The organism is Sphingomonas sp. DC5200-1 (assembly GCF_049897245.1).
Lineage (GTDB): Bacteria > Pseudomonadota > Alphaproteobacteria > Sphingomonadales > Sphingomonadaceae > Sphingomonas > Sphingomonas aquatilis.
Window position 1 is genome coordinate 1 of sequence record NZ_JAFCVW010000012.1, and the last position, 57,032, is coordinate 57,032.

General features: G+C 66.6%; 52 protein-coding genes, 1 tRNA gene and 1 pseudogene (1 of these 54 running past the window's edge). 25 read left to right on the top strand and 29 right to left on the bottom strand.

The window, feature by feature from the left end; translation table 11 throughout:
* Positions 1 to 254 precede the first annotated feature (254 nt).
* Complete coding sequence (locus tag ACP7A3_RS18150) at positions 255 to 1,901, top strand: metallophosphoesterase family protein (protein ID WP_426256796.1); 1,647 nt, start codon at positions 255 to 257, stop codon at positions 1,899 to 1,901.
* Positions 1,898 to 2,770: an HAD family hydrolase gene (locus ACP7A3_RS18155; protein ID WP_426256797.1), complete on the top strand. Its 873-nt coding sequence runs from the start codon at positions 1,898 to 1,900 to the stop codon at positions 2,768 to 2,770. Before ACP7A3_RS18150 ends, ACP7A3_RS18155 begins: the two co-directional genes overlap by 4 nt.
* Before the next feature lie 455 nt (positions 2,771 to 3,225).
* Here ACP7A3_RS18155 and ACP7A3_RS18160 read toward each other — a convergent pair.
* Positions 3,226 to 4,391 (bottom strand): annotated as a pseudogene (locus tag ACP7A3_RS18160) (IS3 family transposase).
* A 215-nt stretch (positions 4,392 to 4,606) separates the two neighbouring features.
* On the opposite strand from ACP7A3_RS18160, the gene ACP7A3_RS18165 reads away from it, so the two are divergent.
* Genes ACP7A3_RS18165 through ACP7A3_RS18175 form a run of 3 tightly spaced genes read left to right on the top strand, consistent with a single transcriptional unit; the run spans position 4,607 to position 8,924 of the window.
* A complete protein-coding gene (locus ACP7A3_RS18165) occupies positions 4,607 to 5,863 on the top strand; it encodes a metallophosphoesterase family protein (RefSeq protein WP_426256798.1) in 1,257 nt (418 codons plus the stop codon).
* Positions 5,860 to 7,830, top strand: a complete 1,971-nt coding sequence (locus ACP7A3_RS18170) for a hypothetical protein (RefSeq protein ID WP_426256799.1) — start codon at positions 5,860 to 5,862, stop codon at positions 7,828 to 7,830. Before ACP7A3_RS18165 ends, ACP7A3_RS18170 begins: the two co-directional genes overlap by 4 nt.
* A complete protein-coding gene (locus ACP7A3_RS18175) occupies positions 7,830 to 8,924 on the top strand; it encodes a hypothetical protein (protein WP_426256800.1) in 1,095 nt (364 codons plus the stop codon). Before ACP7A3_RS18170 ends, ACP7A3_RS18175 begins: the two co-directional genes overlap by 1 nt.
* Before the next feature lie 403 nt (positions 8,925 to 9,327).
* Here ACP7A3_RS18175 and ACP7A3_RS18180 read toward each other — a convergent pair whose 3' ends face one another.
* Entirely contained in the window at positions 9,328 to 10,002 is a 675-nt protein-coding gene (locus ACP7A3_RS18180) for an SLATT domain-containing protein (RefSeq protein ID WP_426256801.1), read from the bottom strand.
* Between the two features lie 1,062 nt (positions 10,003 to 11,064).
* Positions 11,065 to 11,376, bottom strand: a complete 312-nt coding sequence (locus ACP7A3_RS18185; RefSeq protein WP_426256858.1) for an ArsR/SmtB family transcription factor — start codon at positions 11,374 to 11,376, stop codon at positions 11,065 to 11,067.
* 131 nt (positions 11,377 to 11,507) lie between these two features.
* Here ACP7A3_RS18185 and ACP7A3_RS18190 point away from each other — a divergent pair, with 131 nt between their 5' ends.
* Positions 11,508 to 12,242, top strand: coding sequence for an SDR family oxidoreductase (locus ACP7A3_RS18190; protein WP_426256802.1), 735 nt, complete (start codon positions 11,508 to 11,510; stop codon positions 12,240 to 12,242).
* Between the two features lie 167 nt (positions 12,243 to 12,409).
* Here the strand turns inward: ACP7A3_RS18190 and ACP7A3_RS18195 are convergent, their stop codons facing one another.
* Both ACP7A3_RS18195 and ACP7A3_RS18200 read right to left on the bottom strand, forming a co-directional pair.
* On the bottom strand, positions 12,410 to 14,953 hold the full coding sequence (locus tag ACP7A3_RS18195) for a TonB-dependent receptor (RefSeq protein WP_426256859.1): 2,544 nt from the start codon (positions 14,951 to 14,953) through the stop codon (positions 12,410 to 12,412).
* A gap of 31 nt (positions 14,954 to 14,984) precedes the next feature.
* Complete coding sequence (locus ACP7A3_RS18200) at positions 14,985 to 15,686, bottom strand: phosphatase PAP2 family protein (RefSeq protein ID WP_426256803.1); 702 nt, start codon at positions 15,684 to 15,686, stop codon at positions 14,985 to 14,987.
* Between the two features lie 210 nt (positions 15,687 to 15,896).
* Between ACP7A3_RS18200 and ACP7A3_RS18205 the strand changes: the two genes are divergently transcribed.
* Entirely contained in the window at positions 15,897 to 16,229 is a 333-nt protein-coding gene (locus ACP7A3_RS18205) for a hypothetical protein (RefSeq protein WP_426256804.1), read from the top strand.
* On the opposite strand, the gene ACP7A3_RS18210 is transcribed toward ACP7A3_RS18205, so the two are convergent.
* Together ACP7A3_RS18210 and ACP7A3_RS18215 are read right to left on the bottom strand one after the other, a co-directional pair.
* Positions 16,189 to 17,580 carry an ATP-binding protein gene (locus tag ACP7A3_RS18210; protein WP_426256805.1) on the bottom strand — a complete coding sequence of 464 codons (1,392 nt, stop codon included), beginning with the start codon at positions 17,578 to 17,580 and terminating at the stop codon, positions 16,189 to 16,191. The two genes, ACP7A3_RS18205 and ACP7A3_RS18210, sit on opposite strands and share 41 nt — an antisense overlap.
* Complete coding sequence (locus ACP7A3_RS18215) at positions 17,571 to 18,251, bottom strand: response regulator transcription factor (RefSeq protein ID WP_063687951.1); 681 nt, start codon at positions 18,249 to 18,251, stop codon at positions 17,571 to 17,573. Before ACP7A3_RS18215 ends, ACP7A3_RS18210 begins: the two co-directional genes overlap by 10 nt.
* A gap of 165 nt (positions 18,252 to 18,416) precedes the next feature.
* Between ACP7A3_RS18215 and ACP7A3_RS18220 the strand changes: the two genes are divergently transcribed.
* Complete coding sequence (locus tag ACP7A3_RS18220) at positions 18,417 to 18,794, top strand: hypothetical protein (protein ID WP_426256806.1); 378 nt, start codon at positions 18,417 to 18,419, stop codon at positions 18,792 to 18,794.
* Positions 18,795 to 18,980: 186 nt separating this feature from the next.
* On the opposite strand, the gene ACP7A3_RS18225 is transcribed toward ACP7A3_RS18220, so the two are convergent.
* Positions 18,981 to 19,643: a Dps family protein gene (locus ACP7A3_RS18225; RefSeq protein WP_426256807.1), complete on the bottom strand. Its 663-nt coding sequence runs from the start codon at positions 19,641 to 19,643 to the stop codon at positions 18,981 to 18,983.
* Between the two features lie 351 nt (positions 19,644 to 19,994).
* Here ACP7A3_RS18225 and ACP7A3_RS18230 point away from each other — a divergent pair, with 351 nt between their 5' ends.
* Positions 19,995 to 22,808 (top strand): bifunctional YncE family protein/alkaline phosphatase family protein, encoded by a 2,814-nt coding sequence (locus ACP7A3_RS18230; protein ID WP_426256808.1) that lies wholly within the window; start codon positions 19,995 to 19,997, stop codon positions 22,806 to 22,808.
* A 161-nt stretch (positions 22,809 to 22,969) separates the two neighbouring features.
* On the opposite strand, the gene ACP7A3_RS18235 is transcribed toward ACP7A3_RS18230, so the two are convergent.
* Complete coding sequence (locus tag ACP7A3_RS18235) at positions 22,970 to 24,079, bottom strand: alkene reductase (RefSeq protein WP_426256809.1); 1,110 nt, start codon at positions 24,077 to 24,079, stop codon at positions 22,970 to 22,972.
* Between the two features lie 381 nt (positions 24,080 to 24,460).
* Positions 24,461 to 24,536: transfer RNA gene (locus ACP7A3_RS18240), tRNA-Thr, on the bottom strand.
* A 191-nt stretch (positions 24,537 to 24,727) separates the two neighbouring features.
* Here ACP7A3_RS18240 and ACP7A3_RS18245 point away from each other — a divergent pair.
* Positions 24,728 to 26,056, top strand: a complete 1,329-nt coding sequence (locus ACP7A3_RS18245; protein WP_426256810.1) for a PAS domain-containing protein — start codon at positions 24,728 to 24,730, stop codon at positions 26,054 to 26,056.
* Between the two features lie 126 nt (positions 26,057 to 26,182).
* Positions 26,183 to 30,787, top strand: a complete 4,605-nt coding sequence (locus ACP7A3_RS18250; RefSeq protein ID WP_426256811.1) for an NAD-glutamate dehydrogenase — start codon at positions 26,183 to 26,185, stop codon at positions 30,785 to 30,787.
* Between the two features lie 360 nt (positions 30,788 to 31,147).
* On the opposite strand, the gene ACP7A3_RS18255 is transcribed toward ACP7A3_RS18250, so the two are convergent.
* The 8 genes from ACP7A3_RS18255 to ACP7A3_RS18290 all read right to left on the bottom strand — a co-directional run bounded on the left by ACP7A3_RS18255 (position 31,148) and on the right by ACP7A3_RS18290 (position 38,929).
* Positions 31,148 to 32,203, bottom strand: a complete 1,056-nt coding sequence (locus ACP7A3_RS18255) for a PepSY-associated TM helix domain-containing protein (protein ID WP_426256812.1) — start codon at positions 32,201 to 32,203, stop codon at positions 31,148 to 31,150.
* Positions 32,204 to 32,250: 47 nt separating this feature from the next.
* A complete protein-coding gene (locus ACP7A3_RS18260) occupies positions 32,251 to 32,502 on the bottom strand; it encodes a ribbon-helix-helix domain-containing protein (protein ID WP_426256813.1) in 252 nt (83 codons plus the stop codon).
* Entirely contained in the window at positions 32,495 to 33,178 is a 684-nt protein-coding gene (locus ACP7A3_RS18265) for a Fe2+-dependent dioxygenase (RefSeq protein WP_426256814.1), read from the bottom strand. Before ACP7A3_RS18265 ends, ACP7A3_RS18260 begins: the two co-directional genes overlap by 8 nt.
* 64 nt (positions 33,179 to 33,242) lie before the next feature.
* Positions 33,243 to 35,687, bottom strand: coding sequence for a TonB-dependent receptor (locus ACP7A3_RS18270; RefSeq protein WP_426256815.1), 2,445 nt, complete (start codon positions 35,685 to 35,687; stop codon positions 33,243 to 33,245).
* A 111-nt stretch (positions 35,688 to 35,798) separates the two neighbouring features.
* On the bottom strand, positions 35,799 to 37,118 hold the full coding sequence (locus ACP7A3_RS18275) for a pilus assembly protein TadG-related protein (protein ID WP_426256816.1): 1,320 nt from the start codon (positions 37,116 to 37,118) through the stop codon (positions 35,799 to 35,801).
* 4 nt (positions 37,119 to 37,122) lie between these two features.
* Positions 37,123 to 37,668 (bottom strand): TadE/TadG family type IV pilus assembly protein, encoded by a 546-nt coding sequence (locus tag ACP7A3_RS18280; protein ID WP_241769198.1) that lies wholly within the window; start codon positions 37,666 to 37,668, stop codon positions 37,123 to 37,125.
* A gap of 11 nt (positions 37,669 to 37,679) precedes the next feature.
* Positions 37,680 to 38,294 carry a TadE/TadG family type IV pilus assembly protein gene (locus ACP7A3_RS18285; protein ID WP_426256817.1) on the bottom strand — a complete coding sequence of 205 codons (615 nt, stop codon included), beginning with the start codon at positions 38,292 to 38,294 and terminating at the stop codon, positions 37,680 to 37,682.
* 95 nt (positions 38,295 to 38,389) lie between these two features.
* Positions 38,390 to 38,929, bottom strand: a complete 540-nt coding sequence (locus ACP7A3_RS18290; RefSeq protein WP_017977838.1) for a J domain-containing protein — start codon at positions 38,927 to 38,929, stop codon at positions 38,390 to 38,392.
* Between the two features lie 113 nt (positions 38,930 to 39,042).
* Between ACP7A3_RS18290 and ACP7A3_RS18295 the strand changes: the two genes are divergently transcribed.
* The 6 genes from ACP7A3_RS18295 (at position 39,043) to ACP7A3_RS18320 (ending at position 42,308) form a co-directional block, all read left to right on the top strand.
* Entirely contained in the window at positions 39,043 to 39,333 is a 291-nt protein-coding gene (locus ACP7A3_RS18295) for a BolA family protein (protein WP_426256818.1), read from the top strand.
* A gap of 13 nt (positions 39,334 to 39,346) precedes the next feature.
* A complete protein-coding gene (locus ACP7A3_RS18300) occupies positions 39,347 to 40,072 on the top strand; it encodes a glutathione S-transferase family protein (RefSeq protein WP_017977836.1) in 726 nt (241 codons plus the stop codon).
* A 167-nt stretch (positions 40,073 to 40,239) separates the two neighbouring features.
* Positions 40,240 to 40,686: an NUDIX hydrolase gene (locus ACP7A3_RS18305; RefSeq protein WP_426256819.1), complete on the top strand. Its 447-nt coding sequence runs from the start codon at positions 40,240 to 40,242 to the stop codon at positions 40,684 to 40,686.
* A complete protein-coding gene (locus ACP7A3_RS18310) occupies positions 40,679 to 41,578 on the top strand; it encodes a pirin family protein (RefSeq protein WP_426256820.1) in 900 nt (299 codons plus the stop codon). Before ACP7A3_RS18305 ends, ACP7A3_RS18310 begins: the two co-directional genes overlap by 8 nt.
* 50 nt (positions 41,579 to 41,628) lie before the next feature.
* Positions 41,629 to 42,123, top strand: coding sequence for a nucleoside deaminase (locus tag ACP7A3_RS18315; RefSeq protein WP_426256821.1), 495 nt, complete (start codon positions 41,629 to 41,631; stop codon positions 42,121 to 42,123).
* Complete coding sequence (locus ACP7A3_RS18320; RefSeq protein ID WP_017977832.1) at positions 42,120 to 42,308, top strand: ComEA family DNA-binding protein; 189 nt, start codon at positions 42,120 to 42,122, stop codon at positions 42,306 to 42,308. The genes ACP7A3_RS18315 and ACP7A3_RS18320 overlap by 4 nt, the downstream gene beginning before the upstream one ends.
* 184 nt (positions 42,309 to 42,492) lie before the next feature.
* On the opposite strand, the gene ACP7A3_RS18325 is transcribed toward ACP7A3_RS18320, so the two are convergent.
* The 10 genes from ACP7A3_RS18325 to ACP7A3_RS18370 all read right to left on the bottom strand — a co-directional run bounded on the left by ACP7A3_RS18325 (position 42,493) and on the right by ACP7A3_RS18370 (position 48,843).
* On the bottom strand, positions 42,493 to 42,798 hold the full coding sequence (locus ACP7A3_RS18325) for a hypothetical protein (RefSeq protein ID WP_426256822.1): 306 nt from the start codon (positions 42,796 to 42,798) through the stop codon (positions 42,493 to 42,495).
* A gap of 17 nt (positions 42,799 to 42,815) precedes the next feature.
* Entirely contained in the window at positions 42,816 to 44,282 is a 1,467-nt protein-coding gene (locus ACP7A3_RS18330) for an HWE histidine kinase domain-containing protein (protein ID WP_426256823.1), read from the bottom strand.
* Between the two features lie 160 nt (positions 44,283 to 44,442).
* A complete protein-coding gene (locus ACP7A3_RS18335; protein ID WP_167509757.1) occupies positions 44,443 to 44,607 on the bottom strand; it encodes a hypothetical protein in 165 nt (54 codons plus the stop codon).
* Positions 44,608 to 44,941: 334 nt separating this feature from the next.
* Entirely contained in the window at positions 44,942 to 45,085 is a 144-nt protein-coding gene (locus ACP7A3_RS18340) for an entericidin A/B family lipoprotein (RefSeq protein ID WP_018250489.1), read from the bottom strand.
* 70 nt (positions 45,086 to 45,155) lie between these two features.
* Complete coding sequence (locus ACP7A3_RS18345; RefSeq protein WP_063687915.1) at positions 45,156 to 46,037, bottom strand: hypothetical protein; 882 nt, start codon at positions 46,035 to 46,037, stop codon at positions 45,156 to 45,158.
* 33 nt (positions 46,038 to 46,070) lie between these two features.
* The gene (locus ACP7A3_RS18350) at positions 46,071 to 46,238 is read right to left on the bottom strand and encodes a hypothetical protein (protein WP_192929966.1); all 168 of its coding nucleotides are present in this window, start codon (positions 46,236 to 46,238) and stop codon (positions 46,071 to 46,073) included.
* Positions 46,235 to 47,746 carry a PAS domain S-box protein gene (locus ACP7A3_RS18355; RefSeq protein ID WP_426256824.1) on the bottom strand — a complete coding sequence of 504 codons (1,512 nt, stop codon included), beginning with the start codon at positions 47,744 to 47,746 and terminating at the stop codon, positions 46,235 to 46,237. Before ACP7A3_RS18355 ends, ACP7A3_RS18350 begins: the two co-directional genes overlap by 4 nt.
* Before the next feature lie 10 nt (positions 47,747 to 47,756).
* Positions 47,757 to 48,188 carry a CsbD family protein gene (locus ACP7A3_RS18360; protein ID WP_017977824.1) on the bottom strand — a complete coding sequence of 144 codons (432 nt, stop codon included), beginning with the start codon at positions 48,186 to 48,188 and terminating at the stop codon, positions 47,757 to 47,759.
* A 34-nt stretch (positions 48,189 to 48,222) separates the two neighbouring features.
* Entirely contained in the window at positions 48,223 to 48,552 is a 330-nt protein-coding gene (locus ACP7A3_RS18365; protein WP_043060411.1) for a hypothetical protein, read from the bottom strand.
* Between the two features lie 96 nt (positions 48,553 to 48,648).
* Positions 48,649 to 48,843: a hypothetical protein gene (locus ACP7A3_RS18370; RefSeq protein WP_192929965.1), complete on the bottom strand. Its 195-nt coding sequence runs from the start codon at positions 48,841 to 48,843 to the stop codon at positions 48,649 to 48,651.
* A gap of 161 nt (positions 48,844 to 49,004) precedes the next feature.
* Between ACP7A3_RS18370 and ACP7A3_RS18375 the strand changes: the two genes are divergently transcribed.
* Entirely contained in the window at positions 49,005 to 49,889 is an 885-nt protein-coding gene (locus tag ACP7A3_RS18375) for an alpha/beta fold hydrolase (protein ID WP_426256825.1), read from the top strand.
* Positions 49,890 to 50,165: 276 nt separating this feature from the next.
* The gene (locus ACP7A3_RS18380; RefSeq protein WP_018250490.1) at positions 50,166 to 50,648 is read left to right on the top strand and encodes an RcnB family protein; all 483 of its coding nucleotides are present in this window, start codon (positions 50,166 to 50,168) and stop codon (positions 50,646 to 50,648) included.
* A 122-nt stretch (positions 50,649 to 50,770) separates the two neighbouring features.
* Here the strand turns inward: ACP7A3_RS18380 and ACP7A3_RS18385 are convergent, their stop codons facing one another.
* Positions 50,771 to 51,883 carry a DUF2332 domain-containing protein gene (locus ACP7A3_RS18385; RefSeq protein WP_426256826.1) on the bottom strand — a complete coding sequence of 371 codons (1,113 nt, stop codon included), beginning with the start codon at positions 51,881 to 51,883 and terminating at the stop codon, positions 50,771 to 50,773.
* Between the two features lie 61 nt (positions 51,884 to 51,944).
* Between ACP7A3_RS18385 and hisG the strand changes: the two genes are divergently transcribed.
* From hisG to ACP7A3_RS18415, 6 genes are all read left to right on the top strand, one after another.
* Entirely contained in the window at positions 51,945 to 52,604 is a 660-nt protein-coding gene (gene hisG / locus ACP7A3_RS18390) for an ATP phosphoribosyltransferase (RefSeq protein WP_426256827.1), read from the top strand.
* Positions 52,601 to 53,896, top strand: coding sequence for a histidinol dehydrogenase (gene hisD / locus ACP7A3_RS18395; RefSeq protein WP_426256828.1), 1,296 nt, complete (start codon positions 52,601 to 52,603; stop codon positions 53,894 to 53,896). Before hisG ends, hisD begins: the two co-directional genes overlap by 4 nt.
* Positions 53,897 to 54,297: 401 nt before the next feature.
* The gene (locus ACP7A3_RS18400; RefSeq protein ID WP_426256829.1) at positions 54,298 to 54,852 is read left to right on the top strand and encodes a fasciclin domain-containing protein; all 555 of its coding nucleotides are present in this window, start codon (positions 54,298 to 54,300) and stop codon (positions 54,850 to 54,852) included.
* Between the two features lie 161 nt (positions 54,853 to 55,013).
* The gene (gene nusB, locus ACP7A3_RS18405; protein WP_043060415.1) at positions 55,014 to 55,466 is read left to right on the top strand and encodes a transcription antitermination factor NusB; all 453 of its coding nucleotides are present in this window, start codon (positions 55,014 to 55,016) and stop codon (positions 55,464 to 55,466) included.
* 223 nt (positions 55,467 to 55,689) lie between these two features.
* The gene (gene thiL, locus ACP7A3_RS18410) at positions 55,690 to 56,589 is read left to right on the top strand and encodes a thiamine-phosphate kinase (RefSeq protein WP_426256830.1); all 900 of its coding nucleotides are present in this window, start codon (positions 55,690 to 55,692) and stop codon (positions 56,587 to 56,589) included.
* A gap of 321 nt (positions 56,590 to 56,910) precedes the next feature.
* Positions 56,911 to 57,032, top strand: partial view of a sodium-translocating pyrophosphatase gene (locus ACP7A3_RS18415; protein WP_426256831.1) — the 5' portion only. Its footprint extends 2,047 nt past the window's final position; only the first 122 of its 2,169 coding nucleotides appear in the window; its start codon is at positions 56,911 to 56,913; its stop codon lies off the right edge, out of view.

Below are 57,032 nucleotides of genomic sequence, written 5' to 3' on the forward strand. Positions count from 1 at the left end.
TCCAGCTGCTGGCCCGGCAGGCCGCGCCGGCCTGATACGCGGCGCATCCTCCGGTGCCCGGCGTCACCTGTCATCCACCACGCTGATCCCACGCGATCCTTTTTCAACAGTCTCGCTCAGTTCTGACACCAAGACTCAGAAACCTCCATTCATGCCGTTCAGCCCACTGATCAACTTCGGTCATGGACAAGCGGATCATTTCCTAACATGCAATTGCCTTCGAAACGAGATGCGCATGATTATGTGGAGGGGCCATGGCAGACGACCTACAGTTTCTATTTCGGTTCCGCGATTTGGTCGCGAAGACGATCGACAGCCACCAGTCCGTGATCAAGACGCACGGCGCTACTTGGTGGGGCTGGTGGAAACGCCCCTCGGAAGACAATCGTGCCGAGGTCTGGCATGCGCTAGCCAAAGCGACCGAAACTAACCCGATCGCGGTCGGTCTGTTCGATTCAGGGGGAGGCCGCGTCTATCGCGCACTCGTCACGGGGATTATTCCGCCCGAGGAGCATGGTGAGCTGGTCAAGCCGCCCGCTGACCGCGATCTGGTGCCGTCCTATTATCGCGAAAGTCCGTTCAGCCGCGCCTGGATGCGTCTCACCCATATTGAGCCGATGAACGAGTTTTTCGGCCATTATTCGTTTCGAAAGGCGCCCGACCTTCCTAATTACCGCAAAGAGTTGCTGCAGCGCTTTGTAAACAAGAAGATTACCGAGTCCAGTGAGCTCCGCGGTATGGACACAACGATCTGGGAGATACGGCCGAGCATCGCTACCGATCCGTCTGACAAGATCCTGCTAACGACCCATGCGCTGTCCGCTGCGGTCACCGGTGAAGTAGTGCGATTGAAATCAAACACGATCCTTCACATTACTGACCTACATTTCGCGCTTGACCGATTCCGCGACCATCATGTCTGGCGACTAGAGAGCGAAGTCGAGGAAACCGCCAACACGCTGAGCAGCGCGCTGAAGGCTGGAATTGGCATAAAACAGATCGGCGGCGTGATCGTATCGGGCGATCTGACCTTTCTAGGTTCGGCCGCGGAGTTCGACGAAGCACTCAACTCGCTGAACAAGCTACTTGGGCTGCTCGACCTCGCCCCCGATCATCTAATTGTCGTACCCGGCAATCACGATATCCAATGGAGCACTAACGGAAATTATGCACCCGGCGAGAAGGTAACGGCAGCACCGGCCGAGGCTAAAAAGAACTATGAGGCATTCTACGAACGGCTGTTCCAGCATCCGCCGAGCAAGCATTTGGCGATGGGGCGGCGCTGGCTGCTGCCTTCGGGCTTGACGCTCGAAATTGCGGCGCTCAACTCGTCGTCGCTTCAGACGGGCAAGAATTTCCTCGCTGGGATGGGGCGGATCGATGAGGCCTCGCTGGAAGAAGTGCGGATTGGACTCGGCTGGCCCGCCGCCAGCGACTCGCAGCTAAGCGGGGCATTACGCCTGCTCGCCATCCACCATCATCTCGCGGTCACCGAGGATATCGAGCCCGATAGCGGCTTTCCGCAAGGCTATGGCATGGCGGTTGATGCAGTGCGAATTCAGCGGATGGCGGCAAAGCATCGGGTCCAGCTCGCATTGCACGGCCACAAGCACCGCGCCTTTCTGTGGCGCTCGTCGGTCTATGACCTTCCGGAACATGCCAGCACCAACTATAAACTCGGCGAGATATCGCTGATCGGCGGTGGCAGTGCAGGCTCGAAGGAAACCGAAGGTGCCAGCAATTATTTCAACCTGCTCGATTTCAGTCCGGCGGGTCTCGACGTGTTGATGTACCGTGCCCGCGCCAAAGGTAGCTTTGAGCGGTTTAAGACCTTCCGCGCGCCGTTCGGTCGGTTCGAGGATGGGGGCCTAAAGCTCGAGGATTGGAGTGTGGTCGAGTGATACAAACCGTTTCCGGGCCGGTAGCGCTGCTGGTTACGGATCTCGACAACACGCTGTACGATTGGGTCGGCTCGTTCGTGCCGGCCTTCTATGCGATGGCGGAGAAAGCGGCGGCGATTCTCGATCTGGATATCGAGACGCTGCTCGACGATCTGCGCTTGGTGCATCAACGCCATGGCAGCTCGGAACATCCATTCGCGCTGCTTGAGGCGGCGAGCGTGAGGGCGCGCCTGTCTGGCCTTAGCCGCAATGAACGGGCTGAGGTGCTCGATGCTGCGTTCCACCGGTTCAACAGCGTGCGAAAGGAACGGCTAGCGCTTTATGACGGGGTGACTGCCACCCTCGAAGCATTGGCCGAACGGGGCGTTCCTATGGTTGCTTATACTGACGCTCGGATCCCCAACAGCCTGTATCGGGTCAACCGGCTTGGGCTCGATCACTTCATCGAGCACCTCTACGCCCCAGGTGCGCGCTTTCCCGATCGAGTCGACACCCCGGCACGCGAGACGCTGCTCAAGGTGCTGCCCGAAGGCGATAAGAAGCCTAACCCGCGCACCCTGCTCGACATTTGCCGTGACCTCGGCGTGCCGCCCGGACAGACGCTCTATATCGGCGACAGCATGTCGCGTGACATCTTCATGGCGGCAAGTGCAGGCGTGCGTTCGGCCTGGGCGCGATATGGCATCGAGGTCGAACCGGGTCTGTGGGAAAAGTTGGTCCGGATTACGCACTGGACTGACACCGATGTTGCCGACGAGGCTAGGCTCAAGGCGGAAGCCGCTGGCGCACGCCCGGATGCGACACTCGACCGGTTTGCTGACTTACTCGATCGCTTCGATTTCGCGCCGCAGCGTACCGCACAGGGGTAGGCTGAAGGATGTTGGCAAAAAGTACAGGCGGTCATGCGCCCTTCTCCAGCTCCATCCTACAGTGCGCTGCCAAGCTGAACGCAATTCAGCCTGAGCATGTGCCAAAGCACTAGTGTTCATGTCTACTACCAGTGCGTCGCTCTCGCCGCATCAACGACCGCTCTTGAGGTGTGTAGCTACTGCGGGGCAGAGCTAAATTAGCGCTGATGTGTGACATTTGAGCGCCTGAATACAGATGTTCTGCTTTCTATTAACAAAACCCATGGCGTACTGGTATCACAACCGGTCGGTCTCAACGGCAGGGTCTGGCTCCATGGATCTCGGCTAGTATTTTCAGCATTAGAAAATTGTAGAACTGGTGCAGGCCGCACGCGATATACACGACGCTTCCAGCTAAGGGGAGAGTTACTTAGGGTCAGTCTAGAGGATATTCGGAGTGACGTGACCCCGGTCTTTCATCCAGCGACAACCAGAGGCCGACCGGTGTTGTCGCGCATGAGCGCAGATGAAGCAACGGGCGGGGTTAACCCCGCCCGTTGCTGTTCGAGCCCGGCAGCGAACGCAGCCGGGGTATCGTAGCCGAGCGAGGAGTGCGGCCGCTCGGTGTTATAGTCGTCGACCCAGCGCGCCAGGATCGAGCGGGCCTGACCGATGGTGAAGAACAGCGTCTCGTTGAGCAGCTCGTCGCGCATGCGACCGTTGAAACTCTCGACAAAGCCATTCTGCGTCGGCTTGCCCGGCGCGATGTAATGCCACTCGATGCCGGTATCGCCGGACCAGACGAGCACCGCGTTCGACGTCAGTTCAGTCCCATTGTCGCTGACGATCATCTTCGGCCTGCCGCGCTCGGCGATCAGATCGGCCAGTTCGCGCACGACCCGCCGGCCCGAGATTGACGTGTCCACTACCGCCCGGAGGCATTCGCGCGTGACGTCGTCGACGATGTTGAGCACGCGGAACCGTCGACCGGTAACGAGCTGGTCGTGCACGAAGTCCAGGCTCCAGCGCTGATTGGGGAGCGTTAGCACCGGCGTGGGTGCCCGGCTGCCTGTAGCACGCCTTCGTCCTTTACGACGACGCACCGTCAGGCCCTCCTCGCGGTAGAGCCGCTGGGTCTTCTTGCGGTTGATCGTGATGCCGTCCCGGCGAGGCAGAATGTGCAGACGCCGATAGCCGAACCGCCGGCGCTGCTGCGCCAGCTCACGCAAACGCGACCGCAGGTCGCTATCATCTGCCCGGCACGAGCGATACCGCATGCTCGTGCGGTCTGCCTCAACGACCATGCACGCCCGCCGCTCGCTCATCCCCAACGTCGCCTGGAGATGCGCGACCGCTTGCCGCTTCGCGGCGGGCGTCACCACTTTTTTGACAGCAGGTCTTTCAACCCCGCGTTGTCGAGCATCGTGTCCGCCAATAGCCGTTTGAGCCGGGCGTTCTCCTCTTCGAGCGACCGCAGGCGCTTTGCGTCAGACACCTCCAGGCCGCCGAATTTCGCCTTCCACGCTTAGTAGGTCGCGCTCGACATCCCGTGCTTGCGGCACAGCTCCGTCACCACCGCACCCGCCTCGGCCTCCTTCAGGATGCCGATGATCTGCTCTTCCGAAAACTGCTTCCGCTTCATTCCGTCCGTCCCTTCAATGGGCCGGTCTCCAGTTCCAGATGGATGAAGAAACGGGGGTCACGTCAACACTAACACGACGAACGCCGCGCCACTCCACTGGAATACAGGCCGCCTTGATCGCCGAACACGACGATTCCGCCCCTAGAAGCCGCACCTCAATGTGCTAGATCAGTTAGTGGGGCGATACGGACGAAGAACGCAGGACAGGGCGCAAGTTGCATCTATTCAAAATCATACAGGTTGGGGACGTCCATTACACCGACAGGGAGAACACGGCATCCCCGGTTGACAATAAGGACCCCGGATTTCCGAAGGCTCTTTCCGCGTCCATCGGCATGCCGCCCTTACAATCGATCTACCGGGCACTCGCCAAAAGCGTAGACGAGGAGCGGCCGCAGCTCGTTGCCTTCATGGGCGACTTTACCAACCGTGGTGACCAGACCGGCCTCGACGAATGCCTGGCCTACCTGCGCAACCTCTTTCCAACCGACTGGTCGAGCGGCTCGATGCCCGACTGCCAGCTGCTGATCGGCAACCATGACGTCGATCGCAAGAAGGACCCAGAGACTGACCAGCGCTTCCACGACATCAACGCTTCGATAGTTGATGCGGGCTTTCCGGCCGCTAGCGTGCTCGATCCCGAGGTAAGGGTGTTTGGCGAAGGCTCGCCTGCTGAGCTTCGCGTATACGGCATCAACAGCTGCCGCGGCTGTGGCCAGATCCGTCTGCTAGGTGGTATCCTAGCGAAACAGGCAGGCCCAGAGATTGACCGCATCCTCCGGGACGGCGGCAGCGAGGCGGAATTAGACGAGATTTACGAGGGCATCGATACCCCGGCAATTGACAACGAGACGTTGCGGCTTCTCCGGGAAGCAATCTCGGTCTTGCCCGAGACCGCGATGCCTGTCATTTGCGCGCACCACAACATTCTGCCGCAGACGACCCCGCGCATCGCTCCGTATTCCGAACTCATCAACGCCGGTTCGGTCCGCGCAGCGCTCCTGACCCTCAAGCGGCCCGTCATCTTCCTGCACGGGCACCTCCACGATGATCCGGTCGAAGTCGTGCGGTCGCCGAGCTATCCGGGCGGCGCTATCATCTCAATTTCCGCACCCCTGCTGCGGGACGGGTTCAATGTGATAGAGGTTGCCTTTAACGAGGACGGTGTGCCGCTTGGGTGTCAAGTGGGCCGCTACCGCCGCAGCGGCAGCCATGTCGAGCGACTGACGTCGCAGTCGGTGCCCATCTGGGACGCGCGGGAGGGGCTCAACATGGTGAGTGCGAACGGACGGGAACTCATGCGCAGGATCGAGCCCGATCAAGTTGAGTACCCCGCCGATCTCTCGATCACCACGAGCTGGGACACGAGCACGCTGCACGGAGTTATTGAGGAACTCCGGTGGCTTGGGCTCGTCCACGTCCAGAACCCCGACCGGCCGATCTCACGTTGGCGCATTTCGAGGGCGGTATGAACGAGATCAGGAACCCGTTTCGACCTACTCGCTTCGAACACGAGCAGCATCCGCTCATCTGGATTTCGCCCGACGTGAGCAAGCTAGAGGGGAAAAAGTCGGCCTACGTCGCGGGAACACGCGGGAGCGGCAAGACGAGCCTGCTGAAGGCGGTGAACTGGCGAGAGCGGCTCCACAATCCGACTGTTCGCGATCAGCTGGGGTCGAACCCGCCCGACTACGTGGCCGTCTACTTCAGACTCCCAGACTACCTCGCGAGCGCCCTAGGCCTCATCGATTGGACGAGCGCTTTCCCGGAGAGCCCGAGCGCTGAGGCGCTCGGACACACGCTGTTTTCGCAGCTCATAGAGTTTGTCGCGGCTCAGCTGATCTGCGAGGCACTGGCCTCGCTGCGTGCCGCCGGCCGCTTCCCCTACTCGTTTGAGCTAGAGGAGGAGACTGTCCGCCGCCTCATCTCACGATACCCGTCACTCGACGTGCGGCGGGCGGGAGCCTGCCGGAGCCTGGACGACCTGTCCGAAATCTTCCGTGACGCACACCAGCGCCTTAATGTCTTGATGACGCGAGGCATGCTGCGGCAGGCGCTGGAGCACACTTTGCCTGTCCAGCCGGGCGTCTTCATCAACGACTTGGCGTCCTCGCTTCGGGAGCTCGCCTGCTCGACCGCGGGTGTCTGCTCGACCGACTTCCACCTCAAGATTTGCATCGATGACTGCGAGACGCTGCGCGCGCTCCAGCAGCGTTTCCTCAACACGATGGTCCGCAACTCCAGCCATCCACTATTCTGGGTCATCAGCTTCGTGTCGGTCGACTACGACTCGACCAATACAATCCAGCACAACCAGACACTCAGCGATGCTGACCGCACGCAGCTCCACTTGGACGAGATTGACGGCAAGCACTTCTACAGGCTTTGCGAGAACGTTTCCCGCCTGCGCATCTACTATTCGGACTCCAGCGCAGAACGCCCGCCACTGCACGAGCTGCCGGCAAAGTACTTCAACTTGCGCGACCTTCTTGGAAGCCTCAACGTCGACCTTGCCCTTCTCGAGGCGGCACGGAACTCGCTCTCATCGGAATTTAACGCGCTCGTGGACAGGAGTCGCCGCTTGAACTCGGGCGCGCGCCGGAAGGTGCCGCCAATCTACGAGACATACGTGTTAGAGAGACTGGGGGAACGGTTGCGCGACACCCGAAGTGAGAACGTCGACGCCTACATGCGTAGGAAACAGTTCGCCGCTCTGTTAGCAATCTACTCGGAGTATCGGCTCAGCCGCGTGCCCTATATGGGCGCTCAGACCATCATCAACATGGGCGACACCTGCATACGCGACTACCTCGAGATGATGGGGTCGATTTTCGAGCAAGCAGTCGCGCGTAAGGAGATCCGGTCGGTCGGCGGCCTGCTGCGGCGAGAGGAACCCCTCTCGGCCGACACGCAGCTTGAGGGCGTCCGCGTGTCCAGCCGAGCCAAATACGACGGAATCCGCAACAACTTCGAACGCGATGGTGCCGAGGCTGAACGCGCAATCGAGTTCATCGGCAAGCTGACGGCGAGATTGCAATCGAACCACGCCTCTACGTCCACGCTTTCGACCCCCGAGCGTGGCAACTTCCACTTCGACCTAGAGACGCTCAGCCGAGGCCGTATGTCGTTGCCGGACAGGAAGGAATTCATCCGGCGACTGCTAAAACGGTGCGAGGCAGATGGGCTGCTTCGCCCACCGCGGCAGGGACAGATCGGCGAGGGACACGACGAACAAGACCTGACCTTCCACTTGCACCGCCGCTTCGCCTCCTACTTCGGCTTCTCGCATCGCGGGCCATACGGGATGCTGCAAATGCCGATGGAAGAGTTTGCCGAGGTCTGCGACGCCGGCTCCGACGTCCAAGTGGACGAGGCGGTGGGACGGGCCTATTCGCGCATTCTTCGAGAGTCGCCGGACGAGCATCCGAGGCTTCTCTGATGGAGAACAACGAAATCTCGGCCAAGGTCGCCGCCATGACTTGGCGGCGGGGACACCTGGAGGTCCGTCAGGATCGCCGCATTAGCGAGCGGCTTGAAGCCGCGGGTGACCTGCTGGTTCTGACCTCGAGCTGGGAGCGCAGATGCATCGAGGTGGCCCGCGTGAAGCACGGCCGCTACTCCGCGGCCGCCGTGGTCTCGTTTGCCGAGGAGGGGACATCGGGACGGCGGGCTGAGCACGACGCTAGTCTGGCGCGGCTGGCGGCCGAACAAGCTGGGGTCGTTACCGACCTTGGCCGGCATTCCGTGTCTGACGTCGAGAGCTGGCGCAACGCGCTGATCGAACTCGTCGCCGCCACCCGCATCGCGCTGGGACGACCGCTAGACATGGTCGTCGACGTCAGCTGCCTTCCCAAGTACTACGTGCTGACGCTTATGGGCTACTGCGTGTCATCCGGGTCGGTCCGGTCGCTAAGACTGCTCTACGCTGAGGGGCGATATGCGCCCTCCGACGGAAACACATCGCTCGCCTCCGACCATGCATTCACAGAAGGCTCGTGGCGCTCGCTGCCGGTTCCCTACCTTGAGGGCCGGCTCTCCCCCGACAAAAAAGTCGAAATCGTCGCTTCCATCGGTTTCGAGACGTTTCAGGCGAGGAAGCTGATCCGCTCCTATGAGGCCGAACGCCACCGACTAGTGACGCCCTACCCAGGCTTCTCCCCCGAATACGGTGACCAGAGCGAGAAGGAGGCGAAGGCACTCGCCAACAACCTTGACCTCGACGAGAGAGAGATCTTGAGGTGCCCGGCCGGCGACGCCGTGGCAGCCGGAGACATCGTTGTCGATTTGCTAGACCACTCTGGCAGGTTTAAAGAGGTCGGCCTTTGCCTAGGCACTAAGCCGCATGCGATAGGCTTCGGCGTCGCCGCCCTAATCAGGCCGGACTTCACGCTCGTCTGCCGAATGCCGGACCGCTACGTGGAGACCGAGACGCCGGCCATCGGGATAATGTGGTCTTACGAACTGCGCGACCTCAGCGTTGTGGCGTCCTCGAGCCACGGCAATGTTGATGCGGTAGAACCGTACGCTGCGTAGGAAGGTTATTGAGGTTTGGATCCGTTGGTGCTGACGTGACCTGCGGCTGTCAGCAAGTTTGTCGAAGTAGCCGAAGAGGCCGGCGAAGTTCTTCGGAAGCCTGAGAGCGACTGCCAGCGCTTGCGCGGTCGCACTGCCGAGGTGCTGAGTACGCCGACCCTACCAGCTCAACGGCATCGTTTGCGCGGCCCCACACGAAGCGCCTACGCGCCTCCTCGACGCTCTCTGCCGCGGGGCCATGTAAAGTCGTCCGGCCGGCGTGCATGCGGCAGCTTCCGCCAAGTTGGGGGACACAGGTCCGTTTTGTTCACTCGCACCGAGACAAACAAAACCAGCTTCCACTCCACAAACGACGTGGCTACCGGATCACCTTTCGGCGGGGCTGCACGCGATACGGATTTACTCAGCGAGCAGGCGTTTCCGATCTGCCAGTACCGGGCGAAACGCTTGCGCGATAGGATCCCTCCGCCTCGGTAACGACCGCGCCCCATTCCTTTGTCTCGTCAAGCAGCGTCGAATACACCCCGTTCGACAGACGCCGCAGGATCGCGAACCCCCCGGCCCAATCCTTCGTTCGCTCTGCCTTGCTCCGCCATTCACTCCAGTCGACAACAAACTCGTTCAGAAGCCGCTCTAGCGTGTATTGCGCGGTCACAGTACGGATGTGACCCTTCGTCCCTCCGAACAGCTCGTTGCCTGCCAGGCTTGCGGCCGCTGCCGCGAGAAGAATGTAGCCGAGGCGCGACACGCCGGTCCAGGTTGGCACGGCTGTCTCCAGCAGAGGACAGGCCAGCCCCGCCGTTCCGAAGAGGAAGGCGGACCAGCGGAACAGCGACGCCGTCAGTCTGCGAGCTGTGCGCGTCCGGTAGTAATACGTGACCTCAGCCTGGAAGAGCGTGGTCGTGGCGATGGCGAGTCGGTCCAGAGACGATGCGGTCTCCTCGTCCGTCCACGCAAGAGTCTGTAGAGACTCGAAAAAGTCCGTAAGGCGAGCCGGATCCTCGACCGGTCGGCGTCGTCGAGCGTACACCGCCGCAAGGATGACGCCCACAAAGACAAGAACCGCAATCCCCGCCACCCATCCATGCCATGGTGAGAGTCCATCACCAAGCGAGTTCACGCCGATTGAAGCCACTTGGTTACTCGTTCCCGCCTTATTCACACGTGCTCCCCAGCGCCCCCGCTGAACTACTTATCCCTCTAAGCCCGGACTACAATGGAAGCCAGGCTGCGGGTCCCGCTTTCGTCGCCAGTATGGAGAAGGTGAGCCTCGCCTCGCGGCTGCCCCATTCCAGAGGATCCTACACATCTTCAGCAGTCTCGTAATCTCATTCTGGTTCGTCTACCGAATGATCGGCTGCTGTATAGGTCTTTAAACTTCTAGACTAGGTGTGCTGTTGCCCACCCAGGAAATGGCCGTATTGCTTCCTCTCAGCCAACACCTGAACAAACGGCAGATTACCTCGATTGACGCCCGAAAGCGGCCGTGCAGCTGACCACCACCGGCGGGCGTTCGAGCACCCTACCCTATCGCCTGAACGAGCGTCCGCTTTGACGCGATCGACGCCCGAAAGCGGACAGGCAGCTCTCCACCAGCTTCGCCTTGACGAATGGCAAATAGCGGGCTCATATTGTCATACGCACGGGTACAGACCGTGTGTACAAACTGATGGGTACGCGACCCACGAAAACCGCAGAATTACGTGCTTTTACGCTGGATCAACGCCTCCCGTAGGGGTCACCAGCGCTCGCCGGAACGGCGGATGTGCGCGGTTCAGGTCGTCTTCCTGGACGATTTACCTATCCTTGGGTACAAAGGATGCGGACAAAGTGGTCCGTATGACCACCCCTTGAAATATACTCGCACCGGCGTTTTCTTCGTTCGATGCGTCGTCCCCGCTGCGCCGCATCGCCTGCGCCCTCTGCATCGATCCCGCACGGAGCCGTATCCCCACCACCCTCCGTCCTAGTTACGGGCTATGGGGCGCTTTTCTCCGCGCTCTCCCCACCGTCGAGCGAACCATAGCTGCCAAGACGGTGCCGCCCGTCACCCAAGTCTATAAAACCTGGGCAAAGTGCGAGACGCGCGAAACTAACCGCGACGACGATGCGGTAGCCGCGCTCGACGCGATCGGCCGGCTCAGCCCGGCCGGTTGGCGAGCACCACGTCGAGCAGGCCGGGGAAGCGCCGGTCGAACTCGTCCCGGCGCAGCGTATTGATCATCTCTCGCCCGGCCTGCGTCGTCTCGATCAGCCCGGCCGCACGCAACAACTTCAAATGGTTGGACAGCGTGCTTTTCGGGATCGTCTCGCACGGCGCGGCATCGGTGCAGCTCAGCCGCTCGGTCGCGGCGAGGCGCGCCACCATGGCCAGCCGATTGGGATCGGCCAACGCATGCAGCGCCAGATCGAGCGGAACGTCCTCCAGCCGGGGGTGCGTGAAGCGGGCCATGCCGTCGATATAGGACACCGCGGCAAATTTAATAGTTCGGAATTATTGAACTGTTGAAACGTCACCCCATTTCCTGCCTGCCGACAGCGCACGATGCCGTGATCGCGGGCCAGCATTTTTGGAGATTTTATATGTCGATTCAGGGCAGGACAGCGCTCGTCACCGGTGGATCGCGCGGCATCGGCTCGGCCATCGCCAAGCGGCTGGCGGCGGAGGGCGCGACCGTGGCGATCACCTATGCGGGCAACAAGGCTGCGGCCGACGCCACGGTGGCGGCAATCGCGCATGCGGGCGGCACCGCCTTCGCCTTCCAGGCCGATGCCGCCGATCCGGCGTCGCAGCGGGCCGGCGTCGAACAGGCCGCCGCGGCTTTGGGCGGTATCGACATTCTGGTCCACAATGCCGGTGTCGCCGAGTTCGCGTCCGTCACTGAGGACACCGACGAGACGTACGACCGTCAGTTCGCCGTCAACGTGAAGGGCCTGCATGTCGGCACCCGCGCGGCCCTGCCGCACCTGCGCAACGGTGGCCGGATCATCCTGATCGGCAGCATCTCGGGCGAAATGGCCTTCCCCGCGACCACGGTCTACAGCGCGACAAAGGCGGCGGTGGCGGCGCTGGCGCGCGGCTGGGCCAAGGACCTCGCTCCCCGCAACATTCTGGTCAACACCGTGCAGCCGGGTCCGATCGACACCGACATGAACCCGGCCGACAGCGACTTCGCTGCGCAGCTGCTGCAAACGATCCCACTCAGCCGCTATGGCAAGGTCGAGGAAATTGCGGGGGCGGTCGCGTTCCTGGCCGGGCCGGATGCCAGCTACATCACCGGCACGACGCTCAACATCGATGGCGGTGCGACGGCCTGACGGCCAGCCTGGACGTGCCGGCCTCAAAAGCCGACACGTCCATGCCCACGTATGTCCGCCCCGGTCGGGCAGATGCCGCCCTCGGCGATGTCGACGCCGTCGGGCTGCCGCAGCGCATAGCGGACCGCATCCGGGCTCAGCGAGGTCCCACGCCACTCCGCCAAGATTTACCGGAAGGAGATGCCCGCGGTCAGCAGGAAGGAGCGCGGCGGCAAATAGTTGAACTGGTCGAGCTGGCCATAGCCAGACTGGTACGATTTGCCGTTGATGGTCGTCGTCGGAGCGCCGGTGATGCTGGTTGCGATCTGCGTCACGGCGCGGCTGTTGAAGACGTTGTTGACCGTCACGCCCAGCTTCAATCCGCCCTCGAACGTCTGGCTGATCGCGAATTGGCCGATGCTGTAGGGGCGGATGCGATACAGGCGGAACCCGGGGCTGCCGTTGTAATCATTGGCATATTGCGGGCCGGTATATTTCTGGTCGAACGACACGCGGAAGCCGTGCTTGCGGAAGATGAAGCCCGCCGCCGCGGTGGCGAAGGGCGCCTTGCCGATCTGCGCATCAGTCTGCACGCTGCGCGCCTGGTTGTAGCTGGCATTGCCGAACAGGGTCAGGCCGTGGATCGGCATGACACTGAGCTGCCCCTCGACGCCCTTGTAGCGGACCTGCCCCTGGTTCACGAGCAGCGTCGTGTCGCAGCCGGTGGTCGTGCAATTGCCGATCTTGTTGTCGACGTTGATGATATAGCCGTCGACGTCGAGCGAGACGCTGTGGCCGTGCCAGACGGTGCCGATCTGATAGTTGGTCGTCGTCTGTGGCTTCAGCTGATCGAGCGCGGTGACGAGCTGGCCCGAAGCGGAATAGAAGCTCGACAGGTCGGGTACGTACATGCCCTGCGCGTACTGGCCATAGAAGGACCAGCTGTTCGTCACCAGCCAATTGGCGGTCAGGAACGGCAGCGTCTTGGTCCAGGTCGCGCTGAGGTCGAGCGGCGTGCGGGTCTTCTGTTGCAGGACCGCATCCACGCCGCGCGTGAAGTGGACGTATTTGACGCCCGGCGTGATCGACACGCCGTCGACCGGGCGGAGCTCGACCTCGCCGAACAGCTGATACTGGTGCCAGGTCGAATGCTGCGCGAAGTTGATATTCGCCTGCGAAATCGGCGGCAGCGTGCTGGTCGCCGTCGTGCCGCTGCTGAACTTTTCGTTATAACTCGGCTGGTTGGTCGTGCGGTCGAGATCGAAATTGTGGCGATCGGTGACGGCATATTCGTACCAGCCACCCAGCCGCAGCTTGCCGAACCCGAAGTCGTAATCCGCCTGGCCGATATAGCCGAAGACGCGGTATTTGTTGAGCTTGTCATAGCCCAGCACGTCGTTGCCACCCGACACCGCGACATAGGGCGACGCCGCCGTGCCCGCGCCGGTAAAGCCGGTGACGACGCCGTTCGACTTGACGATGAACACCGGCAACGTGCCGCCCTTCGGCACACCGAAGGACGAGCTGCCATTCCCCGACAGCGTGTTGTTCGTATAGCCGTACATGTACGCGCGATTGTCGAGCGTCAGCCCGCCGCCGAGATTGCTCTGTAGACGCAGGTACGAAAAGTCCGTCGTCTTGTCGGTGCGGTTATATTCCCAATAATCGTGCTGGGTCGGATTGTTGCCGAGCCCGTAATTGAAGCCATATTGCCCGACCTGCGATGTCGCGCCGCAGCCGCGCCCGCTCAGCTGGGTCAACGGCTGGCCATCGGCGCCCAGCGCGGTGGTGATCGTCGCCGTCGGATTGGCGGCGTTATAGGCGTCGGTCGCCGCGCTGCCGCAGGTCGCACCCTTCAGCACGTCCGACTGATAGTAGAAATTGCGGTTCCAGCTACTCATCACCGTCAGCGTGTTGGCGCTGCCGATCGGCACTACTGCCTTGCCGAACAGGTTCTTCGATCCGACCGGCGAATAGCTGAGCGCGCCGTCCGACTGGAGATACTGGCCGGTCAGCACGATGCGCGTGCCGCCGAGCTTGTCGATGCTGCCGCTTTCGAACAGCGCGCGGCCGATGAAGGTGTTCCAATTGCCGACGATCGCCTCGCCGCGCAGCTCCGCATCCGCCGTCGCGGCACGCGAATACATGTTGATGTTGCCGCCATAGCTCGCCTGGCCGAGCTGGCTGGCGTTGCCCGGACCGCGATCGACGACGATCGTCTCGATCGTGTTCGACGGGAAGAAGGCGGTCGAATGGTGCGTCGGGTTGTTGGTGTCGGCGAAGGGGATCGAGTCGTAGGTGACGTTATATTCGCCATCCTGGAAGCCGCGGATCGTCGCCTTGGTTTCCGACAGGCCATAGCCGTTGCCCGCGCCGGAGATCGACACGCCCGGCGTCAACGCGATCAGCTCGTTCACGTCGGCGGTCGCGGCGCTATTTTCGATGAAGTCGCGGCTGACCGCCGATTGCGGCTGCGTCGTGGTCAGCGAGGCGGTGAGCGGCGCCGCCTGGGCGGTGCGCGATCCGGTGACGATGATGTCGGACGTGGTCAGCGATTGCTTGTCATTGGCCTGCCCCGCCTGATCGGCGCTGGTCGATTGCGGCACGGCCGCCGCCGTCGGCTCGCTCACCGGCACGGCGACCGGGCCCGCGACGGGATCGGCATGCGCCAGCGTCGGCAACGCGAGCGTGGTGGCCGCCAGCAGAGCGGCGCGGAACGGAACATGGGTCATCATCGGGTCCTCGGACGAAAGGGGAAGTGGGTCAGCGGCGGGCGAGTTCGGCGCGGGCGGCCGCGACCTGATCGGCCAGGCGCGGATCGTGGAGCAGCCGGTCGGCGACCAACTGGCCGACCGCGTGGCCCGCCTCGACATCGGAGGGGTAGTGGACCGCGCAGATCTCGCGCCCCTCGGCATAGTCGCGCGCACGGTCGAGGATCGCGGCGGCGCGATCCGGCATCAGCTGCGCCAGCGTCCAGCCGGTCGACCAGGCGAAGGCCGAATGGCCGCTGGGATAGCTGTCATCGACCCCCTTGCCCTTGCCGCAATGCGGCAGTGTCGGGTCGGTGCGGTACGGGCGGATACGGCGGAAATGCTCCTTGGCGCGATCGACCACCGCGTCGGTCTCGGTATCGACGCGAGCGAGCAGCGCGGCGGTAGCGGGCAGCGCGGTCAGGTCGCGCCCCGTCACCGCGTTGAAGGCGTGCGGCCCCTTGTCATGCCCATCGGCATCGGCGCGCGCGATCCGCTCCGCCGGCGCCGCCTGATGCAGCGCGCGCAGATAGGCGAGTTCCTGCCGCGCCACGACCGAGCCCTGCGCGGGCGGCGGCGCGATGATCGCGGTGGGCGCGAAGGCTGCCGGATCGAGCAGCGACGCCGCAGGCCGTCCGTCATGCTTGGCGACCGCAGCAGTTGCGAGCAGGCCGAGCGCGAGCGCGACCGGCATCCCGTATCGGATGTGCATCATGGTATCCCCCGACCGGTCGGCGGCCCCCCCCGCCGGGGCACGACCGTGTCGAGCGGCGCGCTAGGTGCGCTATATGACCGATCCGTGACAATCAGGCGCCGGGGCGGGCAAAGCGTGCCTACATTGCAAACTTAGAATGAAAGCATCGCCGGCCTGTCACATTGCGGGTGTCAGGGCGACGCCACCTGCCCACATGATGGATATGCGTCGATGCGCCGTTGGCACCGCCTGCTCGCCCCCTGGTTCGCGCTTCTATTACTGCTGCTCGCCGCGACCGGGCTGGCGACGCAGGCGACCGACCTGCTCGATCGCGCGCCGGCCAAGACGGTATCCGCCGATGCACCGGCGCCGCCGAGCGCGATGAAGAGCTGGAACCGCTGGTTCAAGCATATCCATTCGGGCGAGACGCTGGGCCCGGTGGGCATCGCGCTCAATATCGGCGGCGGCGCCGCGCTACTGTTCTTCGCGGGCTCCGGCTTCTGGATGTATCTGACGATGTGGCTCAACCGGCGGCGGAACCGGCGCAAGCGTCAGGCGGCATAAGCGGCAGCGCGATCCGGACGGTGAGACCCGGCCGGGCATCGTCCAGTCGCAGCGTGCCGCCGTGGAAGCGGACGATCGCCTGGACGATCGCCAGCCCCAACCCGCTGCCGCGCGTTTCCGCCTGGGCCGCGCGCTCGAACGCCTGCACCACGCGCGCGCGGTCGGCCTCGGCCAGGCCCGGGCCATCGTCCGCCACCGTGATGCGCGCAAAGCCGCCGTCAGACACCAGCGACAGGCGCGCGTGGGTGCCGCGCGGCGTGTGCGTCACGACATTGTCGAGCACGTTGACCAGCATCTGCCCCAGCAGATCGGCGTCCCCCGCCACCATCGGCCGCGCCCCCGCCTCCAGCGTCAGCGTGCCATCGTGATCGGCCAGCACCGGCTCCATCGTCTCGGCGACATCCTCGATCAACGCACGCAGATCGAGCGGGGCGAGCGCCGCCGGATGCCGCCCGCCCTCGATCTCCGCCAGCCGCAGCAGCGCGTCGAAGATGCGGATGATCGCCGCGCATTCACGCTCCGCCCGCTCCAGCACGGCGGGCTCCTCCGCGCCGTTGCGCAGGATGCCACGCAGCCGGGTGAGCGGCGTGCGCAGGTCATGCGCCAGGTTGCTCGCGAACAACCGCTGGCTGCGGACCAGATCGTCCATCCGGTCGAGCATCCGGTTGAGGCTGTCGGCCTGTCCCGCGAACACGCCGTCCAGCCCCTGCGTCGGTACGCGGCGGCTGAGGTCCCCGCCCGCGATCGCGTCCGCCGTCTCCTGCGTCGCGGCGAGCCGCACCGCGATCAGCCGCGCGAACACCAGCGTCACCGCCACGCCCGTACCCGCCGCCGCGAGCGACAGCGCCAGCACCACCCAGGGCAGGAGCTCGTGCAGCGATTCCCCCGCCTCGCTATGCTGGACGATGACGAGCAGGCTCCCGCTCGGCAGGCGCGTCGCCAACGCCCGCCCTTTTTGCGTGCCGCGTCCGCCCGCATGGAAGCGGACGTTGGAATAGCCGAGCGGCGGCGGCCCGATGTCGAGCCGCCCGGCGATCCGCCTGCCGTCCGCGCCGAACAGAACATAGGTGCGCTGGCTCAACACCTTGCGCCGCTGCCAGTCGACGATCTTCGCGGCGACCACGGCATCGGTCACCGGCTGGCCATGGCCGAGCCCCAGATATTTGGCGGCATGCGCACGCAGCGACGTGTCGACCCGGCGCGCGATCCACGCATCGGCCACGCTGAACCCGATCACCCCGACCAGCGCCATCATCACGGTAAAGGTCAACCCGACCTGGATCGGCAGCCGCCCCAGGCCATACGGACGCCCCCGCCCTCCCCAACCGGCGAGCCGCATGATCAGGCGCATCGTTCGGAGCGCAGGATATAGCCCGCACCCCGCTGCGTCTCGATCGGGTCGCAGTCGATGCCGATCAGCGCGGTACGCAGCCGGCTGAGATTGCTTTCGACGATATTGGCGGTGGGCGCGAAGGCATAGCCCCACACCGCCTCCAGCAGCATCGATCGCGTCACCAGCCGGTCGGCATGGCGCATCAGATGCGCGAGCAGCGAATATTGCCGCCGGTTGAGCGTCACCGACTGGCCGCGGAACCAGGCCTGATGGCCACTGGGATCGAGCCGCAGCCGCCCCACCTCCAGCCGCGCACTGTCACCCGCCGGGGTGCCACGGCGCGCGATCGCCGCGATGCGCGCGGCGAGTTCGTCCATGTCGAACGGCTTGGCGAGATAATCGTCAGCGCCGCTTGCCAGCCCCTCGATCCGGTCCTTCACCGATCCCAGCGCGCTCAGCATCAGGATCGGCGTGGACAGGCCGTCGCGGCGGATCTGGTCGATCACCGACAGGCCGTTGAGATCGGGCAGCATCCGGTCGAGCACGATCGCGTCGCAATCGTCCTGCCGCAACGCCAGCAGCGCCGCCGCCCCCGTTGCCGCCACGCGCAGCTGATGCCCCACGGCGTGCAGGCTGCGGGCGATCTGATCGGCGATGACGGGATCGTCCTCGACGATCAGCAGGCGCATGGGATGTCTACGGTCTTCCTGTCGCGACGATGCCACGCGGATGTGACAGGTGTGTGGCACGCCAACAGGGCCCGGCATGCGGACGATCGTCCCGACGCACAGGACAACCGATAGTCACTTTATCAATGACTCGCCGCTATCGTGACATGCGCTGGAGGACCGCGCATGTACAAGATCGTCGTCGACCGCACCCATGCTCTCATCAGGCTGGACATGCACGGCATGCTCACCCGCGCCGACGCCGACCAGCTGGTCGCCGACCTGATCGCCCAGATCACCGCCGCCCGCCTGCCCAGCTACGCAATGATCATCGACGTCTCACGCTGTCCGGTGCAGGCGCAAGACATGATCGCCGCGGTGGGCGATCACCTGACCAAGATGAGGAACGCGCGCGCCCTCGCCATCGTCACCGGCACCACGCTGGTCCGCCTGCAAGTCCGCCGCATCTTCAACCAGCCCTTCACCCGCTTCGCCACGTCCAATGACGACGCGCTCGCCTGGGTCGTGTCGGGGATCGAGCCAGACGGCGCGACCACGGCATAAGGACGACGCGAGGGCGCCTGTGATGGCGCATCCGGATGGCCCCAAGGAGGTTTACCCTCCGCGATCGGGCGACAGCGAACTGCCCGTGGGCGGAGCCGCAAGACGCAATAGCCACTATCGCGACGGACGCCTCTGTCCAGGCGCTCCATCGCGATGCTGTGCTAACTGATGTTTCCTGCCGTTCAATCAGCGAGCAGGCGCCGTCCGTGTCATCGGCGGCACCGGGCGTCCGCTATTGAGATCTGCCCCGGTATTGGAATCCGTCGGCGTCGGCTGGATCATGGCGCGCATCTGCCACTGATATTTGTCGATGGCATGTTGCACCTCCTGCAACAGGTTCGAAGTGGTCGGATCGCCGTCCTCGCTGGCCTTGATGCCCTGACCGATCTCGTCGCTGACCACGTGATAATTGGTCGCGAACCAGGTGATGACCTGCGCGTCGTCGATGAAGCCGCCCGGCATCTCGGGCACGCGGCTGGTGCGGACGATGGTGTTGGCGCGGCCGTCCGCCGACGCACCGATCGCGAGCAATCGCTCGGCCACCTCGTCGGCATATTTGGCGACGCCGTCGTGATGGTCCTGCAGCAATTCGTGCAGCGGATAGAAGAGCGTGCCCGACACGTTCCAATGGGCCTGTTTGGTCTGGAGCTGGAGCTGTTGCAGTTCGATCAGCGCCTGCTGCAGTGCCGCGATCGACGCGCGCTGCGCCTCGCCTTGCGGACCGCCATGGACCTGGCTGGACAGGCTGTTCTGGGGAAACCCGTTGTCGGACCGGGTATCGGTGCTCTGGGCGAAAGCGGGCGTGGCAAAAAGGCACGCGACCGCGGCGAGCGAAGCGAAGCGCATCATTCGTATTCCTTTGGCGATTGCCTCAGCCAGGGTGGTTCGGCTCAGGCTGTTGACAGGCGAAGGATGAACGCCAGCACCGGCATAGGGTTGTCTAAATTTGTGTTTATGTTTCGCGGCGGGAACAAGCATTTACCCGTAAAGCGCAACTCTATTGGTCCTGCGCCATGACAGGGCGGACGCATCCTTGCCACCGTCTCGACGACGCACAGCCGGCCAGGCACGGACCTGCACCACTTTTCCAGTTTCTGCCGTTCATCTCTGTTGTTTTCGATGCGATGAAGGACTGTCGTTGCGGCGTGGATGGTGAGACGTCACAATCCAGTCTTATGGTCACCGATCTCGGAGATCACCATGCGCCCATATCTATCCGCCTTCGCGATCCTATTGTCTGCCCCCTGCGCTGCGCAGGACCGGGCGGGGCAACCCTTGCCGACCGGACAGCGCCTCACTCCCACCGCGGCGCCGGGCGCGCGGTTCGAGCCGCTGGTCGCGCGCACCGGTCCTGACCCCGCCTATGTCGTCGATGGCGCGGCGGCGATCGCGCGCCGTCCGGATGGGCGCGAAATGCTGGTGCTGACCAGCGGCTTCAACCGCTTCAACGGGCCCGACGGGAAGGTCGTCGCGGCGCAGTCCGTCCAATACATTTTCCGCTACGCGATCGACGGGCATGGCAGCCGGCGGGTACAGACGCTGACCGTCCCCAACAGCTATGGCGGCATCGCATGGCGCCCGGATGGACGCGGGTTCGTCGTCGGTGGCGGCGTCGACGACAACGTCCATGTGTTCGGATGGTCGGGCGGGCGGTATGTCGAAATCGCGACGATCAGGCTCGGCCACACCGCCGGCCTCGGCGCCGGGGTCAAGCCGCAGGCGGCAGGCGTCGCGGTCAGCCCGGACGGGCATTACGGACTCGTCGCCAACTATTACAATGACTCGGTCAGCTTGCTCGACCTGGATCGCGGTACGGTCATCGCCGAGCAGGACCTGCGCCCCGGAAAGATCGACCCGGCGCAGAGCGGCGTCCCGGGCGGCGAATTTCCCTTTGCGATCGCATGGACCGATGCCGGCCATGCCTGGGTGTCGTCGCCCCGCGATCGGCAGATCGTCGCGCTGACGCCGTCGCGGTCGGGAATCCGGATCACCGGCCGGATCGCGACGATCGGCGAGCCCACCGCCCTGCTGGCCGATGTCCGCACCCACCGATTGTTCGCCACCGAGGACAATGACGACCGGCTTGCGGTGATCGATACCGTCCAGGCGCGGTTGGTTGCGGAGCCGCGCCTCACCTTGCCGGACGCGCTCGCCGCCCCCGCGATCGGCAAGGGGCTCAACCCCAACGGCCTTGCCCAGCTCCGCGACGGGCGATTGCTGGTGACGCTGGGCGGGATCAATGCTGTCGCCATCGTCGCACCGAGCGCCGCCGGCGGGACCGTCACGGGGCTGGTGCCGACCGGCTGGTATCCCAGCGCGGTGGCGACGTCGGCCGATGGCAAGCGCGTGTTCGTCGTCAACCGCAAGAGCCCGCCTGGCCCCAACCCGCAGGGCTGCGCGCCGAAGCTCGCCATCTATCGTGGTCAGCCCAATGCCTGCGGCGCGGCGAACCAATATATCTACCAGCTGGAAAAAGCGGGGATGCTGGAATTCCCGCTGCCGGACGACAAGGCGCTGGCCGCGACGACGCTTCAGGTCGCCGACAATATCGGCCTCCCCGGGGCCGCCGCCCGCGCCGCTGCCGAGGCGAACATGGCGGCGATCCGGGCGCGGGTCAGCCACGTCGTCTTCATCATCAAGGAAAACCGCACCTACGACCAGGTGCTGGGCGATCTGGAGGTCGGCAACGGCGATCCGCATCTCGCCATCCTCGGCCGGGCGCTGTCGCCCAACCACCACCGCCTCGCGCGCCAGTTCGCAACGCTCGACAATTTCTACGATTCGGGAGAGCAATCGAGCACCGGCTGGACCTGGTCGACCGCCGCGCGCACGCCCGACCTGCTCGAAAAGACGGCGCCTGTGAACTATGCGCAGCGCGGCCTCGCCTATGAAGCGGAGGAAGCAGACCGCTTCGTCTACGCGCAGCAGACCCCGACCGAGCGTCAGGCGACGAACCCGGCGCTGTCAAAGGACCCCGATCTGCTCGCCGGCCCTGCCCTGTTGACCGCGCCCGATGGCGACGACGACGATGACAGGAACCAGGGCTTCCTGTGGGATCAGGCGATCCGCGCGGGCCTTTCGGTGCGCAACTACGGCTTTTCCGACGCCTCGGTCTACGATGCTGGCGCGCCTGGCGCGATACCGGTGATCCGCGAACCGTGGAAGACGGGCACGCGCATCTACACGCCCGGCGACCGGCTGCTGGCGAAGCGCAGCGATCCCTATTTCCGCGGCTTCGACCAAAAACTCCCCGATTATTGGCGCATGCTGGAATGGCGGCGCGAGTTCGACGCCGCCGATGCGGCCGGCAAGGTCCCTGCCCTGACGCTGCTGCGCCTCAGCCACGATCACTTCGGCGACTTCAAGGAGGCGATCGACGGGGTGAACACCGTCGAAACGGAAATGGCCGACAATGATTACGCGCTCGGCATGGTCGTCGAGGCGATCGCCAACAGCCGCGTCGCGGGCTCGACGCTGGTGTTCGTCATCGAGGACGATGCCCAGAACGGTGCCGACCATGTCGATGCGCGCCGATCGTTCGCGTTCGTGGCCGGCCCCTATGTCCGGCAGGGCGCGGTCGTCTCGACCCGCTATACGACGGTCAACGTCCTGCGCACGATCGAGACGGTGCTGGGGCTGAAGCCGCTGGGGCTCAACGACGGGCTGGCGGCGCCGATGGCCGACCTGTTCGACCCCGCGCAAACGCACTGGACGTATCGCGCGGACGCGGCCGACGTGCTGCGCACGACGCAGCTTCCGATCCCCGCCGATCGCTTCGCCCCCCGGATCGCGGCAACGACCGGTCGGTGCAACCACCCCGGCTCGGCCTGGTGGGCAGAGGCGATGCGCGGGCAGGATTTCCGCACCGAGGATCATCTCGACACCGCGGCCTTCAACGCGGCGCTGTGGCGGGGACTGGGCTCCGGCGTTCAGCCGACCGAGCGCGATGGGCGGGATTTGCGAATGGCTCGATCGGGACTGATCGGGAAGGCGAGCGCCGGCTGCCCGCGCTGATCCCCGTTCGGACACTCGGGCGCTGCCTTCGGACTTCCTTCCGACTTACGTCGGACGCGGAGGCCGGTCTTCGACCACCCGCGCCCACCGCTGCCATACCTTAGCCTCGTTCACCCACGGCACGGACCCGATCCTACGACAGGGTCCTAGGCGCGGCTGGCTCAGCCGCGATCCGGGTTTCCTTGCATCGTCGGCCAGTCCGAATAGCCGACCGATCCGCCGCCGTACCAATAGTCCTTCGGAGCCTCCGCAAGTGGCGCCCCCGTACGCAGGCGATCGATGAGGTCGGGGTTCGCGATGAACGGCCGCCCCATGCTGAACAGGTCGGCATCGCCACGCGCGAGAACCTCCTCCGCCAGCTCGAGCGTATACTGGTTGTTCGCGATGTACGCCCCCTCGAAGCGCTTGCGCAAAGCGGCGAAATCGACGCCCTCCGCGTCCCGGGTCTGCTGCGTCACGCCCTCGATATCGTGGATATACAACAGGCCGCGCTCCGACAGCGCGTCAACATAGGTGCCGAAGGTTTCCATCACCGTGCTGTCGAGCGGGGTTTCGCCGGGCATCGTCGTCGCCGGCGACAACCGGATGCCGACACGCCCCGCGCCCCAAACGCCGACGACCGCGTCGACGACCTCGAGCGGGAAGCGCAGACGGTTCTCGATCGACCCGCCATAGCGGTCGGTTCGCCGGTTGGTGCTGTCGCGGACGAACTGTTCGAGCAGATAATTGTTCGCCGAATGGACTTCGACCCCATCGAAGCCGGCCGCCTTGGCGTTGGCGGCGGCGCGGCGATAGTCCTCGACGATGCCGGGGATCTCGTCCGTTTCGAGCGCGCGCGGCGTGACGTGGTCCTTCATCCCGTCCTTGGTGAACGCCTGTCCGACCGGCTTGATGGCCGATGGCGCCACCGGCGGCTCGCCGCCCTGCAGGTCGGGGTGCGAGATGCGGCCCGTATGCCACAGCTGCAGAAACATGACGCCGCCCCGATCGTGGACAGCCTGCACGATCGGGCGCCATGCCTCGATCTGCTGGTCGTTCCAGATGCCCGGCGTCAGCGCATAGCCGACCGCCTGGGGGGAAACATTGGTCGCCTCGCTTATGATGATCCCGGCGTCAGCGCGCTGCGCGTAATAGTCGGCGGCGAAGTCGGGCGGAATCCCCTCGTCGTTCGAACGGCTGCGCGTCAACGGCGCCATGACGATGCGGTTGCGCAGCGACAAATCGCCGATCTGCACGGGCTGCAATATGGGCGAAGCGGAATGGTCGGGCATGGTCGGCGATATCCATCAAGCAGTGCAACGTCAGGAGCGCTGAACGGACAAACTGCCATTCCGGTCCGGCACTCAGCCGCGATTTCAGTCGGTTGAACCGATCGGGACGATGCCGATGGCGCGTTGACGATCGTAGCGGGCTCGTATGCGACCGAGACCCGTTGGGGTCATTCCGCGCGCTATAGCCGCTGTTCAACCCCAAGTGGAAGCGGAAGGCGAAGATGCTTCGACGTCATGAACGTACATCTTTTTCGCTCTCATTTCTGGAAAGATTGAAAGACATAGCCCTTAATCGGAAAGCGGCGTTGTGCGGCACCCGTCCGCGATAAACAGCACGAGACCGTCGCTTGGACGGTTGTTTTCCAACGATTTTCGGAAAGATGGTGCCGCTTACAGGACTCGAACCTGTGACCCCCGCATTACGAATGCGATGCTCTACCAGCTGAGCTAAAGCGGCCCGGGGTGGACCGGCCCGCTGAGGGGCCGTTCGGGGGTGCGCCTAACAGGTCGGATCGCGGCTGACAAGCGGCCTTTGTGTCGGGGCATGCCAATTGTTCGCCTCGCGGCTTTACGCTCCGTTTACCACGGACGGTGCAGAAGCAGCCTAGGACCAGGACCGTCATGTCCTGATGCGAGAAGGGTTTGGGCATGGATACGGCGCGCGGCTTCGATGACGGGCGAGTCGGGGATGGCGAGGGCCTGCGCGCCGATGGCGGCGGCCATGACGTGCTCGACGCAGCGCTGGCGAGCCCGCCGGATGATGGCGGCGACATCGACGGTGGCGGCGTGGACGATGCCGCCTTCTCGCTCGGCGGTGACGAGCGGCGCATGCACGTGCGCGCCTACAACCACTGGGTGTCGCTGCTGAAGGGCCGCCCCTGCCCCGGTATCGACGACCTCGATCCCGCCAATATCGCCGACTTCGGCCCGCACAGCGTATTGATCGATTTTACCCGCGGCATCGACGATCCGACCATCGCCTATCTGGGGCGCACGCTGCGCGAGGAATGCGGGCTGGACGCGCATGTCGTGCGCGTTGCGGACGTGCCGGGCCGGTCGCTGCTGTCGCGCCTGACCGACCATTATCTGCAGATCATCGCGAATCGGGCGCCGATCGGATTCGAGGCGGAGTTCGTCGGCATCCGCGGGCGCACGACCTTGTATCGCGGCATTTTGATGCCCTTCACCTCCGACGACAGTACGATCGACTTCATCTACGGGGTCATCAACTGGAAGGAACTGGCCGACGCCGACACGCAGGCGACGCTCGCCGCCGAGCTGGACGCCGCGGTGCGCAGCGCCCCGCGCGCGCTCGCCGCGACGCCGGTGTGGGCGGACGGGCCGAGCGGTGGGTTCGAGACGGCGGAGGAACCGATCGCCGAGTCCGCGACCGACGCTTCGCTGCGCGACCGGCTGGCGATGGCGCGCGAAAGCGCGGCGGCAGTGCGCGCCGCCGATGCGCGCGGGCGCGCCGCGCTGTATCGCGCGCTGGGCCGCGCCCATGACTTCGCGCTGGCGTGCGAGCGGGATGCCGAGGGCTATGCCGTGCTACTGTCGCAGGCCGGACTGACGGTGCAGCCACGCGCGCCGCTGACCGCGATCGTCAAGCTCGTGTTCGGATCGGATTACGACAAGACGCGCCTTGCCGAATATGCCGCGGTGCTGGCCTACGCCCGCCGCACCGAGGTGCCCGCTGGCGGCCTCACCCCCGTGCTGGAAACCGCGCAGGGCGGCATCAAGGCGGTGGTCGCTGCCGAGCGCGCCACGCGTCGCCCCGACGAGCGCGTCGACCTGTTCGATCGCGCCGCCGCCGAACTGCGGGCGCTGCCCGTGCTGGGCCGCGTCGCCTTGCCCGCGGTGGCGGACGAATTCGTCGTGCTGCTGGCGCGCGCCGGCGAGGATGGCCTGGTCGACGTCATCAAATGCGTCGACGACAAGGCACTGCTGGAAAGCGTGCTGCGCAAGGCCGCGGCCTGAACGCTGGGCGCCTCCCGTCGACGACCGGAAGGAGCCCGACCAGCGCAACACTTTATTGCGCTACCACGTAATTTTCGCACTGCAGCAAAGCTTGAAGCCCGGAAGAGACGGGCGTAGGCGGCTGCCATGGCCGACCAGAACCAGAGCATGGCCGAGGCGCTTGCCGCCCGGCTGACCAAGGGCGCGCTACCGGGGGAGCTGACCGGCTTCGGCGATGCCGAGCGGGCCGCCGCCGCGGCGTTCGTCGCGGAGACCGCCGCGCGCCGTGAGCCCGGGAAACCCGCGATCCGGCTGGAGCCGATCGCATCGGACGACGTGCGGCGCCGTATGCGCCTCGCCATCGTCAACGACGACATGCCCTTCCTGGTCGATTCGATCGCCGCCGCGATCGGCGCGCAGGATCTCGACATCGACCGCCTTATCCACCCCGTCGTCCGCGTGACGCGCGACGCATCGGGAGCGCTGACCGACATCGGCGGCGCCGGCACGCCCGAATCGATGATCTATATCGAGCTGGAACGCGCCGATGCGCGTGACCGGCGCGGTCTGGTCGAGGATCTGACCGCCGTGCTCGCCGACGTGCGCGCCGCCGTCACCGACTGGCCCGCGCTGCAACGCGCGATGGCGCGCGACGAAGCCGCGCTGCCGCAGGGCGAGGGCGCCGCGCTGCTGCAATGGTTCCTCGACGGCCAGTTTACGTTGCTCGGCCACCAGATCTGGCGGCGCGACGGCAGCGCCGGCGAAGCGCTCGGCATCGTCCGCCATCCGCACGAAACGCCGGTGCTCGCCGAGGCGAATCGCGCGCTCGCGATCCGCTGGTTCGAAGAGGGCAATGACGCGCCGCTGCTGCTGAAATCCAGCCTGATCTCGACCGTCCACCGCGCCGTGCCGCTCGACCTGGTGCTGGTGCCGGTGATGGAGGCGGGCGAGGTCGTCGGCCTGTCGATTCACGCCGGCCTGTGGACCAGCGCCGCGCTCAGCGCCAAGCCGCGCGACATCCCCGTGCTGCGCGCGCGCCTGTCGGCGCTGGAAGCAAAGTTCGGCTTCGATCCCAAGGGCCATACCGGCAAGGCGCTGACGCATGCGCTGACCGCCCTTCCCCACGACCTCGTCGTCGCCTTCGTCCCCGATGCGCTGGAAGAGGTGGTGCTGACCGCGATGAGCCTGGCCGACCGGCCGCGGCCGGCGCTGGTACTGGTGAAGTCGGCGCTGGGGCGGCATCTGTTCGCCTTCGCCTGGCTGCCGCGCGACGACCTGACCACCGCACGCCGCGTCGCGATCGGCCAGATGCTGGCCGACGCTTCGAACGGCAACGTGCTCAACTGGTCGATCAGCCTCGACGACGGCGTCGTCGCGCTGCTGCGCTACACGATCGACCTGCGCGGTTCGGGCCGCATGCCCGAGACCGAACCGCTCGCCGAGCGCTTGCGCAAGATGGTGCGCGGCTGGATGTCGGACGTCGAGGCGGCACTGGCCGAACAGGTGCCCGCACAGCGCGCCGCGCGGCTGGCGTTGCGCTGGGCCAATGCCTTCCCCGCCAATTACCGCAACGTCAGCAGCCCCGCCGAAGCGGCGCAGGACATCCTGCGCGTTGCGGGGCTGGAAAGCGCCGACGACCGCTCGGTGCGCATCTTCCCGGTCGTCGCGGGCGAGGATCGCCAGCTCAAGATCTACAAGCTGCACGGCGCGCTCGCGCTGTCGGACGCGGTGCCGGTGCTGGAGAATTTCGGCTTCCGCGTGATCGGCGAACTGCCGACGCGGTTGCAGGACGAAGCGGACACCTTCGTTCACGACTTCGTCGTCGAAACCGATGCGACCGACGATGCCAATGACGCCGCGGTGCTGGAAGGCGCGATCGCCGCGGTGCTGGAAGGCGCGGCGGAAAACGATGCGTTCAACCGCCTGATCATCGACGTCGGCCTGTCGCCGCAGTCGGTAGTGCTGCTGCGCGCCTGGTTCCGCTATCTACGTCAGGCAGGCCTGCCCTATGGCCTGACCACCGTCGTCGACGCGCTGCGCCGTGCGCCCAAGCTGACCAAGGCGCTGATCGCGCGCTTCGCGGCCGCGCACGATCCCAAGGGCAGCGGCGACCTGGCCGCCAGCGACGAAGCGATCGCGCGCGGCCTCGACGCGGTGTCGGCGATCGACGACGACCGTATCCTGCGCGCCTATCGCGACCTGATCGGCGCTTGCCTGCGCACCAACGCCTTCGCCCCCGCGGCGAACGAAGCGCTGGCGTTCAAGCTCGACAGCCACCTGATCCCCGGCTTGCCCGCTCCCGTGCCGTGGCGCGAAATCTGGGTCTATTCACCGCGGGTCGAGGGCATCCACCTGCGCGCCGGCCCGGTTGCACGCGGCGGCCTGCGCTGGTCGGATCGGCGCGACGACTTCCGCACCGAAATCCTCGGGCTGATGAAGGCGCAGCGCGTCAAGAATGCCGTGATCGTGCCGACCGGCGCCAAGGGCGGCTTCTACCCCAAGCAGCTCCCCTCCCCCGCGGTCGATCGCGACGCGTGGCTGGCGGAAGGCACCGAAAGCTACCGGATCTTCATCCGCTCGCTGCTGTCGATCACCGATAACATCGTCGATGGCCGCGTCGTGCATCCGGCGGACGTTGCGGTGCTGGACGGCGAGGACCCCTATTTCGTCGTTGCCGCCGACAAGGGCACCGCGACGTTCAGCGACGTTGCCAATGCGCTGGCGCTGGAGCGCGACTTCTGGCTGGGCGACGCCTTCGCGTCGGGCGGCAGCGTCGGCTACGACCACAAGGCGATGGGCATCACCGCCAAGGGCGCGTGGGTGTCGGTGCAGCGCCACTTCGCCGAGCGCGGCGTCGACGTGCAGACCCAGCCGATCACCGTCGTCGGCTGCGGTGACATGTCGGGCGACGTCTTCGGCAACGGCATGCTGCTCAGCAAGGCGCTGAAGATCGTCGCGGCGTTCGATCACCGCCACATCTTCATCGACCCCAATCCCGATCCCGCCGCGAGCTGGGACGAGCGTGCGCGCATGTTCGCTCTGCCCCGCTCCAGCTGGGCGGATTACGACGCCGACCTCATCAGCGAAGGCGGCGGCGTGTGGGCGCGTAGCGAGAAGGTCATTGCGCTGTCGCCGCAGGCACAGGCTGCGCTCGGCATCACCGCGACGCAGCTCGACCCCGCATCACTCATCTCCGCGATCCTGAAGGCGCCTGCGGACCTGCTGTGGTTCGGCGGCATCGGCACCTATGTGAAGGCGGCGCGCGAAAATAACGCCGCGGTCGGCGATCCCGCAAACGACCGCCTGCGCGTCGATGCCGAACAATTGCGCGTCACCGCGATCGGCGAAGGCGCGAACCTGGGCGTCACCCAGGCGGCGCGCATCGCCTTCTCGGAACGCGGCGGCCGGATCAACACCGACTTCATCGACAATTCGGCGGGCGTCGATTGTTCGGACAACGAGGTGAACATCAAGATCGCGCTCAACCGCGAGATGAATGAAGGCCGCCTCGGCTACGAGGAGCGCAACGCGCTGCTCGCCAGCATGACCGACGACGTCGCGCATCTGGTGCTGGAGGACAACCGCCTCCAGACGCTCGCGCTGTCGATCGCCGAGGCCGATGGCGCGAGCGCCATCCCGAGCTACGTCCGCGTCATCGAAATCTTCGAAGGCGCCGGGCGGTTGGATCGCGCGGTCGAGGGGCTTGCCGGCAACGACGATCTGCTGCGGCGCGGGCAGGAAGGCCATGGCCTCACCCGCCCCGAGCTCGCCGTGCTGCTCGCCACCGCCAAGCTGTCATTGCAGGACGGGATCGAGCAGGCACCGCTGGCGCTCGCCCCCGAACTCGCACCGGACCTGCACGCCGCCTTCCCGCCGGCGATGCAGCGCGACTTCGCCAAGGCGATCGACGAGCATCGCCTGCGGGGCGAGATCGTCGCGACCAAGCTCGCCAACCGCATCGTCAATCGCCTCGGCGTACTGCGCCCGTTCGAGCTGGCCGAAGAGGAAGGCGCCGCGGTCGCCGACATCGCCGCGATGTTCGTCGTGGCGGAACGCGTCTTCGGCCTCGACAGCCTGTGGGCGGAGATCGAGCGCGCCGACATCGCCGAGGGCGCCCGCATCGCGCTATTCAACGAGGTGGCGGTGGCGACCCGGTCGCACATCGCCGACCTGCTGCGCGCCAATGCGCCGGGTACGCTGCCCGGTGCGGTGATCGAGCGGCTGGGCCAGGGGATCGCCGCGCTGGAACGCCAGACGCAGTCGCTGCTGCTCGAGGAAGCGAGCGCGCAGAGCGCCCGCATCGCGGCCGAGCTGGAAGCCGCCGGTGCGCCCGCCGAGCTGGCACACCGCGTCGTCCGCCTGTTCGACATGGACGGCGTCGTCGGCCTCGCCGCGCTGGGCCAGCGGCTCGGGCTCGACGAGATCGAGCTGACGCGGGCCTATACCCACCTCGGCCAGGACCTGGGCCTCGACTGGGCGCAGGCGGCGGCGGCGCGTATCGTCTCTGGCGATCCGTGGGAGCGCCTGCTGCTCGCCGGCCTGGCGCGCGATTTCCAGCAGCAGCGGCTGGAGTTCCTCGGCCGCACCGGTGACGGTGATCCGCGCAGCGCGGTGCAGGCATGGCTGACCGCGAACGGCGCGCGCGTCGCGCAGTTCAAGGCACTGGTCGACCGCGCACGCCATGCGGCGCAGCCCAATGCGGCCATGCTCGCGCAGATCGCCGGCCAGGCCCGCGTGCTATTGGGTCGGTAAGCCCCAAAACTCCTCCCCCGCCAGGGGGAGGGGGACCGCGCCGCATCGCGGCGTGGTGGAGGGGGAGGTAAGCGGTACGCGCTGTTACGTCGGACGCCGCTTACCTCCCCCTCCGTCACCGCTGCGCGGCGCCACCTCCCCCTGGCGGGGGAGGACTTGAGGCATCGCTCAGTCCGACGACGGGCGCGTCCAGTACGCGCCATATTCCACCACGCCAGCCCCACCCACTCCGTCACCCCGGACTTGGTCCGGGGTCCACCGGGCCGCGAGGGAACGGCAAGAGCCTCCAGCCATCCCCCAGCCGCAAAGTAGACCCCGGACCAAGTCCGGGGTGACGGGGTACTGAGTGGAAGAAGCCCCCTACCCCCGCGCCGCCACCTTCGCGCGCCAGCCACGGGCGCGCCACCACATGATCACGCCGGTCACCGCCAGCCCCGCCGGCAGCAGCCCGCCGAGGAAAATCACCACCTGCCAGACGATCCCCATATCGTCGCCATCGTGGATCCGCCGCATCCAGCGCGCCGCGCCACCCGGCTTGCGCGCCGCCGCAGCCACTGCCACGCCGCCGTCGTCCGCAACCTTGATCCGGCGCCCGTCGGCCAGGCTGACCGTCCAGTCCGCCGACCGCTCGGTCGGCCAACCGACGCTACGCAGCGACCCCTTCGCCACCCCCGCGGCACGCGCGACGACCGTGTCCACCGACTGCGCCGGCTCGGCCACCGGCGGCGCGAAGGCGGGGCGCCCGCCCCCCTCCCGTCCGCCGAACACGCCGGGAAAGCTGATCCACACGCCCGTCAGCGACAGGACGAACAGCGGCAGCGCGATCCAGAAGCCCATCTGGTAATGCAGGTTGCTGTCCGTGTTGCGATGCCGCCGCCAGCGAAACCCCTTGGTCCAGCGCCCGACGCTCGGCCACCACAGCCACAGCCCGGTCAGGCTCGACAGCAGCATCGCGACGCCGATCCAGCCCACGATCGTCCGCCCGATCCCCGGCACCTGCAGACTGCCGTGCAGCACATGCAGGAAGCGCATGACGCCACCGCTGCGCGGCGCCACGGCCAGCACGCGCGCGGTGGGCGGATCGAGATAGACGGTGGTGCGCGCTGGCGGTCCGCGCCGCGGCGCCTGCGCCCCCACGGCGCTGACCGTCACGGGGCCGCCCCCCTCGGGCAGGCCGAGGTCGCTGATCCGCTCGCCCGGCGCCAGCACGCGCTGCGCCGCCGCCACATAGGTTTCGGGGGCCAGCAACGCGGTGCCGCTGGTGGAATAGCGTTCGGCATGGATCAGCCGGTCGAGCGGCTCGCGCCAGACGAGCGCCGCGCCCGACAGCGACACAGGGATGATGAGGATGGCGAGCGTCAGCCCGATCCATTTATGGACCTGAAACCAGGTCTTTCGCCATTTGACCGCGTTCATCGCTGCATATCCCCGACTGTGCCCCGGCGGTCGCATGGCGGCGGGCGTCAGGTCAACGTCCGCGCGAACAGCCAGCTTCGTAACGCACTGGCGAGATTGGGCGGATCGTCCGCGGCGATGCGCAGCACGTCGATTTCGGCGACCAGCGCGGACAGCGGCAGGCCGCAGCCCTGCGCCGCCTCTTCCAGCGCGCGCCAGAACACGGGCTCCAGGCTGATCGACGTCTGGTGACCGGCGATCGTGATCGACCGCTTCACCGGGCCGACGAAGCCGCAGACGGGGGCCGCGATATCAGGCATCGGCCCAGCGCCGCAGCAGATTGTGATAGATGCCGGTCAGTTTGACGACCGCGGGATCGCCCTGGCCGCTGTTGGCCGCGACCGACTGGATCGCCTCGTCCAGCTCGAACAGGGTGCGCCGCTCGCCATCGTCGCGGACCATCGATTGCAACCACAGGAAACTCGCGGTGCGCACGCCCCGCGTCACCGGCGTAACGCGATGCAGACTGGAGGCGGGATAGAGGACCAGATGCCCGGCGGGCAGCTTCACCACCTGCGGGCCGAAGCGATCCTCGATCACCAGCTCGCCGCCGTCATATGTGTCGGGATCGTCGAGGAACAATGTCGCCGACAGGTCGGACCGGATGCGGAAATCGCTGCCGCGTTGCAGGCGGATCGCATTGTCGACGTGCAGCCCGAAATCCTCGCCGCCCTCATAGCGGTTGAACAGCGGCGGAAACACCTTGAGCGGCAGCGCCGCGGCGAAGAACAGGGGCGACCGCCCCAGCGCCTCGAGCACGAACGCCGCGCCGGCGCGCGCCGCCTCCGTCCCTTCGGCCAGCTGCCGATTGCGCTTGGCGAGCGCCGCCTGCGGGCCCGAGGTGACGTTGCCGTCCACCCATTCGCCCGCGTCGATAATCTCCCGCAGCCGCGCCACGCCCGCCGCATCCAGAATATCGGGGATGGCAATCAGCATGACTGGTGGTTCCTCAGGTCTCTTCCCCGCCGGGGGCTGATGTGGCGGGGAAGAGTAGCAAAGATCAGAAGCTGCGGAACAGGCTGAGCACTGTCTGGCGCCGATCGCCGGGCATCGCCCAGCCGCCGGTCACGACGCCGCTGGTCGCGTTGATGTTGTTGCGGACGTTGGTCAGATACTTTTCGTCCGTCAGATTCTGGATATTGAGCTGCGCGGTCCAGCCGTTGCCGAAGCTGTAGGCCAAATAGGCGCGGTGGATCAGATAGTCGGGCGCGCGCAGCTGCACGCCGTTGGTCAGCACCGGGACATAGGTGGTGAACGACCCCTGATAGGTCAGGCCATAGCCGATCTCGAGCCCGAACGGCAGCTTGTACGTGGTGAACAGGCTGCCCGAATGCGTCGGCGTCTGCACCAATGGGCTGCCACGCTGCGGGTCGGGATTGGCGACCGAATTGCCGCAATTGGGTGTGCCCGTGCTGCCCGGATTGGCGAGGCAGTAATCGGACACCGACTGCAACACCTTGCTGTCGAGATAGGTGTAATTGGCGAAGATCGTCCACGCCTTGGTAATATTGCCCGATGCGCCCAGCGCGATGCCGTCGACGCGGCTCTTGCCGCCCAGCACCTGCACCGTCGGCAGCGCGGGATCATTCGAGGGCACGCGATAATTGGTGCGCTCGTTGCGGAACACCGCCGCGGTCAGCTCCAGCCGGCGGTTGAACAGTCCCGCCTTCACGCCCGCCTCGTAATTGTGCGCGGTTTCGGGCGCGACGCCGCAGGTGTTGGTGACGATATTGTTCGATACGCTGACGCAGCCGGCGCGCACGCTCGGCGACGAGGGCGTCTTGGCATTGCCGTAGCCGGCATAGACGCTGACGTCGCGCACCGGATGGAACACCGCGCCGACGCGGTACGAGAACAGCCGTTCATTGTTGATCTGCGGCGTCTGCAACGCGGCGACCGGCTGCGTGACGCCCGGCGCCAGCGTCCGGAGCGGCAGCGCGCGGAAGTCGCTGCGCTGCATTTCCCAGCGCACGCCACCGTTCAGTTCGAAGAAGCGGTTCAGCTCCAGCGTGTCGAAGGCATAGACCGCGACATTGGTCTGGGTCGACCGCGACTGGGCGGTGGTGACGTAATTGATCGGCCCGCGATAGACGCTGTCCGGGTTGCTGATCGACAGCGTCGGCAGCGGCGACACCGCCGATCCGTCCGCGTTGCGCAGCAGCGATCCGCTGGTGATCCGGTAATCCTCGACGATCGCCGACATGCCGATGTTGGCGACGTTGCGCAGGCCACCCTTTTCCCCATGCTCCAGCCGCAGGTCGGTCTGGTTGGCGAGCAGCTGGTTCTCCTGGTCGCGCACCAGCCCGCGCGGGCCGGACGGGATCCACTGGCCCGGCTGCAACCCCGTCGGGCATGCCGCGCCGACCGGATTGGTCGCGCTGGTCGCCACCGGCTGGCGGCCCGTACCGGCGAGGCAGAAGGTGCCCTGCGGCGCGCTCGTCACGCTGTACTGGCCGACGCGCTGCCAGCGGGTGAGGTTGCGGATCGAGACATGCGCGTCCGCCTGATGCCGGAAGGTCGCGGTGAAGCGATCGACTGTGATCTGCTGGCGATCGAGGTTGCTGTACCCGTAATAGTCGCTGCGATCCGCGCCGGTGATCAGGCCGCCGACCAGCGCGTTGTTGAAATAGGGCACGCCGTACAGCGGCGTGTTGTCGTCGCGCTGGTGGACATAGGCGAGCGTCAGGCTGGTCGGCCCACCGATCCCGATCGTGACCGCGGGTGCGACGCCCCAGCGTTCGTACTTCTCGACGTCACGGCCCGGCACGTCGTTATGATGGTACACCGCGTTCAGGCGCACCGCGACATCGTCGCCGATGCGATGGTTCGCATCCACCGTGCCCCGCCAGTAATTGTCGGTGCCGACCGATCCCTGCACGATCGTCAGGTCTTCGGCGCGCGGTTCCTTGGTGACGAGGTTGATCGTGCCGCCGACGCTGCCCGATCCGTTGAAGACCGAATTGGCGCCGTTATAGACTTCGATCTGCTGCAGATTGAACGGATCGGTGCGGCTGTATTGCGCGGTATCGCGGATACCGTCGATCGTGATGTCGGTATTGGCCGAATAGCCGCGCAGGTTGATGCTGTCGCCATAGCCGCCGCCGCCCTCGCCCGCACCGAAGGTGATGCCGGGGATCGTCTGCAACGCATCGCGCAGCGTCTGGAGGTTCTGCTTGCGCAGCACCTGGTCGGAGATGACGGTGATCGTCTGCGGCGTGTCGATCAGCGCTGACGTCGCCTTGGGGCTTTCGACCACCGCAGGCGCCACCTGCCCCTTGCCGTTGACGATGATGTCGTCGCGCTCGCCCTCGCGCCGGGCATCCTGCGCCTGCGGGTCGGCGGCAACGTCGGTCTTCGTGGTCGCCGCAACCGGATCAGCGGCAAAGGCTGGCGCGGACGCGAGGAAGCCGATGCACGACAGCGCCAGAAACGGTGGTTTGGTCATCAAAAACGGTCCCCTTTATGGGGCGTCCGTTAATGCGAGTTATTATCACCGTCAACGCTAATGCGAGCTACTCGCATATATTTACACGTTATACGCCGCGGTGGCGCGCCCTCATTGCGTGATTCGCGCCGTCGCCACCGCATTCTGGAACAGTGCCGACAAGGCGGCCGCAATGTCCCCGTCAGTGGTCACCTTCGTGTACAGACCCGTCGACGCGCAGGCCTGCAGCGCGGGTTCGACCTTGTACAGATTGGGTGCGACGTTGACCTGCGACCAATTGTCGTTGTCGAGCGATTCGCGCAGATATTCGGTGTACAGCACCGCGATGCGGATGCCGCGTGCCTTGATCGCGTCGCATTTGGCGGTGTCGATCGCGATTTCGGGCTTGCCGCCGGAACGCGCTTCGTCGCGCATGCCGTCGGTGATCATGAACATCACCGCCTTGGGCGCCTCGCCGTTCAGCCCCGATCCCGGATCGGTCATCATCGCGTTGATGTTGTCCATGGCATCGCTGGTAGCGCTGTCCTGGTCGTTGAAGCCGACCTCGGTGCTTTTGCACGCGGAGGTCGGGCAGCCATTGCTGTAGAATTTCGATGGGCCGATCAGGCCGGTCGCATCGATGATCTTCTGGACGGTGCCGGTCAGGGCCTGGAACGTCGAAAAGCCGCCCTTGCCCCGGAACCCCGCCATCGCGAACTGATAGGCCGCGCCGTTGCGACTGGCTGTCGTCGTCGCCGTGCTGATCAGGCTGCGCACCGCAGTCGCCTCTTCGTCGACCCGCAAGGTCAGATTGTACGACCGGGCGACGTTGTACAGGCTCGTTTGATTGCCGTTGGCGTCGGTGCCGGTCAGGTCGTTGACCGAATGGCAGGCGAACTTGCAGCCCTTGCTGTTGCTCTGGGCGATCTTCAACAGGCCTGCGCTCGTCGTCGGCAGCGCCATCGATCCCGACACGTCGAGCAGCATGTAGAAATTCATGTTCGGCGCGATGGCGTTGGTTGTCGACGACGCACCACTGATGTTGAGCACCCGGAGGCCCAGCACGCGCGCAAAGACGTTCCCCGACGTCGCGGTATAGGTGACCGACGCGGTGCGCCGCCCGGTGCTGTCCTTCACCGCGGTTGCGGTCACGTTGGTCAGCTGCACCGCGCCGGGGCCGAGCACCGACTGCGCCTGGATCAGGAACATCTGCCGCGCCTGATCGGCGGCGGTCTTGTCGTCCAGCGGCATCGCGATCTTGCTGACCGCCACCAGCGCCGCCGCATCGGCGACCCCGTTCAGCTTGGTCTGCGACTTCATCGCGCGCGCGTAATCGATGCCCATGCCGACCGCGAAGGTCATCGGCATCACGGCAAAGCCGAACATCATCAGCACGTTGCCGCGGCGGTCACGGCGGACGTCACGCAGGCGTGAGAGCAGGGAAAAGGTCATGGGATCAACAATCCACACAGGTGACGGCAGAGGAATTGCGCGGCAGCATGATCAGCGAATCGCCCAGCTTGATCGGCCCGATGAAGCCGAAGTTGGTCGGCGGCTGATAGGCATAGGTCACGCGGGCGATCAGGAACGACACCCCGCGCACCCGCATTTGGGTGGGGATCGTCGCCACGGTGCCCTTCACGTCGGGAATGCCGTTGAGGGCCCGGCTCCAGTCGACGCGCGCCTGGTAATTGTTGTCGATCGTGACGTGCGTCAGCCGGATCATCGCGCGTGCGGCCGGATAGGGCGCCATCACCTGCGTCGCGGCGGCCAGACTGTTGTCGATCTCGCGCTGCGTCGTCGAGCCGGTCGCGTTTTGGGCGATCAGGTCGGCGACGCCGCGCGTCGCGATCGTCACCTTGCGATTGCACGAAATGCCGTCCTGCAACTGGACGCTGCCCAGGTACAGGATCAACAGGATCGGCAGGATCATCGCGAATTCGATCAGCGCCAACCCGCGTCGATCGCGCCGCAATGCCCGCAGCGGGCGCGGCCATCTCATGCGGCGCCCGGTCATTGATAGGTCTCCGACTTGGCGACCGACGTCGCCATCAGCAGCCGCCGGCCCTTGCCGATGTTGCTGAAATCGAACAGCGGCGACGTCTGGATCGGCCACACATACATGAAGCGGACGGCGACGATCGATCCTTGGTTCCCCAGGTCATAGGCGAAGACGTTGGCGATACGGCCGTCGGGCCCCATGGTGATCGCCGGCGGCGAATTGTCGAGCAGCGTCCAGTCGACCGCGCTCTTCACCTCCACGTACAGGCGCGAACACGGCAGAAAGGCCGGCAGCGATGCGCAGCCCGCCTGACGGAACCGCTCGGCGAGTTGCGCCCGCGTCATGCCCGACATGGTGCCTTTATTGTCGGCGGCCTGCGTCCGGCCGGTCACGATCCCGCGTGCGGCGCGCTCGACCGCGGTTTCCAGCGTTTCCTGGACGAAATAGGCCAGGCTCGTCACGGCCACCGCCAGCATCAGTGCGACGAAGGGCACCGCGACGATCGCAAATTCGACGATCGTCGCACCCCGCGCATCGCGCAACAGGCGCGCGGCGCCGCGGTGCGCCGCGGGCGCGCGATGCGCCGGGCGCCGGGCACGGGCGCGTAGGATGGTCGGAGGCCTCATGCGGCCATCCTACCGGACAAAAGTAAACAAAAATCCAAACTGGTCCGCTTCGGGCTTTCCAGCGAAATGGATTTATAGGCCGGCCGCGTCGACGGTCACAGGAAGGCGGGCGCCTGCCGCAGCTGCTGATAGGCAGCGATCACCTTTTGCAGCATCGCTTCGTGGCTGCGATCGCCGCCGTTGCGATCGGGATGATAGGTGCGGACGAGTTCCGAATAGCGCTTGCGCAGCGCGGTCCGATCGGCGTCCGGGGCCAGCCCCAGCACCTTCAGGCTCGCCCGGTCCTGGCCCGACAGCGGCTTGCCGTCGCGGCGCTCGGGCGCGACCTCGCGGCGATAGCGGGCGCCGATCGCATCGAGCGGATCGCGGAAATCGGCCCAGCGCGGCCCCTGGTCGCCCGTGCCCGCGCGCGCGAACGCCCGCGTCTCGCTTTCCCAGCCCGCCAGCGGCCGCTGCGCGCGATGGATCTCGTCCGCGGTCATCCCGTCGAAATAATTGTACCGGCTGTTGAACGCGCGGACATGCTCCAGGCACATCCAGCGGAACGCGCCCGGCCCGCCGCCGCCATCGCTCGCGCCTTCCAGCGGCGGCGCGCGAAATTCGCCCGGCTCCTCGCAGCCCGGCTCGGCACACATCCGGCCATTCGCTTCCACCCGGCCATGAAACCGCGTGTGCGGCCGGTCTTTCCTGTCACTTCCGCGCGCCACGAACGCTCCCTAATCTGCGCAAGTCTGGCTATATAGGCGCGATGACCGACACCGCCACCGCCGCCCGTCCCCTCGCCGACGTCATCGCAGAGCGCCTGCGCGACGCGCTGCAACCGACCCATCTTGAGGTCGTCAACGACAGCCATCATCATGCCGGCCATATGGGCGACGACGGCACCGGGGAGTCGCATTTCAGCGTGTCCGTCGAAAGCCCGCTGTTCGCCGGCGAAACCCGCGTCGCACGCCAGCGCCGCGTGAACAAAGCGCTCGCCGATCTGTTGTCGACGCGCATCCATGCCCTCGCGATCAAGGCACGCGCGCCGGGCGAGTGAACGGGAGAGCCTGATGCCCTATCGCTTGTGGTATTGGCCGACGATCCAGGGGCGCGGCGAGTTCGTGCGCCTGGCGCTGGAGGCGGCCGGCATCGACTATCTCGACTGCGCCCGACTGGAGGGTGTCGAGGCGATGATGGCCGATATGGAAACGCGGGCGAAGGCCGGCCGCGGCCCGTTCGCACCACCCTATCTCGCGCTCGACAATCACGCGGTGGCGCAGGTCGCCAACATCCTGCAGTTCCTCGGCCAGCAGCACGATCTGGCGCCGTCGAACCTTGCCGACCGGCAGTGGATCAACCAGCTGCAACTGACCATCGCCGATTGCATCGCCGAGGTTCACAGCGTCCATCATCCCGTCGCGATGATGGCCTATTACGACGATCAGAAGGACGAGGCCGCACGCGCCGCCGACCAGTTCCGCAGGGAACGCCTGCCCAAATATCTCGACCATTTCGAGGCGGCGGCACGGCATGGCCCGACCGAATGGCTGGTCGACCATCGCTGGACCTATGCCGACACCTCGCTGTTCCAGCTGGTCGAGGGGCTGCGCTATATGTTCCCGCAGCGGATGGCGGCGCTGGAATCGCGCTATCCCGCATTGCTCCGCCTGCGTGACGCGGTGGCGGACCTGCCCGGCATCCGCGCCTATCTGAAGAGCGACCGGCGCCTGCCCTTCACGACCGAGGGGATTTTCCGCCACTATCCCGAACTCGACTGCGGATCGCGCCTGCACTGAACCGCAGCGTTTCCCGATTGCGGGCTGTCGCAATCGCGCCGGACCGGTAAGACACGGCCCAGCCCCTTGGCCTCCAGCCGTGCTTCGCATGGCTGGCGCTCACGGCCTACAGCCGTCGGCCGGCTGACACCGAACGGGGAGTGGAAGGAAGCCCGATGTCGTCGCCCATGACCCGCGTCCCCCGCCCCGCCGCCCGCATCCTGCTGGTTGATGGCGCCGGCCGCGTGCTGCTGATGCGCTTCACCCCCGGCGACCGCCCGCCCTTATGGTGTACGCCCGGCGGCGCGGTCGATCCCGGCGAAACCTACCCGCAGGCGGCCCGCCGCGAATTGTGGGAAGAGGTGGGACTGGACATCGATTGCGGGCCCGAAGTCGCGCAGCGCACCTGCGAGTTCCTGACCTTCGAAGGCGTCGAGGTGGTCGCCGACGAACGCTATTTCCGTGTCGATATCGATCGCCACGACGTGCAGGCCGGCGCGCTGACTGCGCTCGAACAGCGCGTGCTGGCGGGATCGCGCTGGTTCGCCTTGTCCGAACTCGCCGATTGGCCGGAAGTCATCTACCCTGCTGATCTCGAACAGCTTCTTCGCGAAACGGAGCCTGCCCGTGCTTGACGATTTCGTCCTCCAGACCATCACCCCCGTCACCCACGACCTGGGCGGGTTCAAGGTCCACCGCACGCTGCCCGGCCGCGCCCGCACGATGGTGGGGCCGTTCCTGTTCTTCGACCAGATGGGCCCGGCACAGCTTGCCGCGGGTGGCGGCATCGACGTGCGCCCGCACCCGCACATCAACCTCGCCACCGTCACCTATCTGTTCGACGGCGCGATCGAACATCGCGACTCGCTCGGCACGCAGCTCCGGATCGAACCCGGCGCGGTGAACCTGATGACCGCCGGCCATGGCATCGTCCATTCGGAGCGCTCGCCCGGTGACGAACGCGCGCACGGTCCGGTGCTGTCCGGCATCCAGACTTGGCTCGCCTTGCCCGACGCCCAGGAGGAAATGGCGCCCGATTTCGAACATGTCGCGCGCAATGCGTTGCCGACGCTGGAGGCGAACGGCGCCCGTGCGCGCATCATCATGGGTGAATTGTGGGGCCAGCGTGCGCCAACCACCACTTATGCCGGCACGATCTATGCCGACATCCTGCTCGATCCCGGTGCCGCCGTCCCCATCGACGCCGCGGCGGACGAGCGCGCCATCTATCTCGCCTTCGGTGAGGCGACGCTGGAGGGCATGCCGCTCGAACCGATGAAGCTCTACGTCCTGCGCCCCGGCATCGCCGCGACGCTGCGCTCGGACACCGGCGGACGCGCGATGCTGGCGGGCGGCGACGCCTTCAAGACCCCGCGCCACGTCTGGTGGAACTTCGTCTCGTCGCGCCGCGAACGGATCGAGGAGGCGCGCCGCGCCTGGACCGCCGGCGAATTCCCGCTCGTTCCCGGCGACGACAAGGAATGGATTCCGATCCCGCAGGTGCCCAACACGGTCAGCTATCCCTAAAGCGTCTTTCCCTGCGCTGGTGCGTTAGGCCTTTCGAAAGCGGGGCGAATATGTGCGCAGGTGACGACGAATATTGGATGCGGATGGCGATCGACGTCGCGCGATCGAAGGGGTCCGATCCGTCGACCTCGCCGCTCGGCTGCGTGATCATGCGCGACGGCAAGGTGCTCGCCGCCGAACGCAACCAGACGCACGAGCTGCCCGACGCAACCGCGCATGCGGAGATGATGGCGATCCGCCGCGCCTGCGAAGGGATCGGCGAACTCGAACTGCGCGGCGCGACGCTCTATTCGACGCTGCAACCCTGCGGCATGTGTACGATGGCGTCGATCTGGTCGAAGGTCGGCCGCGTCGTCTTCGGCGCGGGCCGTGACGACGTCCATCCGATGTATTTCGAAGCGCGCCACGTCGACACGCTCGCCTTCATCGCCGACGCCTATCGCGACGATATCGAGATCGAAGGCGGCTGCCTCGCCGACGAATGCGCCGAACTGTACTACGGCCCCGATGCCGATCTGCCGAAAGAGGAGCAGGCGAACCTGTGAGCGTCAACGTCAACACCGCCACCGCGGACGAGCTCGACGCCGTTCCCGCACTCGCCGGCCACGGCTTCGAAATCGTCCGCTATCGCGAAGACCGCGGCGGCTTCACCGCGCTGCGCCAGCTGGACGAAGTCCCCGGCCTCGCCGGCAAGGTCGACCCCGACGACGACACGCTGACTCTGGAGTAAAGCCCCTCGGTTCGTCATCCCGGCGCACGCCGGGATCCATGGGGGGCGACGTCCCCAGCGTCAGCGCGCAACCCTCGACACGCACGCGTCCATGGATCCCGGCATGCGCCGGGATGACGAATGATGTCTACAGGACGCGCCAACCAACACCGGCCACGCTACCAACACCCGCAAGCCAAAAGCCCTACGCCCCCAACCCCGCAAACCACGGCGCATATGGCGTGTTGCGCGCCATATGCCGGTTGAGGTCCGGCGCCCCGTCGTCCCACCACACCGGTCCGCGTTCGCCGAGTGCCACCTTCGCCGCATCCACCGCGGCATGTGCCTGCGTCTCCGCGTCCGCATCACCCGCCCGTTTCGCCGCGGCCACCGCCCGCCGTGCCGCCATCAGCTGCGCTACCAGCCGTTGCCGCTCGTCCTCCGCCAACGCAGGGTTGGCGCGTCGCCACAGCCGCCCGCGTACCACGATATAGCGCAGGTCCGGCGTCACCGGCGGGGTCGTCCCCCTCAGACCGGGGCCTCGATCGCGAAGCGCACGCCCTCGGGCGCATAGGTGATGCTGGCCTCCCCCTCGACATGCTGGGCGAAGACGCGCTGGATCATGCGCGTGCCGAATCCGGTGTGCATCGGCGCGGTCACCGGCGGGCCGCCCTGTTCGGCCCAGCTGAACGCGAAGCGCCGCGCGCCGACCGCGCCGACCAGCGCCCAGCGGATCGCGACCTGCCCCTCGGGCACCGACAGCGCGCCATATTTGATCGCGTTGGTCGCCAGTTCGTGCAGCGCCATCGACAGCGCCAGCGTGATTTCGGGGCTCAGGCGAATGTCCGGCCCCTCGATCGTGAAGCGCCGGCCGTTGCTGTCGAGAAACGGCGCCAGCACGCGCTCGACGATCTCGCCGATCGCCGCGCCCTCCACCTCGTCCCGCACCAGCAGCTCATGCGCCGCGCCCAGGCTCGCGATCCGTCCCGCAACCGCCGCCCGTGCCTCGCCGAGCGACGGAGCGTCACGCAACGTCTGGCTGACCACCGCGCCGACGGTCGCCAGCGTGTTCTTCACCCGGTGCGTCAGCTCGCGCGCCAGCACCGCGCGATGCTCTTCGGCGAATTTGCGTGCCGTGATGTTGCTGGTGAAGCCCGACATCTCCAGCGGCGTGCCATCGGCGCGCCGCTGGACCGCGCCGCGCGCATGGATCCAGCGCTGCTCACCAGCCGGCGTCAGGATGCGATATTCGATGTCATAGGGGGCGTCGTTGACGATCGTGTCCCTGATCGCGGCGAGCACGCGTGCGGCATCATCCGGGTGCAGGCTTTCGGCCAGGTCCTGCTCGCCGAAATGCGCGCCCGCCGGAAAGCCGAAATTCGCCAGGCACGATTCCGATGCGGTCAGCATGTTGCTCGGCAGCGCCAGCGTCCAGGTGCCGAGGCCACCCGCATTAAGCGCCATCGCCAGCCGTGCTTCGCGCTCGGCGAGCAACGCCTCGCGCTTTTCCAGTTCCGCATTCAGCGAGTCGCGATCCTGCTGCAATTGCTGCAGCCGGTGCCGCTCGATCGTCACATCCAGCTGCGACGCGACGAAATAACGCAGCTCGCCCGCGGCATCGAACACCGGCGCCACCATCAGCCGGTTCCAAAAGGGCGTGCCGTCGCGCCGGTGGTTGAGCAGGTCGACTTCGATCCGCTCGCGCCGTCGGATCGCGGCGCGCAGCCGCTCGACATCCGCGGAAGCGGTCAGCGGCCCCTGCATGAACCGACAGTTGCGGCCCAGCACCTCGGCCGCCTCGAACCCCGTCAGCGCGGTAAACGCGTCGTTCACATAGATGAGCGGATTGTCGGGCAGCGTGGGATCGCTGACCACGATCGCGGTGATCGAATGCTGGACCACCGCCAGGAACGGGTCGCTGGGGTCGAGCCCGTGCAGGAACGCGTCGATCGCCGCGCGCACGGCGGGCGGCGCGACGAATGGCGTGTGCGGCACGGGGGGCAGCGGCTGTCGGTCCAAAGCAGGAACAGTCTTAGGCTAAAGCGGATGCCCGGACAAGAGACGCTACCGTTACGGATGCAATCGGATTGGCGTCAAAAGGCATCGGCGGCGAACCATCATGTTGTTGATCCGCCGCGATTTAATGGCGGGCTCGTTATGCGCCGTTGGTTGCCTTGAACGCGGCGGTCCGGGCTATGCGATCCGCCATCGCCAGCCATGCCTCTTCCGACCGGCGATAGCGATCGCGCACCTGCGACAGTTGGGTCGCTGCGGCCTCGCGCGCGCAGGACGCCGCCTGTTCCCGATAATAGCTTTCCATGGCGTCAGGCCCCTTTCTGCATGATCGATCGAGATGGTCGATACGCCACGCGAAAACGCCGGCGCGCCCAGCGGCGCGGGCCATCGCGATGGCTTAGGAAAACGAAGGACCCGCATCCGCGCATCCGGTTCGGATGGCGCTGCTCAGGCCTAGCAAGGGGCCTCGCGATGGGGAGACTGTTGGTCAGGGCAGGTCCGGCAGGTCAAACGATGCGGGCGCAATCGGATGAGACCCGCCCGTTTGACCTACAACGCGCGATCCGCTCGGCGGTTCCCGCGCCATGACGGACCGCGATACGAAACGGGGCGGACCTTTCGGCCCGCCCCGCCCGGCGTCACTTCTTCTTTTCGCCCGAGGCGTCGGAGATGGCGGAGCCGGCCGACTTCAGGTCCTTGCCCGCGCCGTTGACCGTGTTGCACGCCGACAGCGACAGCACGGTGGCGAGCGCCAGCGCGGCGCCGATGGTCTTGGTGGTCATCATCGTGTCCTTTCCAGACAGTCCGTAAAAGGATGCGGCGGGCCCGAATACGCCGGCCCGCCGCGCACACTCAGCGCAGCTTGCGGCGGGTCGCCGCAGTTGCACCGAAACCGGCCGCGCCAGCGCCGATCAGCAGCGCGAGCACGAGCATGAACGAGGTGCCGGCAGCAGCACCCGCCGCCTTGTCGGTCGCGACCTTGGCGGTTTCGACCGTCTTGTCCTTGGCCTGGACGAACTGCTGCTTGGCACGCGTCACCTGGGCCTGCGCCTGTTCGCGGCTGATCTTGCGCTGCGCGGCGACGATGTCGACGACGCGGGCTTCCGCCTGCTGGCCTTCGGCGCCGCCACGGGCCATCGCCGGCAGTTCCTTGGCGATCGCGGTCTGCGCCTGCTCGGGCGTCATCTGCGCGGGATCGTTCGGCGCGTCCGACAGATAGGCCGCGGCCTCGCTGCGCACGTCCTGCTTGTCGATGCCCGCGACCGAGGCTGCGGCCGGTGCCGCCGCGCCCACCGTGCTGCCCGCCGCGCCGGCGACCGCACCCACCGTGCGGAACGCGCCGCCGATGATGCCGCCGACGACCGAGGTCAGCAGGTACAGCGTCAGGATCAGCGTGACGCCCCACACGACCAGGCCGTGGACCAGCGCGTCGAACCGGTCATGCACGCCCGCGACGCGCGCCGCGGCATAGCCGCCCGCGCCCAGCGCGATGACGGTGGTGATCAGCCAGAAGATGCCCGCGCCGATGCCGAAGCCCGCCGCGCCCGGCGTCGTGCCCTCGACCGGATCGACCATGGTCAGGCCGATGCCCGCGCCCAGGATGCCCAGCACCAGCTGCACCGCCACGGCGATGACGACGCCGGCGAACACCGCGCCCCACGACAATCGGGTCGGCGTCTTCGCCGTGCGCAGGTCATCGCCCGGCACCGGGCCGGTATAAGCATGGGTAGCCATAATCACTCCTGTTGGAAAAATGCGTGTCCGGGATCAGTCCCGGGAGTCCTTGGTTCGGCGGGTCGCCGCAGCGGTGCCCGCGTCCTTCTCGGCACGACCGCGCTCGCGCGCCGCATCGTCGCCGATCAACTTGCCGATCGCCTCCTGCACGGACCCCTTGGTCGCGCGCTTGGCGGCATCGGCTTTCGGGGTCTTGCTCATGCCGCCGCCTCCGTTTCAATGACGACGCCTTCGCCGTCGAAGCCGCGCGCGCGGGCCCAGGCGACCGCGGCGATGCGCCGGTTGACGCCGATCTTGGCGTAGATGCGCGCGACATGGTTGCGCACCGTGTTGCCCGATACGTCGAGCGCCCGTGCAATGCGCTTGTCGTCATAGCCGCGGCAGATCAGCGCCAGCACGTCGCGTTCGCGCCGCGTCAGATCGTCCAGGCCTGGCCCGTCCGCCTGCCGCTCGGGCGCGCGCAGCCGGGCGAGCTTGTCCATGATCGATCGGCTGAACCAGCTGGTGTCCTTCATCACCGCCTCGATCGCCTCGACCAGCTCAAGCTCGGTCGCCTTGCGCTGCGTGATGTCCTGGAAGGCCCACAGCACGCAGGCGTCGTCGCCCAGCCGGATCGCCTCGGTCGACACCAGACAGTCGATCCCCGCGCCGTCCTTGGCATGGATGCGCGCCTCATGGCCGCGCAGCGCATGGCCGTCCTCGATCAGCGCCTCGATCTCTTCGCGCATGGCGGAATGTTCCCACAATTCCACCTCGCCCAGCGGGCGGCCGATGATCTCGGTCGAGGCATAGCCGGTCATCTGCGTGAAGCTGGCATTCACCTCGCACAGCAGATGTCCGTCGCGCGCACCGATCGCCATCGGCACCGGCGCCATCTGGAAGGTGCGGGTGAACCGCTCCTCGCTGTGGCGCAGCGCACCCTCCGCCTTCCGGCGCGGTTCCAGGTCGGCGAAGGTGAACAGCATGCAGGGCTGGTCGCCCATGTCGATCGGTTGCCCGGCGACGATCACCAGCTTGGTGCCGCCACCCGGCAGCTCCAGCTCCGCCTCCATCTGCGGGATCGTCCGCCCTTCGGCGAGCCGTTCCTTGGCCAGATCGCGGCGTTCCGCCTCGCGCAGCACGTCGATGTCGTACACCGTCTTGCACAGCACCTGGTCGCGCTGATGCCCGGTCATCTCCAGGAACCCCTGGTTGACCTTGACGAAGCGCAGGTCGCTCAATCGGCAGATCACCGCCGGCGCCGGATTGGCGTTGAACGACTGTTCGAATCGATCCTCCGCCTCGTAGCGCGCCGACACGTCCTGGATGATCAACACCAGGCACGCCGGCTCGCCGTCGTCCGCGTCATTGAGCACCAGGCTGCGCACCTGATGTACCCAGCGCGGGGCATCCTCGCCCGCCACCGTCACCTCGACGACCACTTCGGAAAAGCTGTCGCCCGCGACGACGCGTTCGATCGGGTAATCGTCCGCTTCCAGCCGGTGGTTGTTGCGATAGCGCAGCTGGAAGCGGGACCGATATTCGTCGACGGTCGCGCCCAGCTCCCCGACCGATCCGACGCCGTGCATCGCCAGCGCGGCGTCGTTCGCCCAGAGCAGGCTCTGGTCGGGATCGATCAGGATCACCCCTTCGTCGAGACCGACGATGATCTGGCGCAGATGGCGCAGATCGACGGTGTCACGCAGGGATTTGAGCAGGGCGGCCGTCATCGCGTGCCCCTCAGGCGCGACGCCCGTGGATCAGCCAGCCGAGCGCATAGCCCCCGACCAGCGCGGCCACCGCCCACAGAGCTGGCGTGTCCTGCACGGTCTTCGCCGCCGCCTTGCCATGTTCGCGCGCGGCATCCGCGGCGACCTTGCCATGCTTGCCCGCGGCATCCTTGGCGCGTGCGGCGGTGTCGCCCGCGACGTCGGCGATCCGCTCGCCCGCATCCTTCAGCCGGTCGCGCGCTTCGTCCAGCAACTCGGGAGCGCTGTCCACCGCCTCGCCGATGATCGACTTGGCGCGACCATAGGTATGCTGGGCACCGCCGGCGACCTGATCGACGACGCCATCGACCTGCCAGTCGCGGCTGTTCACCGTATCGCCGACCGCCTTCTCGACCTTGCCGGTCGCATAGCGAACGCCGCCGTGGAATTCGTCCTTGTTCATGGAATATCTCCTTTGCGGATAGGGAAGTGCAGGATCAGGGCAGGACGCCGCAGCCCGCCGCGGCCTTGCCGACCGACAGAGCGATCTTCGGGTCCTTCAGTTCGCCTGCGACGCGGATCAGGTCGCCCACCGTCAGCACGCCCGGATTGGGATCGTTCTGCTTGTAGGCGGCAGCGGCACGGCCCAGCTGTTGCAGCTGGCCGAGCGTCAGGTCGCTTTGCAGGCGCCCGCCGACGCAATCGGCGCGGCCTTCGTCCAGGCCATAACGCTGCAGCCCGGTCGAAATCCGCGTCGCGGGTGCAGCGCAGGCGGCCAGCGCCACCGCACCGCAGAACACCGTCGCTATCGTCCGGGTGTGACCCATGGCCGATCCTTGCCTCTGCCGGCCCCACAGCAGGGCCGGTTCGGGCGCATCAACCCATGTTAGGCTGGTCCGTTCCTGGTATCTTTGCGCAAATACCTAGTCAGGAAGCACTATTTCCAGCAGCCCGACTTGCTCGCGATACAGCTGTTCCAGCCGCAGATGGATCGCGCGCGATCCCATATCCGCTGCTTTTTCAGCACCTTGCCGATGCTCCTCCGCCCGGCGCCGCAAATAGGCCAGCTCCTCGGGGCCGGACCGGAAAACGGGTGTCTCTGAAGGCGTATCGGTCATGGGGCGGCACGCTAACGTGCTGTTTCACCGTGCCTATCGGCCAGGATGCACCCATGACATGGTAGATCGGTATGCCCTTGCGCACGGGCATGACGGCATGACCAAAGGCCGCTAGGCTCGCTGCACGACGACCCGCACAGGGCTTGCGACAGGAGAGAGTGATGACCGACACGCCGCTGACCCGTATCGCGCTGCCCACCGGCGTCGAGCTCGACGTCGCGATCGCCGGCGACCCTGCGCACCCGCCGGTCATCCTGCTGCACGGCTTTCCCGAATCGCACCGCACATGGCGCGGCGTGATCCCCGATCTTGCCCGCGACCATTATGTCGTCGCGCCCGACCAGCGCGGCTTCGCCCGCTCCTCCAAGCCGGAAGGGGTGGAGGCCTATGCCGCCGAGCATATCCTCGCCGACCTGATCGCGCTCGCCGACCATCTCGGCATCGACCGCTTCACTTTGGTCGGCCACGACTGGGGCGGCGCGATCGCGTGGATGGCGGCGCTGACCCGGCCCGATCGCGTCGCGCGCCTCGTCATCGTCAACGCGCCGCATCCCCTGCTCTTCCAGCGCGCGCTGTTCGACGAGCCGGAGCAGCGCAAGGCCAGCCAGTACATCACCCGCTTCCGCGACACGGGCATCGACCAGGGCCTCGTCGGCGCCGGCCTCGAAAAATTCCTCGGCTCCACCTTCGCGCATCACGTGACGCACGCCATCTCCGGCGCGGACAAGGCCGCCTATCTGGACGAATGGTCGCAGCCGGGCGCGATGACCGCGATGCTCAACTGGTATCGCGCGTCGAAGGTGATCGTTCCCGCGATGGACGAAACCCCGCCCCGCCCCGCCTTCCTCGACGCACCCTTCCCGCCGATCACGCAGGACACGCTGGTCATCTGGGGCATGCGCGATTCGGCACTGCTGCCGGTGCTGGTCGACGGCCTGCCGCCCTATGTCCCGCAGCTGACGGTCGAGAAGATCGACGCCGGCCATTTCGTGCCCTGGGAAAAGCCCGAGGCGGTCGTCGCGGCGATGCGGCGCTGGGACATCTGACGCCCCCACACCCACGCCCGTTCGCCCTGAGCCTGTCGAAGGGCGGGTCGCCACACACACCGCCATCGCCCGTGGCACCCGTGCTTCGACAGGCTCAGCACGAACGGCGTGGATGGGGCGGCAATGCGTTGATGCGAAACCGGAATAAAGGACAGTTACCTTTCCCCAAGATGACCAAAGCATTCCTCACGCGTTCAGCGACGCGCGGTCACAAGACCGTTCTGCGTTACGTCCCAACCCACAAGCGGGCGGTACGCGAACCGAGGAGTGAAACAGATGCGTAAGATCATGATCGCGGCCCTCGCCGCCGCCACCATCCTGCCTGCTGGCGTCGCCAATGCGCAGAGCGCCCGCGAAGTCCGCCAGAGCGAACGCGAGCTGCGCCAGAGCCAGCGCGACCTCGCCGAAGCGCGCCGCTACGGCGACCGCCGCGACATCCGCGATGCGCGCCGCGAAGTGCGCGAGGATCGTCAGGAGCTTCGCGAGGATTGGCGCGACTATCGCCGCACGCACGGCGACGTCTATCGCCGCGGCACCTATGCCGGCCCGCGCGGCTATCGCTATCGCCCGGTGACCAACGGCTATCGCTTCGCGCCGAGCTATTACGGCCGCCAATATTGGATCAACGACTACGCGACCTATCGCCTGCCGCGCCCGGGCTACGGCTATCAGCGCTGGGTCCGCTACGGCAACGACGTCGTGCTGGTCGACACCCGCTCGGGCCGCGTCGTCCAGGTCTACAACCGCTTCTTCTACTAAGCGGACGTAACCCTCTCTCCGTCATCCCGGCCTTGAGCCGGGATCCCGCTTCTTCTTCTGCGGCTGAAAGCGGGACCCCGGATCAGGTCCGGGGTGACGGCGCCGCGACACACCGGGGCGGCTCACGCCGTCCCGGCATCCGCCTCATACGCCCCGCGCCGCATCACATAGTCGCGCGTCTCGTAGGGCGGCGACAGCCCTTCCACCCAGGCGCCATGCGCATGGGTCAGCGCCACCAGCTCCATCGGCGTGCTCCCCGGCCAGCCGCGAACGCGCACCTCATGCCGGTGCAGATCGCGATTGGGCTCCATCATCACCCAGCCGAGCGGCCGCTCCGCCGTCGCCCGCGCGCCCGCTGTCGCCATCGCGTCGCCGATCCGCGCGCGCGTCGCCGGCGGCAGATATTGCCACACCACCGAATGCATCAGCACGCGCGTGACGCCTGCCTCCTGCGGTTCGGCGAGCCGCGCCTCCACCCAGTCCGCCGCATCGCCCTGCACCAGGTCGACGCCGTGCGCGCGCACCAGATCGATCGCCCGCGCCAGCCGTTCCTGCCGTTCGGTCGCCTCCACCCACACATAGGCCTGCAACCGCCGCGCCTGGCGTTCATCGGACAGATCGACCGGCGCGATATCGACGCCCCTCACCCGCTCCACCGCGATCGGCACCGCCGGCGGCGGCGGCCCGCGCCAGTCGGGCGTGAGCGTCAACGCCGCCTCCGCCGGCCCCACCCGCGTGCCGCCCAGGTCGAAGCCATAATGCCCGATCATCAGGTTCAGCCCCGCGCTCGACCCGATCTCGAGCAACTCGACGCGCGGGCCGTAGCGTGCGGCGATATGCAACAGCCCGGTCATCAGCCCCGCCGACCGCCCGACCTCGTTGGTCTGCGGCGGCCCGTCCAGCCATGGCCGGATCGCCGCATCGTGCCGCGCCAGCGTCGCCCGCAGCACGTCGGCAATCGCCGCCGGATCGGTCGTCTCGCCCGCGAACACCCGCGACAGATCGGCGTCCGCGCCCGCCCGATGCAGCGCATGCAGCCCGCCGACCAGGCGCAACACCAGCGCATCCGCCACCGGCTCGCCCGGCCAGTCGAGCACCGTCCGCCCCGTCTCCGTCGATCGATCCAGCGCCGCTGGCAGCGCTTCGACGATCCGGTTGGTCACCGGCGCGTCCATCGCCTTGCAATAGCCCGCCTGCACCTCGAACGACTTGAGATTCTCTGCCTCACTTGCCATCGACTCGCCTCCTGCCGGCGCCGTGTTGCGCCTGCTCCCCACCGCCAGTAAAGCCCCGCGCGTGCCGACACCTTTAGTCATCGCCGTGCCCAAGGGGCGCATCCTCTCCGAGGCCCTTCCCCTGCTCGCCCGCGCCGGTATCCATCCCGAAGCCGCGTTCGGCGATGAAAACAGCCGCGCGCTGCGCTTCGCCACCGACGTACCGCATATCGAGCTGATCCGCGTCCGCGCCTTCGACGTCGCGACCTTCGTCGCGCATGGCGCCGCGCAACTCGGCATCGTCGGGTCGGACGTGCTGGCCGAGTTCGACTATTCCGAACTCTACGCCCCCGTCGATCTGGGTATCGGCCATTGCCGCATCTCGGTCGCCGAACCCGCCGCCATGGCCGCGACCGACGATCCGCGCGGCTGGAGCCATGTGCGCGTCGCAACCAAATATCCGCACATCACCGCCGCGCATTTCGCCAATCGCGGCGTACAGGCGGAATGCGTCAAGCTGAACGGCGCGATGGAGCTGGCGCCGACGCTGGGTCTCGCGCCACGCATCGTCGACCTCGTCTCTTCGGGCCGCACGCTGAAGGAAAACGGCCTCGTCGAAGTAGAGGTGATCGCCGAAGTCACCAGCCGCCTGATCGTCAACCGCGCCGCGATGAAGACCCGCGCCGAAGTCGTGCCGCTGGTCGAGGCATTCCGCCGCGCCGTAGCGGAGACCGCGCAATGATCCACCTCGACACCCGCGACGCCGGTTTCGCCGACGCCTTCACCTTTTTGGTCGACGGTCGCCGCGAAGCCGCCGCCGATGTCGCCCGCGACGTCGCGACGATCATCCGCGCCGTCCGCGACGATGGCGAAGCGGCGATCCGCGCCTTCACGCAAAAGCTCGACCGCCACGACTTGGCGGAGACCGGCTGGCGCATCGAACCCACCACCTGCGCCGCGGCGTATGAGGCGCTCGACCCGCAGCTGCGCGACGCGCTCGACCTCGCCGCGACCCGCATCCGCGCCTATCACGAACGCCAGAAGCCGACCGACACCGATTATGTCGATGAGGCCGGCGTCCGCCTCGGCGCACGCTGGCGCGGCGTCGATGCCGCGGGCATCTACGTCCCCGGCGGCCGCGCGGCTTACCCCTCGTCGCTGCTGATGAACGCCATCCCCGCCAAGGTCGCCGGCGTCGAGCGGCTGGTGATGGTCACCCCCACCCCCGACGGCGAGATCAACCCGCTCGTCCTCGCCGCCGCGCATTTGGCCGGCGTCGATGAAGTGTGGCGCATCGGCGGCGCGCAGGCGATCGCCGCGCTCGCCTATGGCGCGGGCCGCATCGCGCCGGTCGACGTCGTCACCGGCCCCGGCAACGCCTGGGTCGCGGAGGCCAAGCGCCAGGTCTATGGCGTCGTCGGCATCGACATGGTCGCCGGCCCCAGCGAGATCGTCGTCGTCGCCGACGCCAAGAACGATCCGCAATGGACCGCCGCCGACCTCTTGAGCCAGGCCGAGCACGACACCACCACGCAGTCGATCCTGTTCACCGACGACGCCGACTATGCGCAGGCCGTCGCGCGAGCGGTCGACGAGGAACTGGCCATCCTCCCCACCGCCGCAGTCGCGCGCACCGCGTGGGACGCCAACGGCGCGATCATCGTCGTCGACAGCCTCGAGGCCGCCTGCCCGCTGGTCGACCGCCTCGCCCCCGAACACCTCCAGCTCGCCGTCGATAACCCGCAGGCGCTGTTCGATAAGGTCCGCCACGCCGGCAGCGTCTTCCTCGGCCGCCACACGCCCGAAGCGATCGGCGATTACGTCGCCGGCCCCAACCACGTCCTGCCCACCGGCCGCCGCGCCCGCTTCGCCAGCGGCCTGTCGGTCCTCGACTTCATGAAGCGCACCAGCTTCCTCGGGCTCGACGAAGCGGCACTCGCAAAGCTCGGCCCCGCGACGGTCGCCCTCGCCCACGCCGAGGGCCTGCCCGCCCACGCGCGCTCGGTAGCGCTGCGGTTGCGGCTCAATCGGTAGAGCGGGGGGACGCCCTGCTCACCGATGTGGTCAACGACGCCATTGAGTGGATCGACGATCGCTTCGGGCGGAGAGCAGCTTGGTGCGCCGCGGTCATCGGAGTGCTGATGTTGACGGTCGGCACCCTGACCGTCGGCTACCTCCTGTTCGGCTAAGCCCAATCGACATTCGCATTAAATCAATCCCTCCCCGCCAGGGGGCATCCGGCATCGTCTGCGAATTTGATCGCGAGCTCAAACGACTAAGCCCTACGACGGCATGAACCACCCCCAGCAACAAAACTTAATATACATCAATTTCAGCTACTTACATTTAAGTTGCTGAAACAACGCATCTTTGTGCCGCGACGGACGTATCTCCGCCGCACCCGCCCCAGGGTGACCAGACAAAGGATGCCTCAGATGACCCGCTTCCAGTTCCGCGGCGCGATCGCCGCCGTCGCCCTGCTCGCCGCCGGTCCGGCGATGTCCGCCGCCAAGAACCCGATGGTCGGCGGCGCCGCGATGTACCCGACCAGGACGATCGTCGAAAACGCCTCGACCGCCAACAACCTGACCACGCTGGTCGCCGCAGTGAAGGCCGCCGGCCTCGTTGACACGCTGTCGGGCCCCGGTCCCTTCACTGTCTTCGCGCCGACCGACGCCGCGTTCAAGAAGCTGCCCGCCGGCACCGTCGACACGCTGGTGAAGCCCGAGAACAAGGCGCAGCTGACCAACATCCTGACCTATCACGTCGTCGCCGGCACGATGACGTCGAAGCAGATCGCCGCCGCGATCAAGGCCGGCGGTGGCAAGGCGACGCTCACCACCGTGCAGGGCGAACCGCTGACCGCGACCATGATGGGCGGCCGCCTCACGCTCACCGACGCCAAGGGCGGCATGAGCCACGTCAGCACCAAGGACGTGATGCAGTCGAACGGCGTCGTCCACGTCATCGACACCGTGTTGATGCCCTGAGTGGGCTTCGGTGCCGGCCCGCTCCCCCTCCCGGCCACCCACATCGTATCCTGATGGGTGGTCGGGAGGGGGAGCGGGCCGACACCGCCTTCGGAACGTGCTCTATCGCACGTTCCGCAAAGGGGTGACGGACGCCGCGCACGCCACTACATGCCCGCACGATGTCCCGCACCACCAACCGTACCCAGGCGCGCGCCGCCGCCCGTCTCGCCGCCGTTCAGGCGCTCTACCAGCATGAGATGGAGGGCACGCCGGTGCCCGCATTGCTCCACGAATTCCACAACCACCGCCTCGGCGCGACGATCGAGGACGCAGAATATGCCGAGGCCGACGTCGATTTCTTCGACGATCTGGTCAAGGGCACCACCGCGCGCGCGGGCGAGATCGACCTCGCGATCGAAAAGAAGCTCGCCAGCGGCTGGACGCTCGCCCGCCTCGACAAGCCGATGAAGGCGCTGCTGCGCGCCGGCACCTACGAACTGATGGCGCGCAAGGACGTGCCGGTCGGCGCGACGATCAGCGAATATGTCGACGTCGCCCACGCCTTTTACGAACGCCGCGAATCGGGCTTCGTCAACGGCCTGCTCGACGCCATCGCCAAAGACGTCCGCTAACCCAAAAGTCCTCCCCCGCGTCAGCGGGGGAGGGGGACCGCTAACCCAAAAATCCTCCCCCGCCAGGGGGAGGTGGCACCGCGCAGCGGTGACGGAGGGGGAGGACACGGCAAGCCCGATCATCGCGCGGCGCCGCCGCCCTCCCCCTCCACTCTTCGGCTCACGCCGAACGGTCCCCCTCCCCCTTGCGGGGGAGGACCGATGCAGGCTCTTTCTTCCGCGTATGACCGAAGCCGACTTCCTCGCCGCCCTGCGCACCCTCCCGCTCCACCCCGCCGCGCGCGGGCTGCGCGACGACAGCGCCCGCCTGACGCGCGCACCCCTCGTCGTCACCACCGACACCTTGGTCGAGGGCGTCCACTTCCTCCCCACCGACACGCCCCAGGACATCGCGTGGAAGCTCGTCGCGACCAACCTGTCCGATATCGCGGGCAAGGGCGGCAAGCCCGACGGCATCCTTCTGAACTACCCCCTCACCGACGACGCATGGGACCGCGCCTTCCTCGAAGGCCTCGCCGACGTGCTGACCGCGTGCGACGCACAGATCCTCGGCGGCGACACCGTCCGCCTGCCGCCCGGCGCGCCGCGCGTCCTCACCGTCACCGCCTTCGGCTGCGACACCCCCGCCCCCCCGCGCGGCGGCGCCGGCGAGAATGATGCGCTCTGGGTGACGGGCACGATCGGTGACGCCGGCGCCGGCCTCGCCATCGCGCAGGGCCAGCCCGGCCCCGCCGCGCTCGCCGCCCGCTACCGCCGCCCGACGCCGCGCTTGGCGGAAGGCCGCATCCTCGCGCGCCTCGCGCATGCGATGATGGACGTCAGCGACGGCCTGCTCATCGACGCCACGCGCATGGGCGCGGCAAGCAACCTCGCCGTCATCCTCGACCTCGCCGCCATTCCCCTGTCGCAAGCCTATCGCACCCACGCCGGCGACGACCGCCCCGCCCGCCTGACGGCCGCCAGCGCCGGCGACGACTACGAACTCCTGTTCGCTATGCCCGCCAACGTCGTGCCCCCCGTGGACGCCACCCACATCGGCCGCTTCGCCAGAGGCGAAGGCCTGCACCTGTTCGACGGCGGAGAGCCAATCCCGCTCCCTGCTCGCCTGGGTTTCCAACACTAACCCCACCCACCCCGTCATTCCCGCCCCGCGAGGCTCGAAACGCCAACCCCACCCACCCCGTCACCCCGGACTTGGTCCGGGGTCCACCGGGCCGCAAGGGAACGGCAAGAGCCTCCAGCCTCCCCCCTCGCCGCGAAGTGGACCCCGGACCAAGTCCGGGGTGACGGCGCGCAAGCGCAAGTGGCACCCGCCCCCCACACACACAACCCACCGCAACCCACAACCGCTTGCACTCCCCCCGTCCGCGCCATAGCCTCACCCGCAGCGCGCCAGACCGGGGGACATCGGCCGGCGACGTCAACAGGAGAAGGATTTGCGCGAATGACCACGGTCGCCCTCGCCATCCTCTGCGGCGTCATCGCCGTGGTCTATGGCTTCGTCACCAGCCAACAGGTGCTCCGCGCCTCTCCGGGCGACGCCCGGATGCAGGACATCGCCGCCGC

Coding starts and splice junctions, on each gene's coding strand:
- ACP7A3_RS18360 (WP_017977824.1), bottom strand. CDS start 48,188: ATGAACAAGGACGAATTCCACGGCGGCGTTCGCTATGCGACCGGCAAG.
- ACP7A3_RS18265 (WP_426256814.1), bottom strand. CDS start 33,178: ATGCTGATTGCCATCCCCGATATTCTGGATGCGGCGGGCGTGGCGCGG.
- ACP7A3_RS18195 (WP_426256859.1), bottom strand. CDS start 14,953: ATGACCCATGTTCCGTTCCGCGCCGCTCTGCTGGCGGCCACCACGCTC.
- ACP7A3_RS18230 (WP_426256808.1), top strand. CDS start 19,995: ATGCGCCCATATCTATCCGCCTTCGCGATCCTATTGTCTGCCCCCTGC.
- ACP7A3_RS18205 (WP_426256804.1), top strand. CDS start 15,897: ATGCGCCGTTGGCACCGCCTGCTCGCCCCCTGGTTCGCGCTTCTATTA.
- ACP7A3_RS18385 (WP_426256826.1), bottom strand. CDS start 51,883: ATGGCAAGTGAGGCAGAGAATCTCAAGTCGTTCGAGGTGCAGGCGGGC.
- ACP7A3_RS18220 (WP_426256806.1), top strand. CDS start 18,417: ATGTACAAGATCGTCGTCGACCGCACCCATGCTCTCATCAGGCTGGAC.
- nusB (WP_043060415.1), top strand. CDS start 55,014: ATGTCCCGCACCACCAACCGTACCCAGGCGCGCGCCGCCGCCCGTCTC.
- ACP7A3_RS18215 (WP_063687951.1), bottom strand. CDS start 18,251: ATGCGCCTGCTGATCGTCGAGGACGATCCCGTCATCGCCGATCAGATC.
- ACP7A3_RS18350 (WP_192929966.1), bottom strand. CDS start 46,238: ATGAGCAAGACCCCGAAAGCCGATGCCGCCAAGCGCGCGACCAAGGGG.
- ACP7A3_RS18335 (WP_167509757.1), bottom strand. CDS start 44,607: ATGGAAAGCTATTATCGGGAACAGGCGGCGTCCTGCGCGCGCGAGGCC.
- ACP7A3_RS18245 (WP_426256810.1), top strand. CDS start 24,728: ATGGATACGGCGCGCGGCTTCGATGACGGGCGAGTCGGGGATGGCGAG.
- ACP7A3_RS18400 (WP_426256829.1), top strand. CDS start 54,298: ATGACCCGCTTCCAGTTCCGCGGCGCGATCGCCGCCGTCGCCCTGCTC.
- ACP7A3_RS18355 (WP_426256824.1), bottom strand. CDS start 47,746: ATGACGGCCGCCCTGCTCAAATCCCTGCGTGACACCGTCGATCTGCGC.
- ACP7A3_RS18375 (WP_426256825.1), top strand. CDS start 49,005: ATGACCGACACGCCGCTGACCCGTATCGCGCTGCCCACCGGCGTCGAG.
- ACP7A3_RS18340 (WP_018250489.1), bottom strand. CDS start 45,085: ATGACCACCAAGACCATCGGCGCCGCGCTGGCGCTCGCCACCGTGCTG.
- ACP7A3_RS18365 (WP_043060411.1), bottom strand. CDS start 48,552: ATGGGTCACACCCGGACGATAGCGACGGTGTTCTGCGGTGCGGTGGCG.
- ACP7A3_RS18235 (WP_426256809.1), bottom strand. CDS start 24,079: ATGCCCGACCATTCCGCTTCGCCCATATTGCAGCCCGTGCAGATCGGC.
- ACP7A3_RS18270 (WP_426256815.1), bottom strand. CDS start 35,687: ATGACCAAACCACCGTTTCTGGCGCTGTCGTGCATCGGCTTCCTCGCG.
- ACP7A3_RS18255 (WP_426256812.1), bottom strand. CDS start 32,203: ATGAACGCGGTCAAATGGCGAAAGACCTGGTTTCAGGTCCATAAATGG.
- ACP7A3_RS18185 (WP_426256858.1), bottom strand. CDS start 11,376: ATGGCCCGCTTCACGCACCCCCGGCTGGAGGACGTTCCGCTCGATCTG.
- ACP7A3_RS18210 (WP_426256805.1), bottom strand. CDS start 17,580: ATGCGCCTGATCATGCGGCTCGCCGGTTGGGGAGGGCGGGGGCGTCCG.
- ACP7A3_RS18225 (WP_426256807.1), bottom strand. CDS start 19,643: ATGATGCGCTTCGCTTCGCTCGCCGCGGTCGCGTGCCTTTTTGCCACG.
- ACP7A3_RS18260 (WP_426256813.1), bottom strand. CDS start 32,502: ATGCCTGATATCGCGGCCCCCGTCTGCGGCTTCGTCGGCCCGGTGAAG.
- hisD (WP_426256828.1), top strand. CDS start 52,601: ATGATCCACCTCGACACCCGCGACGCCGGTTTCGCCGACGCCTTCACC.
- ACP7A3_RS18345 (WP_063687915.1), bottom strand. CDS start 46,037: ATGGCTACCCATGCTTATACCGGCCCGGTGCCGGGCGATGACCTGCGC.
- ACP7A3_RS18200 (WP_426256803.1), bottom strand. CDS start 15,686: ATGATGCACATCCGATACGGGATGCCGGTCGCGCTCGCGCTCGGCCTG.
- ACP7A3_RS18300 (WP_017977836.1), top strand. CDS start 39,347: ATGCCCTATCGCTTGTGGTATTGGCCGACGATCCAGGGGCGCGGCGAG.
- ACP7A3_RS18150 (WP_426256796.1), top strand. CDS start 255: ATGGCAGACGACCTACAGTTTCTATTTCGGTTCCGCGATTTGGTCGCG.
- ACP7A3_RS18380 (WP_018250490.1), top strand. CDS start 50,166: ATGCGTAAGATCATGATCGCGGCCCTCGCCGCCGCCACCATCCTGCCT.
- ACP7A3_RS18285 (WP_426256817.1), bottom strand. CDS start 38,294: ATGAGGCCTCCGACCATCCTACGCGCCCGTGCCCGGCGCCCGGCGCAT.
- ACP7A3_RS18250 (WP_426256811.1), top strand. CDS start 26,183: ATGGCCGACCAGAACCAGAGCATGGCCGAGGCGCTTGCCGCCCGGCTG.
- ACP7A3_RS18370 (WP_192929965.1), bottom strand. CDS start 48,843: ATGACCGATACGCCTTCAGAGACACCCGTTTTCCGGTCCGGCCCCGAG.
- ACP7A3_RS18295 (WP_426256818.1), top strand. CDS start 39,043: ATGACCGACACCGCCACCGCCGCCCGTCCCCTCGCCGACGTCATCGCA.
- ACP7A3_RS18170 (WP_426256799.1), top strand. CDS start 5,860: ATGAACGAGATCAGGAACCCGTTTCGACCTACTCGCTTCGAACACGAG.
- ACP7A3_RS18275 (WP_426256816.1), bottom strand. CDS start 37,118: ATGACCTTTTCCCTGCTCTCACGCCTGCGTGACGTCCGCCGTGACCGC.
- ACP7A3_RS18290 (WP_017977838.1), bottom strand. CDS start 38,929: ATGTGTGCCGAGCCGGGCTGCGAGGAGCCGGGCGAATTTCGCGCGCCG.
- ACP7A3_RS18305 (WP_426256819.1), top strand. CDS start 40,240: ATGACCCGCGTCCCCCGCCCCGCCGCCCGCATCCTGCTGGTTGATGGC.
- ACP7A3_RS18315 (WP_426256821.1), top strand. CDS start 41,629: ATGTGCGCAGGTGACGACGAATATTGGATGCGGATGGCGATCGACGTC.
- ACP7A3_RS18280 (WP_241769198.1), bottom strand. CDS start 37,668: ATGAGATGGCCGCGCCCGCTGCGGGCATTGCGGCGCGATCGACGCGGG.
- ACP7A3_RS18175 (WP_426256800.1), top strand. CDS start 7,830: ATGGAGAACAACGAAATCTCGGCCAAGGTCGCCGCCATGACTTGGCGG.
- thiL (WP_426256830.1), top strand. CDS start 55,690: ATGACCGAAGCCGACTTCCTCGCCGCCCTGCGCACCCTCCCGCTCCAC.
- ACP7A3_RS18190 (WP_426256802.1), top strand. CDS start 11,508: ATGTCGATTCAGGGCAGGACAGCGCTCGTCACCGGTGGATCGCGCGGC.